This window comes from Desulfolithobacter sp. (assembly GCF_054025815.1).
In genome coordinates, this window is record NZ_JBPMMS010000044.1 from 1 (window position 1) to 47730 (window position 47730).

The 47730-nt window shown below is 58.2% G+C and carries 43 protein-coding genes; 14 read left to right on the forward strand and 29 right to left on the reverse strand.

Translation table 11 applies throughout. The features are described from left to right. On the forward strand, positions 1-642 hold a 642-nt coding region (locus ACXJJY_RS12420; RefSeq protein WP_456388311.1), incomplete at its 5' end, for a sulfite exporter TauE/SafE family protein. Between the two features lie 45 nt (positions 643-687). Here ACXJJY_RS12420 and pgsA read toward each other — a convergent pair. The 16 genes from pgsA to argB all read right to left on the reverse strand — a co-directional run bounded on the left by pgsA (position 688) and on the right by argB (position 15462). Then, positions 688-1251 carry a CDP-diacylglycerol--glycerol-3-phosphate 3-phosphatidyltransferase gene (gene pgsA, locus ACXJJY_RS12425; protein WP_456388313.1) on the reverse strand — a complete coding sequence of 188 codons (564 nt, stop codon included), beginning with the start codon at positions 1249-1251 and terminating at the stop codon, positions 688-690. A gap of 4 nt (positions 1252-1255) precedes the next feature. Continuing rightward, positions 1256-1954: a lytic transglycosylase domain-containing protein gene (locus ACXJJY_RS12430; RefSeq protein WP_456388315.1), complete on the reverse strand. Its 699-nt coding sequence runs from the start codon at positions 1952-1954 to the stop codon at positions 1256-1258. Positions 1955-1956: 2 nt separating this feature from the next. Next, positions 1957-2601: a fructose-6-phosphate aldolase gene (gene fsa / locus ACXJJY_RS12435; RefSeq protein ID WP_456388317.1), complete on the reverse strand. Its 645-nt coding sequence runs from the start codon at positions 2599-2601 to the stop codon at positions 1957-1959. Positions 2602-2742: 141 nt separating this feature from the next. Then, the gene (locus ACXJJY_RS12440; protein WP_456388319.1) at positions 2743-3033 is read right to left on the reverse strand and encodes a YHS domain-containing protein; all 291 of its coding nucleotides are present in this window, start codon (positions 3031-3033) and stop codon (positions 2743-2745) included. A gap of 161 nt (positions 3034-3194) precedes the next feature. Continuing rightward, complete coding sequence (gene folK, locus ACXJJY_RS12445) at positions 3195-3698, reverse strand: 2-amino-4-hydroxy-6-hydroxymethyldihydropteridine diphosphokinase (RefSeq protein WP_456388321.1); 504 nt, start codon at positions 3696-3698, stop codon at positions 3195-3197. 145 nt (positions 3699-3843) lie between these two features. Continuing rightward, entirely contained in the window at positions 3844-4656 is an 813-nt protein-coding gene (gene dapB / locus ACXJJY_RS12450) for a 4-hydroxy-tetrahydrodipicolinate reductase (protein ID WP_456388323.1), read from the reverse strand. Between the two features lie 91 nt (positions 4657-4747). Continuing rightward, complete coding sequence (dapA, locus tag ACXJJY_RS12455) at positions 4748-5632, reverse strand: 4-hydroxy-tetrahydrodipicolinate synthase (protein ID WP_456388325.1); 885 nt, start codon at positions 5630-5632, stop codon at positions 4748-4750. A gap of 44 nt (positions 5633-5676) precedes the next feature. Beyond that, positions 5677-6537, reverse strand: a complete 861-nt coding sequence (gene dapF, locus ACXJJY_RS12460) for a diaminopimelate epimerase (RefSeq protein WP_456388327.1) — start codon at positions 6535-6537, stop codon at positions 5677-5679. Further along, positions 6537-7805 (reverse strand): diaminopimelate decarboxylase, encoded by a 1269-nt coding sequence (gene lysA / locus ACXJJY_RS12465; protein ID WP_456388329.1) that lies wholly within the window; start codon positions 7803-7805, stop codon positions 6537-6539. Before lysA ends, dapF begins: the two co-directional genes overlap by 1 nt. Positions 7806-7808: 3 nt before the next feature. Further along, on the reverse strand, positions 7809-8867 hold the full coding sequence (locus tag ACXJJY_RS12470; protein WP_456388331.1) for a fibronectin type III domain-containing protein: 1059 nt from the start codon (positions 8865-8867) through the stop codon (positions 7809-7811). Then, on the reverse strand, positions 8867-10291 hold the full coding sequence (argH, locus tag ACXJJY_RS12475; RefSeq protein WP_456388333.1) for an argininosuccinate lyase: 1425 nt from the start codon (positions 10289-10291) through the stop codon (positions 8867-8869). Before argH ends, ACXJJY_RS12470 begins: the two co-directional genes overlap by 1 nt. Positions 10292-10387: 96 nt before the next feature. Then, positions 10388-11584, reverse strand: coding sequence for an argininosuccinate synthase (locus ACXJJY_RS12480; protein ID WP_456388335.1), 1197 nt, complete (start codon positions 11582-11584; stop codon positions 10388-10390). 97 nt (positions 11585-11681) lie between these two features. Next, positions 11682-12593: an ornithine carbamoyltransferase gene (gene argF, locus ACXJJY_RS12485; protein ID WP_456388337.1), complete on the reverse strand. Its 912-nt coding sequence runs from the start codon at positions 12591-12593 to the stop codon at positions 11682-11684. A 219-nt stretch (positions 12594-12812) separates the two neighbouring features. Continuing rightward, a complete protein-coding gene (locus ACXJJY_RS12490; protein WP_456388339.1) occupies positions 12813-13385 on the reverse strand; it encodes a manganese efflux pump MntP in 573 nt (190 codons plus the stop codon). Continuing rightward, positions 13385-14581: an aspartate aminotransferase family protein gene (locus ACXJJY_RS12495; protein ID WP_456388341.1), complete on the reverse strand. Its 1197-nt coding sequence runs from the start codon at positions 14579-14581 to the stop codon at positions 13385-13387. The genes ACXJJY_RS12490 and ACXJJY_RS12495 overlap by 1 nt, the downstream gene beginning before the upstream one ends. Continuing rightward, entirely contained in the window at positions 14578-15462 is an 885-nt protein-coding gene (gene argB, locus ACXJJY_RS12500; RefSeq protein ID WP_456388343.1) for an acetylglutamate kinase, read from the reverse strand. Before argB ends, ACXJJY_RS12495 begins: the two co-directional genes overlap by 4 nt. 315 nt (positions 15463-15777) lie before the next feature. Here argB and lptA point away from each other — a divergent pair, with 315 nt between their 5' ends. From lptA to ACXJJY_RS12520, 4 genes are read left to right on the forward strand one after another with little or no spacing between them, the layout of a single operon-like run. Continuing rightward, positions 15778-16338 (forward strand): lipopolysaccharide transport periplasmic protein LptA, encoded by a 561-nt coding sequence (gene lptA / locus ACXJJY_RS12505; protein ID WP_456388345.1) that lies wholly within the window; start codon positions 15778-15780, stop codon positions 16336-16338. Then, positions 16338-17066: an LPS export ABC transporter ATP-binding protein gene (gene lptB / locus ACXJJY_RS12510; RefSeq protein ID WP_456388347.1), complete on the forward strand. Its 729-nt coding sequence runs from the start codon at positions 16338-16340 to the stop codon at positions 17064-17066. Before lptA ends, lptB begins: the two co-directional genes overlap by 1 nt. A gap of 35 nt (positions 17067-17101) precedes the next feature. Then, the gene (gene rpoN / locus ACXJJY_RS12515; RefSeq protein ID WP_456388349.1) at positions 17102-18565 is read left to right on the forward strand and encodes an RNA polymerase factor sigma-54; all 1464 of its coding nucleotides are present in this window, start codon (positions 17102-17104) and stop codon (positions 18563-18565) included. An 11-nt stretch (positions 18566-18576) separates the two neighbouring features. After that, positions 18577-19023, forward strand: coding sequence for a PTS sugar transporter subunit IIA (locus ACXJJY_RS12520; RefSeq protein ID WP_456388351.1), 447 nt, complete (start codon positions 18577-18579; stop codon positions 19021-19023). A 5-nt stretch (positions 19024-19028) separates the two neighbouring features. On the opposite strand, the gene ACXJJY_RS12525 is transcribed toward ACXJJY_RS12520, so the two are convergent. The 4 genes from ACXJJY_RS12525 to ACXJJY_RS12540 all read right to left on the reverse strand — a co-directional run bounded on the left by ACXJJY_RS12525 (position 19029) and on the right by ACXJJY_RS12540 (position 24717). Beyond that, entirely contained in the window at positions 19029-21422 is a 2394-nt protein-coding gene (locus ACXJJY_RS12525; RefSeq protein WP_456388353.1) for an EAL domain-containing protein, read from the reverse strand. Between the two features lie 218 nt (positions 21423-21640). Then, positions 21641-22987, reverse strand: coding sequence for a class II 3-deoxy-7-phosphoheptulonate synthase (locus ACXJJY_RS12530; RefSeq protein WP_456388355.1), 1347 nt, complete (start codon positions 22985-22987; stop codon positions 21641-21643). Between the two features lie 176 nt (positions 22988-23163). Next, positions 23164-23739 (reverse strand): type I restriction enzyme HsdR N-terminal domain-containing protein, encoded by a 576-nt coding sequence (locus ACXJJY_RS12535; protein WP_456388357.1) that lies wholly within the window; start codon positions 23737-23739, stop codon positions 23164-23166. 81 nt (positions 23740-23820) lie between these two features. After that, positions 23821-24717 (reverse strand): dihydropteroate synthase, encoded by an 897-nt coding sequence (locus tag ACXJJY_RS12540; protein ID WP_456388359.1) that lies wholly within the window; start codon positions 24715-24717, stop codon positions 23821-23823. 184 nt (positions 24718-24901) lie between these two features. On the opposite strand from ACXJJY_RS12540, the gene ACXJJY_RS12545 reads away from it, so the two are divergent. The 3 genes from ACXJJY_RS12545 to ACXJJY_RS12555 are packed head-to-tail and all read left to right on the forward strand — an operon-like array spanning position 24902 to position 30666. Then, positions 24902-26350 carry an efflux transporter outer membrane subunit gene (locus tag ACXJJY_RS12545; RefSeq protein ID WP_456388361.1) on the forward strand — a complete coding sequence of 483 codons (1449 nt, stop codon included), beginning with the start codon at positions 24902-24904 and terminating at the stop codon, positions 26348-26350. After that, positions 26343-27587 (forward strand): efflux RND transporter periplasmic adaptor subunit, encoded by a 1245-nt coding sequence (locus ACXJJY_RS12550; RefSeq protein ID WP_456388363.1) that lies wholly within the window; start codon positions 26343-26345, stop codon positions 27585-27587. The genes ACXJJY_RS12545 and ACXJJY_RS12550 overlap by 8 nt, the downstream gene beginning before the upstream one ends. 31 nt (positions 27588-27618) lie before the next feature. Beyond that, positions 27619-30666 carry an efflux RND transporter permease subunit gene (locus tag ACXJJY_RS12555; protein ID WP_456388365.1) on the forward strand — a complete coding sequence of 1016 codons (3048 nt, stop codon included), beginning with the start codon at positions 27619-27621 and terminating at the stop codon, positions 30664-30666. A 46-nt stretch (positions 30667-30712) separates the two neighbouring features. Here the strand turns inward: ACXJJY_RS12555 and ACXJJY_RS12560 are convergent, their stop codons facing one another. Together ACXJJY_RS12560 and ACXJJY_RS12565 are read right to left on the reverse strand one after the other, a co-directional pair. Further along, the gene (locus ACXJJY_RS12560) at positions 30713-31279 is read right to left on the reverse strand and encodes a nicotinate-nucleotide adenylyltransferase (RefSeq protein ID WP_456388367.1); all 567 of its coding nucleotides are present in this window, start codon (positions 31277-31279) and stop codon (positions 30713-30715) included. Further along, on the reverse strand, positions 31279-32613 hold the full coding sequence (locus tag ACXJJY_RS12565; RefSeq protein ID WP_456388369.1) for a BPG-independent phosphoglycerate mutase family protein: 1335 nt from the start codon (positions 32611-32613) through the stop codon (positions 31279-31281). Before ACXJJY_RS12565 ends, ACXJJY_RS12560 begins: the two co-directional genes overlap by 1 nt. A 146-nt stretch (positions 32614-32759) precedes the next feature. Between ACXJJY_RS12565 and ACXJJY_RS12570 the strand changes: the two genes are divergently transcribed. After that, a complete protein-coding gene (locus tag ACXJJY_RS12570) occupies positions 32760-33431 on the forward strand; it encodes a PHP domain-containing protein (RefSeq protein WP_456388371.1) in 672 nt (223 codons plus the stop codon). Positions 33432-33445: 14 nt separating this feature from the next. Here the strand turns inward: ACXJJY_RS12570 and ACXJJY_RS12575 are convergent, their stop codons facing one another. The 5 genes from ACXJJY_RS12575 to ACXJJY_RS12595 all read right to left on the reverse strand — a co-directional run bounded on the left by ACXJJY_RS12575 (position 33446) and on the right by ACXJJY_RS12595 (position 38744). After that, positions 33446-34981: an ABC transporter ATP-binding protein gene (locus tag ACXJJY_RS12575; protein WP_456388524.1), complete on the reverse strand. Its 1536-nt coding sequence runs from the start codon at positions 34979-34981 to the stop codon at positions 33446-33448. Between the two features lie 41 nt (positions 34982-35022). Further along, positions 35023-35508: a xanthine phosphoribosyltransferase gene (gpt, locus tag ACXJJY_RS12580; RefSeq protein ID WP_456388536.1), complete on the reverse strand. Its 486-nt coding sequence runs from the start codon at positions 35506-35508 to the stop codon at positions 35023-35025. A 177-nt stretch (positions 35509-35685) separates the two neighbouring features. Further along, complete coding sequence (locus tag ACXJJY_RS12585) at positions 35686-36606, reverse strand: ABC transporter permease (RefSeq protein ID WP_456388538.1); 921 nt, start codon at positions 36604-36606, stop codon at positions 35686-35688. After that, positions 36603-37667: an ABC transporter permease gene (locus ACXJJY_RS12590; RefSeq protein WP_456388540.1), complete on the reverse strand. Its 1065-nt coding sequence runs from the start codon at positions 37665-37667 to the stop codon at positions 36603-36605. The genes ACXJJY_RS12585 and ACXJJY_RS12590 overlap by 4 nt, the downstream gene beginning before the upstream one ends. Positions 37668-37682: 15 nt before the next feature. Next, positions 37683-38744, reverse strand: a complete 1062-nt coding sequence (locus tag ACXJJY_RS12595; protein ID WP_456388542.1) for a BMP family ABC transporter substrate-binding protein — start codon at positions 38742-38744, stop codon at positions 37683-37685. 477 nt (positions 38745-39221) lie between these two features. On the opposite strand from ACXJJY_RS12595, the gene glpK reads away from it, so the two are divergent. The 5 genes from glpK to ACXJJY_RS12620 all read left to right on the forward strand — a co-directional run bounded on the left by glpK (position 39222) and on the right by ACXJJY_RS12620 (position 45067). Then, positions 39222-40736: a glycerol kinase GlpK gene (gene glpK / locus ACXJJY_RS12600; protein ID WP_456388544.1), complete on the forward strand. Its 1515-nt coding sequence runs from the start codon at positions 39222-39224 to the stop codon at positions 40734-40736. A gap of 168 nt (positions 40737-40904) precedes the next feature. Further along, positions 40905-42188 carry a sn-glycerol-3-phosphate ABC transporter substrate-binding protein UgpB gene (gene ugpB, locus ACXJJY_RS12605; RefSeq protein ID WP_456388556.1) on the forward strand — a complete coding sequence of 428 codons (1284 nt, stop codon included), beginning with the start codon at positions 40905-40907 and terminating at the stop codon, positions 42186-42188. Between the two features lie 65 nt (positions 42189-42253). Next, positions 42254-43135 carry a sn-glycerol-3-phosphate ABC transporter permease UgpA gene (ugpA, locus tag ACXJJY_RS12610; protein ID WP_456388546.1) on the forward strand — a complete coding sequence of 294 codons (882 nt, stop codon included), beginning with the start codon at positions 42254-42256 and terminating at the stop codon, positions 43133-43135. A gap of 2 nt (positions 43136-43137) precedes the next feature. Beyond that, positions 43138-43986 carry a sn-glycerol-3-phosphate ABC transporter permease UgpE gene (ugpE, locus tag ACXJJY_RS12615; RefSeq protein ID WP_456388548.1) on the forward strand — a complete coding sequence of 283 codons (849 nt, stop codon included), beginning with the start codon at positions 43138-43140 and terminating at the stop codon, positions 43984-43986. A 1-nt stretch (position 43987) separates the two neighbouring features. Further along, entirely contained in the window at positions 43988-45067 is a 1080-nt protein-coding gene (locus ACXJJY_RS12620) for a sn-glycerol-3-phosphate import ATP-binding protein UgpC (RefSeq protein ID WP_456388550.1), read from the forward strand. 288 nt (positions 45068-45355) lie between these two features. On the opposite strand, the gene istB is transcribed toward ACXJJY_RS12620, so the two are convergent. Both istB and istA read right to left on the reverse strand, forming a co-directional pair. Then, complete coding sequence (istB, locus tag ACXJJY_RS12625; RefSeq protein ID WP_456388552.1) at positions 45356-46147, reverse strand: IS21-like element helper ATPase IstB; 792 nt, start codon at positions 46145-46147, stop codon at positions 45356-45358. Next, on the reverse strand, positions 46144-47640 hold the full coding sequence (gene istA / locus ACXJJY_RS12630) for an IS21 family transposase (RefSeq protein WP_456388554.1): 1497 nt from the start codon (positions 47638-47640) through the stop codon (positions 46144-46146). The genes istB and istA overlap by 4 nt, the downstream gene beginning before the upstream one ends. Between the last annotated feature and the right edge of the window lie 90 nt (positions 47641-47730).

The following is a 47730-nucleotide window of genomic DNA, read 5'->3' on the forward strand; positions in this document are numbered from 1 at the left end:
GCCCTGGTGGCCATTCCCCTTCTCAGCCTGCTGATGGACGTCAAGACCGCTGTGCCGCTCTGCACCTTAAACGGTATGATCATCACCATGTATCTCGGCTGGCGGCTGCGGAATCATCTCCACTGGCACCGAATCTGGCCCCTGCTGCTGGGATCCCTTCCCGGTGTTCTGGCCGGGGTGACCCTGCTCAAAAAAGTTGACTCGGCAGCCATCCGCACCGGTATCGGCCTGCTTTTGATCTCTTACTCTGTCTTCAACCTCCTGGTCCGCCCCAGGCCGGTGAACCCGGGACGCTCCTGGGCCATACTGGCCGGTTTTCTTACCGGAGCCATTGGCGCGGCCTTCAGCGCCGGTGGACCGCCGGTCATCATTTATACATCCATGACCAGTTGGAAAAAAGATGTGATCAAGGCCACTCTCAGCGGTTTCTTTGTTCTCAATGGTGTGGTGACGGTGACGGTTCATGCTGCCAGCGGCATCACCACACGCACGGTTCTCGGATATTTCGCCGTTGCCGCGCCCTGCGTGCTCGCCGGCACCATTCTGGGCTCGCAGGTGTATGGCAGAATCCGGCGGGATACCTACATCCGGCTGATCTACTGCTTCCTGATCGCGATGGGCATTATGATGGTAACCGGATGAGCCGACAAAGCGGCCATGGGGGGACCGGCCAGGTCGGGCAACACCTCAATCGGCCGGGGCGAGGAAGATATTTTTCAGCTTGCGGAAATAGTCCACGCCGGACCAGATGGTCAGCAGCAGGGCCACATAGAGGATACCCAGCCCAACCTGGTGCAAGGCCGGGATGGGCAGCAGGTCGGCGGGGAAGATCAGGGTGGCGAGCCCCACATACTGGGTCACCGACTTGGCCTTGCCAAGGCCGGAGGCCGAGACCACGATACCGGCCGAGGCGGCGATTCCCCGCAGGCCGGTGATGATCATTTCCCGGCAGAGAATGACCAGGGCCAGCCAGGCCGGCAGCCGTTCCAGGGGGATGAGCATGATGAGCGCCGTGGCCACCAGAACCTTGTCGGCCAACGGATCCATGAGTTTGCCCAGCACAGTTTCCGCCTTGGTACGGCGGGCCACAAAGCCATCCACCCAGTCCGAGGCGGCGGCGATGACAAAGACCAGAAAGGACCAGAAAGCAAGCCCTGTGGTCTGCTCCAGCATCAGCATCATTGCCAGCACTCCGGAAAGAAAAAAACGGAGTGCGGTCACAACATTGGGAATATTGACAACCTGATTCACGGGCTCAGTTGACGGTTACCAGACGGCGGACGTTGATGGAGGTGGAAAGTACGGCTCCTTTCTGGTAGGACCGGTACAGATCTATCACCTTACGGACATAGGCCCTGGTCTCGGGAATACGGGGAATGTTCCCGTGGCGGGAAACCCTGCCCGGGCCGGCATTGTATGCAGCCAGACTCAGCGCCAGATCGCCGTGGTAGGCATCGAGCAGCTTGCGGAAATACCGGGTGCCGGCCCAGATATTCTGGGCCGCGTCAAAGGGATTTACCACCGCGAGTTCCCGCGCCGTGCCCGGCATGAGCTGCATAAGACCCTGGGCGCCGTTCGGGGACACTGCATAGGGATCGAAGTTGGACTCTGCCTTGATAATGGCCTTGATAAGGTGGGGATCGACCTGGTGTTCAAAGGCGGCCCGCCGGATGTGGCGCTCCAGATCACCGCCCGAGACCGTAATCTTACGTTTGCGCGGCTGTATCCTGTCCAGGGGCGCCTGGAGCAGGGACCGTTTCCCTGACACGGCCAGGGATGGACGGGCTGCCGATTCTTCACGCTGCACCAACCGATAGCGGCTGTCTGCCGGTACATTGGTATAGTGCCAGACACCGTTGTCATCCACGTAACCGTAGATGTCCGCCCTGGCCGGTGCGGTCAGCAAAAAGAGAAAACAGCCGCTCAGTGCGAAAAATCGAACGATGTAACTCACCCTTATTTCTGCCTCTTTTCCCAATCTGCGAGAAATTTCTCCATTCCGATATCGGTCAGCGGATGCTTGGCCAGCTGGGCAATGACCTTGTAGGGAATGGTGGCGATGTCTGCACCGATAAGGGCCGATTCCACCACATGCATGGGGCTGCGGATGGAGGCGACAATGATCTCCGTGGTGAAGCCGTAGTTCCTGAAGATGGTCAGAATGTCGCTGATCAGGTCCATACCGGCCTGGGAAATGTCATCAAGCCGGCCGACAAAGGGACTGACATACGTGGCACCCGCCTTGGCGGCCAACAGGGCCTGTGAAGAGGAAAAAACCAGGGTCACGTTGGTCTTGATTCCTTCGGCAGTCAACATCCGTACAGCCTTGAGGCCCTCTTCGATCATCGGGATCTTGATCACAATATTGTCTCCGAGCCGGGCCAGCTCCCGGGCTTCGGCAACCATGCCCCCGGCATCGAGGCTGATCACTTCGGCGCTCACGGGCCCGTCCACCAGGTCACAGATATCCTTGAGAATCTCCTCAAAGGGACGCTGTTCCCTGGCAACCAGCGAGGGGTTGGTTGTCACGCCGTCCACCATGCCAAGGTCCATGGCTTTTCTGATCTCGTTGATATTGGCTGTATCTATAAAAAATTTCACGTTGCTCCTCCGCACTTCCTTGTCAACGGCCCTGCCCCGCGCCGAGGTGGGGCCAGCTTGTTTTGTTCCTGAAAGAAAAATCTGTATCGGCTTTCCATGAATACCGCAGGACTCATGCCATTTCCTGCGCACAACAACCTGTCATGCATCGTCCCGTGGTGTTTCACTCCCTTCAACGAACCTGTCGCAGCAGGCCTCACTGCAGAAATACCAGGTTTTGCCCTGCTGCCGCAGGCGGACGGCCTGGTGCCTGGGTATCAGGGTATGACAGACCGGATCCTCAACCAGCACGTCCTGGACACCGGGTTCCTTTCCTGCCCGACCTTTCTTCCCTTGCTCGACCTGGCTGGAACCGGAGCTGCCCAGTCCGCGCAGCATACGGTACCCAATGTAAACAAGGATGGCCAGAACAACAAGCCGTACCGGACTCATACGGCCGCCCCCCCGGCCTCTGCCGCCAGGTCTTCCACCGGGCCTGGTATCATCAACTCACACATACGGTTATTATAGCCGCCAAATCATAAAAGGCTACCTTGAAAAAAGCTTGTTTTGTCCCGACCACCGTCTTGCTCCCTTTCAACTGCCGGTAACCTCTACCAGGAAATCCGCTCGACCAGGGGCTGGTCCGACCTGGCCCGCAACCGCTCGCAAAGGGTACGGATATCCAGGCCCAGGACTGGGTGAACTGTCCCGGGGGCGATCTCGACCAGGGGTTCGAGGACAAAACCGCGGACGTGCATCTGCGGATGGGGCAGAGTCAGCCGATCCGTGGAAAGGACCAGGTCACCATAGAGAAGGAGATCCAGGTCCAGGGTACGATCCTGGTGCCCGGCAAGCCGCTCCCGCCGGCGCCCGAAGAGGGCCTCGATCTCCAGCAGGAGGACGAGCAATTCATGGGCGGACAGCGACGTCCTGATCTGGGCAGCCGCATTGACAAACCAGTGCTCGCTCTCCATATCCACCGGCTCGCTCCGAAAAGGCGGGGAAAGGGCTACTGGCTCGATTCCGTCCCTGGAGACCATATCGTTCCAGGCATCCTGGAGAATCTGGCGGGAATCACCCAGGTTGGAGCCAAATCCTATACAGGCTGTGATCATCCTGATTTCCGTGATGAAAAAGTATCTTGAACCACCATGTCTTTTTTGCCCCCAAGATACAACTTCACAGCAAAGAACACCATCACGGATCCCATCAACAAAAAAGCCCGCCGCAGATGGCAGGCTTTCTCACCGGAGAAACAGATTAAAACTCGTTGAGACCCAGGACATCGAACATGGTGTACATGCCATTGGGCCGACCTGCCACCCAGGCCGCGGCCAGTGCCGCACCGCGGGCAAAGTTGTCGCGGCTGTGGGCCCGGTGGGTGATCTCGATCCGTTCACCGGCCCCGGCAAAATAGACCGTGTGTTCGCCGACAATATCCCCGGCCCGGATGGTCTGAATACCTATTTCCTCGTCGGTTCGCTCACCGATGATACCGTTACGCTCAAAAACGCCGACCCTGGCAAGATCACGACCCAGAGCACCGGCAGCCATTTCTCCAAGCTTCAGGGCTGTGCCCGAAGGGGCGTCTTTCTTCATCCGGTGATGAGCCTCGACGATCTCCACGTCATAGGCATCGCCCAGGATGGAGGCTGCCTTTTCGACCAGCTTGAACAAAACATTGACTCCCACGGCCATGTTGGGAGCCTGGACACAGGGAAAATGAGCCTCGGCCAACTCCCTGAGCGTGGCCAGATCCTCGGCCGACAACCCGGTGGTGCCGATGACCATGGCCCGGCCGTGCTCGGCCGCGGTGCTGGCAAAGCCCATGGTGGCCTTGTGGAAGGTAAAATCGATGATCACATCACCCTTGTCGATGACCGCGTCCAGGCCGGGTTCGATGGTAACTCCGGTGGTGCCGAACCCGCCATTCTCGCCCACATCCCGACCCACGGCCGGATTGTCGGGATGCTCGAAGGCTGCCGCCAGTTCAAGGTCCGGGTTCCGGGTCACCATGTAGCTGATCCGCTGCCCCATGCGGCCGGCTGCTCCGGCAACGATTACTTTTGTCATAACGTCTCTCTTGCGCGTACCTGATAATTTTCAGACTCCTGTTGCCCGTGCCACCACAGACAACCCGCAGCCTGTACCTCTCTGCCCCTTACTACAGCAAACCCACGCCCTGCATGGCCTTTTTCAGCACCTCGATGGACCCCTCGTCCATGGAAGTCATGGGCAGGCGGACCTCGCCGGACTTGATCCGACCCAGTATCTCCAGGGCCTTTTTAGCCGGCGCCGGACTCGGGTAGCAGAACATGGCACCCATGAGAGGAAAGAGATGGTAATGGAGCTCATTGGCCTTTTTGAGATCGCCGGCAAGAGCCGCTTCCATCAGCCTGGCCATGGCCCCAGGCATGACATTGGAAGTCACGGAAATAACACCCTTGCCACCAACCAGAACCGTGGGCATGGCTGTGAAATCATCTCCGGACAGGACTATGAAGTCCTTTGGGCAAAGGCGGATAATCTCTGACACCTGGTTGAGGCTGCCGCAGGCCTCCTTGATGCCGATGACGTTTGGCAGCTCGGCCAGCCGGGCAACAGTGGCCGGGGCCATGTTGGTCACTGTGCGGCCGGGTACGTTGTAGAGCACCATGGGGATGTCCACCGCCTCGGTGATGGCCTTGAAATGCTGATACAACCCTTCCTGGCTCGGCTTGTTGTAATAGGGTACCACCGACAGCACGGCATCGGCACCACTGGCCTTTGCCGACTCGGTCAGGTCGATGGCTTCCAGGGTGTTGTTGGCCCCGGTCCCGGCAATAACCGGTACCCGGCCGTTGACCGTCTTGACCGTAAGCTCGATCACCCGTTTATGTTCGTCGAAATCCAGAGTGGCGGATTCGCCGGTGGTTCCGCATGGGACGATACCGTGGATGCCGCTTTCAACCTGGAACTCGATAAGGTCGGCCAGTCCCTGTTCATCGACCTTGCCGTCCCGCATGGGAGTGACAATGGCGGTAATGGCTCCCTGGATATTCTTTTTCATCTGCTTCCTCCTGCAAATCAGAAACTCTGTGGGAAAGTAATAGGTTAGAGCAGAGCCTCGGCGTTCAGCTCTCCCCTGTATATCATATGGGCCGGGCCTTTGAGAAAAACATTTGAGGCCTGGTTGCCACTCTGAAGGTCGAAAACAATGGTCAACCGGTCACCGCCGGAGGTAATGATCTCCACCGGTGAAGCGGTCTCGCCAAGCATGGCGCTCACCAGGGCTGCGGCCGCAGCCCCGGTGCCACAGGCCATGGTCTCGTCTTCCACTCCACGTTCATAGGTCCGGACCTTGAAGGCCCCGTCTTCCTCCCGGTGGACAAAATTGACATTGGTCCCGGCCGGGGCGAACTCGGGATGGTGGCGAATCAGCGAACCAAGCCAGTTGACATCCATGGACTCGATATCATCGACAAAGACCACTGCGTGCGGCACTCCGGTATCAACGGAGTGAACCAGGATCTTTTCGTCTTCCACCTCGAGGCTCCGGTGGAGAACAGCCCGTCCCGGTTCCGTCATTTTCACCGACACATCGATATCCACCACCTCGGCCTCGATGATACCGGCCATGGTTTCAAACCGCATCCGGGCCGGGGCAATGGAGTGCATGAAGGCAAAACGGGCCGCGCACCTGGCCCCGTTACCGCACATCTCAGCCAGAGACCCGTCGGCATTATAAAATTGCCAGCGGAAATCCGCCACCTCCGACTCCTCGATCAGAATCAGACCGTCAGCTCCCACGGAAAATTTGCGGCGGCAAACCAGCCGGGCAAAGGCAGACTGGGCACCGGGATCGATCAGCGGCTTGCGGTGATCAATAATGATGAAATCATTGCCCGTACCGCTCATCTTGACAAAGGGCAAAGGCCGCCCGCCGGCCATGCTGCCATCCATTCCACGTTCCATCAGCTGCACTCCACGTTCACTTCCCCGACAAGCAGATCGTCATACTCCTCCCGTCGCCGGATCACATGGTACCGGTCTCCGCAGACCAGGACCTCGGCCGCCCGGGGCCGGGAGTTGTAGTTGGAAGCCATGGAAAAACCATAGGCCCCGCAGCTCATGATCGCCAGCAGATCTCCCTGGGCAACCCTTGGCAGGCGCCGATCCCGAGCCATGAAATCTCCAGTTTCGCAGATGGGCCCCACTATATCCACCACCTCTTCGCCGCCACCATCGCACCGGACCACAGGCTGGATCTCGTGATAGGCTCCGTACAGACTTGGCCGGGCAAGATCGTTCATGGCCGCGTCGACGATAACGAACCGCTTCTCCTCTTCCCCGCCGGTGTTGACCTTAGTGTACTGGACCTCGGTGACCAGGATGCCGGCATTGCCGGTAATCACCCGGCCCGGCTCGAGAACCAGCTTGACATCCATATCTCCAAGCTCGGATCGGACCGCCGCCGCATAGTCATGGGGATGGGGAGGAGTTTCATCGTCATACGTAATGCCGACCCCACCACCAAGATCAAGATACCTGATCTCGATTCCCCGTTCTTTCAGCCGGGTGACAAACATCTTGAGTTTGCGAAGCGCTTCAACAAACGGATCGATCTGGGTCAACTGAGAGCCGATATGACAGCTCACACCAAGGATCTCGATATTCTCCATCTTCCGGGCCCGCTCATACTCGGCCAGGGCCTCATCCACCGGGATACCGAACTTGTTCTTTGCCAGCCCGGTGGAAATGTAGGCATGGGTCTTCGGGTCCACGTCCGGGTTGACCCGGAAGGCCACCGGTGCAGTGGTTCCCAGTTCCGCGGCAACCCCCTGCAGCCGATCCAGCTCCTGGGCCGATTCGACGTTGAACATCAGGATACGGGCCAGCAGGGCCTCGCGCATCTCGGACCTGGTCTTTCCCACGCCGGAATAGATGATCCTGTCCGGGTCGATTCCGGCCTTGAGGCAACGGAACAGTTCGCCGCCCGAGACAATGTCGGCCCCGCCGCCAAGGCGACCAAACAGCCTGAGGATGGAGACGTTGGAGCAGGCCTTGACCGCGAAACAGGTCAGGTGCGGAAAGCCCTCAAACCCGGAGTCAAAGGCCTTGAAATGGTGCTCAAGGGTGGCGTGGCTGTAAAGATAAAAAGGGGTTCCGACCTCCCTGGCGATGCGCGGCACCCTAACGTCTTCGCAGTATAAGGTGTCGTCCCTGTATTCAAAATGGTGCATTTGTCAGTTCCTGATCATCACTTCTGGTGAGCTCACGCTCTCGTTGGCCGGCCTGGCCCCGTCAATACTTGATACCGAATAATACAGCCGCTGTCCCCGGTGAGGCGGAGTCCGGTCTACAAACATGGTGTAGGGGGCATTGACCTCGCCCACCAGCTCAGGAGCCCGATCCCCGGACAAGCGCCTGTAGACCCGGTAGCCCTTGAGATCCCGGTCCGGCACCGGCTCCCAGAACACCTTGATACCCTTGGAGGTGCGGATGGCCCGCACACCGGTCGGCGAGGACGGCGGAGTCCGGTCCACCGGACTGACCGCCACGTCCGCACTGGTGCCGCCACCCACAGCACTGCGTTCAAACCTTTCCAGGACCTGAACGCGATAGAAATATTTACGGCCATTGACCACATCCGTATCGACAAACCGGGTCTCCTTCACCGGCCCGTCCAGGGGTTCAAAGGTTCCACCGTCGGTGGACCGGTATACCTGGTACTCCACCGGACCGGTTGCCGGGCTGGAGTCGAGATGGGAGACCACCGGCTGCCAGGACAGGACGATACGACTGTCCTCGGCCCTCGCCCGCAGACCGGTCGGTGCCTTGAGCGGGATATGCCAGAGAAAGGAGACAATATTTGAATCGCCGGACTCGGCCCACCATCCACTGCGGGCCCGGACCTTGAAAAAATAGAGATGGCCGGGCCGCAACAGGGTGGATTCGAAGCGACCGGTTCTGCTGCCTTCGGCCGGGACCGCGCCACCGGGAACAAGGATGGGCTGGCCAAAGGGAATCGGGCAGGTGTCGCAATAGTCCTTTGCCGGCACCACGGCACGGTAGATGGCAAAGGAATCGATCTGCTCCAGTCGATCGCCGGTGACGGTCCTGGCGGGATAGGTCCAGCTCAGGGTGACGCCCTTTTCACTGAGCTGATAGCGCAGATCGGTCACCGGTTCCGGCATCACCTCGCCAGGCGGCACCGGATCTGTCTTGTAACCGCACCCGGACAGCAGGACCAGCAGAAACAGCACCATCCCCGCTACCATGCCTGATCGCCTGGTTGTATACATCACCCCATTCCCAGTTGCTGCTCTGCCCTTTCCAGGGCCTCTTCCACCCGTATCCGGGCAGTGCCCCCTTCGGAGACCCGGCTGTTGACCGAACCTTCCACCGAGAGCACCTCGAACACATCTTCTTCGATCAGGTCGGAGAACTGCCTGAGCTCGTCGAGCTCCAGCTCGTCAAGCTCCACACCCCGCTCCTGGCAGTGGGCCACGATCCGCCCGACCACGCCATGGGCCTGGCGAAACGGCATACTTTTCTTTACCAGGTAATCCGCCAGATCAGTGGCAGTCATGAAGCCGCCCCGGGTAGCTTCCGCCATCCGGTCGGTCCGGAAGGTGGTGTGATCAAGCAGTTCCGCGGTAATCGACAGGCTGGCCTTGACCGTATCCAGGGCATCAAAGAGCTGTTCCTTGTCCTCCTGCAGATCTCTGTTGTAGGTCATGGGCAGGCCCTTGACCGTCATCAGGAGCGCCACCAGTGCCCCGGCCACCCGGCCGGTCTTGCCGCGGATCAGCTCGGGAATATCGGGATTTTTCTTCTGCGGCATGATCGACGAACCGGTACAGTAGCGGTCGCCAATGTCGATGAACTCGAACTCCTTGCTCGACCAGAGCACCAGCTCCTCGGCCAGCCGACTCAGGTGGAGCTGGATCACGGTGAGACAAAACAGCATCTCCATGGCAAAATCCCGGTCGCCCGAGGTGTCCATTGAGTTGGCGGTGATCTCGTCAAAACCGAGTTCCCGGGCCACAAAACGCCGGTCGATGGGCAATCCGGTACCAGCCATGGCCGCAGCACCCAGCGGCATGACGGCAAGACGCCGGACACAGTCGGCCACCCGGCCGCGGTCGCGGCCAAACATTTCATGGTAGGCCAGCAGATGATGGGAGAGCAATACCGGCTGGGCCCGCTGCAGATGGGTATACCCGGGCATGACCGCGCCAAGATACCGGCGCGCGAGCCGGACAAAACTTTTCTGGACCCCGGCCAGCAGTTCATCCAGAACCCGGCCCTCGTCGCGCAGGTAAAGACGAATATCCAGGGCCACCTGGTCGTTGCGGCTCCTGGCCGTGTGCAGCTTTTCACCGGCAGCGCCGATCTTCTCGGTCAGGGCCTTTTCGATATTCATGTGAATATCTTCAAGCTCCGGCCGGAAGGCAAAACGACCCTGCTCGATCTCGGACTCGACCTCGGACAGACCCTGCAGGATGGCGTCCCGCTCCTGCCCGCTGATCAGTCCCTGCCTGGCCAGCATCCGGGCATGGGCCATGGACCCCTGGATGTCGTGGCGATAGAGACGCCAGTCGTAGCTGATCGACTCGGTGAAGGCCTCCACCGACGCCGCCGTGGTCCCGGCAAACCGGCCACCCCAGAGTTTTTTGTTTTTGTTGCTGTCTGCCTGGCCTGGTTGACCGTTGTCCTGTGCCATGTCTGTCTTTTTCGATCCCCCGGTGTGCCGGGGGGAGGGATATTCATGTTACGTCCGGCTACTGAGTGAATCAGCCAAAAAATCTCCGGAACAGGGTTACTTCCTGCTGAGCGCCTGGATCTGCAGTCGAAGCGAATTGAGTTTGATGAAGCCGGCCGCATCCGCCTGGTTGTAGACCTCGTCCTCTTCAAAGGTGGCAAAGGCCTCGTGGTAGAGGGAGTTGTCCGACTTGCGGCCAACAGGCATGCAGTTGCCCTTATAGAGCTTGAGCCGGACCACGCCATTGACCGTTTTCTGGGCCTCGTCCATGGTGGCCTGCAGGAGCCGCATCTCCGGCGAGAACCAGAACCCGTTGTAAATCAGCTCTGAATAGCGCGGAACAAGGGAGTCGCGAATATGCATGACCTCGCGGTCCAGGGTGATGGTCTCCAGATCGCGGTGGGCCGCCCGGAGAATAGTGCCGCCCGGGGTCTCGTACACTCCGCGGGACTTCATGCCGACAAAGCGGTTCTCCACCATGTCCAGCCGGCCGATACCATTGGCCCCGCCGAGCTCGTTGAGCCGGGTCATCATCTCCACCGGCCCGAGTCGCTCGCCGTCGATGGCCACCGGGTTGCCCTGCTCGAACTCAATCTCCACATAGGTGGGTTTGTCCGGTGCCTTTTCCGGCGAGACAGTGAGCTTGAACATATTCTCCTCGGGCTCGTTCCAGGGATTCTCCAGAATACCGCCCTCGAAGCTGATATGGAGCAGGTTCTCGTCCGAGCTGTAGGGCTTCTCCCTGGTGACCGGCACCGGGATGTTGTGCTTCTCGGCAAAGGCCAACAGCTTGTTGCGGGAATCCAGGTCCCAGATCCGCCAGGGGGCGATAATGGTCAGCCTCGGATTGAGGGCCAGGTACGTGAGCTCGAACCGGACCTGGTCGTTGCCCTTGCCCGTGGCCCCGTGACTCACTGCGTCGGCGCCCTCGGTCTCGGCGATCCGTACCTGTTCTTTGGCGATCACCGGTCGGGCCAGGGAAGTGCCCAGCAGGTAGGAGCCTTCGTAGATGGCATTGGCCCTGAAGGCCGGAAAGATGTAATCGCGGACAAATTCCTCCCGCAGGTCCGAAATGACAACCTTCTCCGCCCCCGTGGCCAGACCCTTTTCCCGGACAGCGTCCCAATCCTCCTGCTGGCCCACGTCGGCGGCAAAGGCGATGACCGGACACTGATATTTCTCTTCCAGCCACTTGAGAATGACCGAAGTATCCAGGCCGCCGGAATATGCTAAAACTATCTTGCTTACTGCCATGTCTTTTTTTCAGACTCCAAGGTTGGTATTGATCCTGTTACACTGCCGCCGCAATGACCACTCCTCCGCGTTCCACCGGTGGCCCTAAAAAAGCGGTTCAGGCGAGAAAGGCCTCCAGGATGGCCTTGTGGATGTGCATCTTGTTTTCCGCCTGGTCAAAGGCCACACACTGCTCCCCCTCCAGGACCTCTTCTGTGATCTCCTCGCCCCGATGGGCGGGCAGGCAATGAAGTACTATGGCGTCATCGGCGGCCTGCGCCAAAAGAGCCCGGTCGAGCTGGTATGGCTGAAAGATCGCCAACCGCGCCTCCTGTTCCGCCTCCTGGCCCATAGAGGCCCAAACGTCCACGTTGATCACATCGGCATTACGGACCGCTTCGGCCGGATCACGGACCACGGTTATGGGCTGCGAGGCCCGGGCCATGGCAGCGGCCAGGATATCCCGATCCGGCTCATACCCTTCCGGACAGGCCAGGGTCAGGGGAAAACCGAGCACCGAAGCCGCCTCGATCCAGGAGTTGGCCATGTTGTTGCCATCTCCCACCCAGGCGATCTTCAACCTGTCCGGCTCACCCTTTTTCTCTATCACCGTCATGATATCGCTGAGAATCTGGCAGGGGTGGTGCTTGTCGGTCAGGGCGTTGATCACCGGTACACCGGAATACCTGGCCAGCTCTTCGACCACTTCCTGACCGAAAGTGCGAACCACCAACCCGTTCACGTAACGGCTCAGAACCCTGGCCGTGTCCTTGAGGGGCTCACCCCGGCCAAGCTGGGAATCGGCGGCGGACATGAAGATTACCTGGCCGCCGAGACCGTACATGGCCGCCTCGAAGGAGACCCTGGTACGGGTGGAAGGTTTTTCAAACAGCAGGCAGACTGTCCTGCCGGCGAGCTGATCGTGGCGGATGCCCCGGGCCGCTTCCTCTTTGAGGACCAGGGCCCGGTCGATGAAGGACCGCAGCCTTGCAGCGTCAAAATCCTTAAGTGCCAACAGATGATTGTTCATGATATCGTTCCCTTTTACCAGGTCAAGCCCAGACTGAACCTGCGCTGGAACGAATCGCTGCCTGGCGCATTTTCTGCTGGGCCGAAAACTACAATTGATACAAAAAAAGGATGATTTTGCAAAGAAATTTCATCGTCAGGGGCGACGAAACCGACATGGATGAACCATATTGAGGTTCTTTCCGCCGCAACAGACCATGAAAATCGCTCAATTCAGGTATCAGTTAAAAGCCGGATGAAGATGAGAAAAGAGAATCCTGAACCCGATCCCGACCAGAATCAACCCTCCCAGGACCTCCACCTTCCGGCCCCATATCGAACCGAAACGAGCCCCCAGGAGCACCCCGGTCACGCACCAGGCAGTGGTGACCACAGCGATGGTCAGAGCGGGGATCCAGATGGTGACCGAGATCAGAGCCAGGGTGAGCCCCACGGCAAAAGCATCGACAGAGGTGGCAAACGCCAGCATGACAAGGGTTAAACCGCGGCTGGGATCAACGCTGGAAGCCTCGTCCTCGCCGGGACGCAGGGCTTCCAGGATCATCCGGCCGCCGATGAGCAGCAGGAGGCCAAATGCGATCCAGTGATCCCAATGGGCAATGAACCCGGCGATGGACAGGCCGGCCAGGTAGCCGCCAATGGGCATCAGCCCCTGAAACAGGCCAAAATGGAATGAAAGGCGGAACAGTTGACGCCTTGAAACAGGCCGCAGAAGAGCTCCGGCGGCCATGGACACGGCAAAGGCGTCCATGGCCAGGGCCGTCGCCAGGGCCAGGAGCGAAAACCAGCCCATCAGCAACCGTCCAGCACCTCGACCAGGCGATCGACCAGCAGGTCGATGTCTTTGGTATCGACAATCAGGGGCGGGATAAAGCGCAGGACCCGGCCACCGGCAAAGTTGATCAGCACACCACGGGCGAAGAGCTGGTTGACGATCTCCATGCCCAGACCGCATCCCTTCTCGGTCAACACCAGCCCCAACAGCAGTCCCCGGCCCCTGACCCCGGTAGCCAGGTGCGGAAAACGGGCGGCGACTTCTTCCAGGCGCTCAGAGAAATATGCCGAGCGCTCCCGGACCTGCTCCAGGAAACCGGGGGTCAGCATGGTCTTGAGCACGGCCACCGCGCCGGCGGCTGCCACCGGGTTACCGCCGAAGGTGGAAGCATGGGTGCCCACACCCAGCGAGGCGGCGATATCGTCGGTGGTCAACATGGCACCGATGGGCAGGCCATTACCCAGGGCCTTGGCCAGGGTCATGATGTCCGGGGTCACCCCGAGCTGTTCATAGGCAAACAGGGTCCCGGTCCTGCCCATTCCGGTCTGGACTTCGTCAAAAATAAGCAACAGGTTGTATTTGTCGCAGAGTTCGCGGATCGCCAGAAGGTATTCTTTCTCCAGCGGCCGAACCCCGGACTCCCCCTGGAGCGGTTCACAGAGGATCGCACATGTTTTGTCGGTGATCAGCTCTTCCAGGGCGGCAGGGTCTCCAAACCCGGCATGGATGAATCCTTCCGGCAAGGGTTCGAATCCCTGATGAAATTTAGGCTGGCCGGTAGCTGCCACCGTGGCCAGGGTCCGGCCGTGGAACGAGCCGGACAGGGAGATGATCTGAAAGCGGTTCTCGCCGGCATGGATCCGGGCCAGCTTGATGGCCGCCTCGTTGGCCTCGGCCCCGGAGTTGGCCATGAACACCCGGTCGGCAAAGGAGTTGTGCGTGAGCAGCTCGGCCAGCTCTATCTGTGACCTGGTATGAAAGAGGTTGGAAACGTGCATCAACTCCCCGGCCTGACGACAGACCGCCTCGGTCACCGCCGGATGGCAGTGCCCCAGCGAACAGACCGCAATTCCGGCCAGGAAATCCAGGTATTCTCTGCCGTCAGCGTCCCAGAGCCGGCAGCCCCTGCCCCTGACCATTGCCGCTGGAAACCTGCTGTATGTAGCTACAAACACCCGCTCTCCCCGTTTGATGTATTCCGCATTGCCTGTCACTGTACTATCTCCGTACCTATCCCCTCGTGGGTGAACATTTCCAGCAGAATGGCATGCTCCTGCCGGCCGTCGACAATATGCGCCTTGGTGACCCCTCCTTCAAGGGCCGCGCGGCAGCAGCGCACCTTGGGAATCATTCCGCCCTGAATCACTCCGTCGGCTATAAGCTGTTCCACCGCATCCCTGGATATGGATGAAAGAAGGCGGCCGTCCGCGTCCTTGACCCCTTCCACGTCGGTGAGCAGGATCAGCTTGACCGCGTTCAGCCTGGCGGCAATAGCGCCGGCCACCAGGTCGGCGTTGATATTGTATGCCTGGCCGTCCTCACCAACCCCCACCGGGGCGATGACCGGGATGAAGTCCTGCTCGTCCAGGGTCCGCAGGACCTCGGGATTGACCCGGGTCACCTCGCCCACCCGGCCAAGATCGATGAGTTCGGGCGGGGCGTTTTCCACCTCGGGCCTGGAGAGCAGGGTCATCTTGCGGGCCTGAACCAGATCACCGTCCCGGCCCGAAAGCCCCACAGCCCGGCCGCCACAGTGATTGATCAGGCCGACGATCTCCTTGTTCACCTTGCCCACCAGAACCATCTCCACCACATCCATGGTTTCGCCGTCGGTCACCCGCATGCCCTGGATATAACTGGGCTTTATCCTCATTTTCTCCAAAAAAAGATTGATTTGCGGACCACCGCCGTGCACAATCACCGGATTGAGCCCGATATACTTCATAAGGATCACATCCAGGGCGAAGTTTTTTTTCAACTCCTCATCGACCATGGCGTGACCGCCATACTTGATGACCACTGTCTTCTGGTTGAACTCACGGATATAGGGCAGGGCCTCGATGAGGACCTTGGCCCGGGCAAGGGACTGCTGCATATCTGCACTCCATGATTTAAAGTGGAACAATCGCAGGCGTGCGAAAAACAAAAACGAATAACCTTTGTCGCACAACCAGTTCGACATTCAGAAATTTTCCGGCACCACGGCCTGCCTCGCGGCCGTCACCGTTTTGTAAAAAGATACATACTAACCCTGCGGCAAAGAGCTGTAAACAACTGTCTGCCCATACCCGATCAACCCGCCTGTCGGTGGAAGCTCTTTACATTTTTTCCGCCAGCAGGTACTATCCTGCTAATCCCTGCAAAAAACAAACCGGCCTTGAGGCTGAACATTTTTTTCCGGAGCGCAGCAATGTTCGGGTTACCACGGTCAGCGCTGAAACCGTTGCTGGCCATAGTCATTACCAGTTTCATCCTCGCAGCAGCGCCTTTTCTTTCCGCAGCGACCACAACAGCCCCGGAGCCCATCCATGTGGAAGCGGACCGGATGGTCTCCCAGGAGAAGGACAGTTCCGTGGTCTTCATGGGCAACGTGGAGGCGCGCCAGGGTGACCTGGTTATCCGGGCCGACGAGATGACCGTCTTCTACACCCCGGGCAAGGACAGGGAAGCCCCCGGTTCGAGCCAGGTACACAGGCTGGTCTGCCGGGGCAACGTGGAAATCACCAGGGATGACTGGCTTGGCACCGGAAGACGGATGGATTACCTTGCCGATGAACGCAAGGTGGTGCTCATCGGTGATGCCAAAGCCTGGCAGGGCCGAAACATGGTGGCTGGCAAGACCATCACCTATTACCTTGACGAGGGCCGTTCCATCGTCGAACAGGACAAGACAAAGACCGGCGGCCGGGTCAGGGCGGTCATCCATCCGGAAGCAACCAAAAAAAAGAAACAGAAGCAGAAAACCCCCTGATGGACGAGGTAATCCTTGAAACCAGGGGACTGGTCAAGCAGTACCGCGAGCGAAAGGTGGTGGACCGGGTGAACCTCCAGGTCCGAAGTTCCTCCATCGTGGGGTTGCTCGGACCCAACGGAGCCGGCAAGACGACCACCTTTTACTCCCTGGTCGGCTTTATCCGCCCTACCGAAGGCGCCATCTACCTGGACAGCGAAGAGATAACCCATCTCCCCATCCACCAGCGAGCCCGGCGTGGGATCACCTACCTGGCCCAGGAACCGTCGGTGTTCAGGAAGCTGACAGTGGAGGAAAACGTCCGCATCGTGCTCGAGGCCCTGGGGTTGCCGCCCCACGAGGTATCCGGCCGGATCAACGAGCTGCTGGCCGAACTGAAAATCGAGTACCTCAGGGACAACAAGGGCCACGCCCTTTCCGGCGGCGAACGGCGCCGGGTGGAGATCATGCGGGCCCTGGCCACCAGGCCCAGGTTCATCCTTCTGGACGAACCCTTTGCCGGTGTCGACCCTCTCTCGGTGGCCGACCTGCAGCAGATCATCCGCGAACTCAAGAACAAGGGCCTCGGGGTGCTGATTTCGGACCACAACGTCCGCGAGACCCTCCAGGTCTGTGACTTTGCCTATATCATGAATGCAGGCCAGATCCTGACCAGCGGAGTAGCGGAAGATATCATTGAAAGTGAAGTGGCCCGGAAGATGTATCTCGGTGAACATTTCCACATGTAGAAAACTCAGGAAACGAAGAAAATAAACGGTTAACCATGGTACTTGAGCTCAGACAGCAACTCAAACTCGCCCAGAAGCTGGTCATGACGCCCCAGCTGCGCCAGGCCATCAAGCTGCTGCAGCTCAACCGCATGGAACTCACCGATGCCCTGCAGGCGGAAATTGAACAGAATCCGCTGCTGGAAGAGGCCATAGACACGGAGGAGAAGGTGCAGCACCCCGAGGCGCTTGCTGCCGAGGAGGTCAAGGAGGTGCCCGAGCCCGTCGTCACCGAACAGGTGGCCGGTGACGACCCGGCCAAGGTGGCGGAGATCAACTGGGAAGACTATGCCAACAACTTCGATACCGCCGATTTCTCTTTTGCCCGCGAAACCCCGCCGGCAGACGCCCCGTCCCAGTTCGATTTCATTTCCGCCAAGCCTGGTCTGGACTCCCACCTGCAATGGCAGCTCTCTCACCTCGACCTGTCGGAAAAGGACCTGGAAATCGCTCAGTTCATCATCGGCAACCTCAACCACCACGGCTTCCTGGAAGCCGATATCGAGGACATCTGCCGCCATGCCCACTGCGACGAGGAAACCGCCCAGGGCATGCTGAACCTGATCCAACACCTGGATCCGCCGGGGATCGCGGCCCGCGACATCAGGGAATCACTTCTCCTCCAGCTGGAATACGAGGATTACGAGGAGGACGATCTCCCCTGCATCATTGTCCGTGACCACCTCAACCTGCTTCAGACCAGGAATTATTCCGTCCTGGCAAGAAAGCTTGGCCAACCCGTGCGCAAGGTCGAGGCCGCGGTCAAGGTCATCACCCGCCTGACCCCCTATCCCGGCAATGAATTCGCCAACGACCAGACCAACTACGTGGTCCCGGACGTATATGTCTACAAAATCGACGACGAGTTTGTCATCCAGCTCAACGACGAGGGGCTCCCCCACCTGCAGCTCTCGGCCGAATACCAGAAGCTGCTGGCCGAGAAAAAAGCGCTTAATCCCCAATCTCGCGGCTACCTGCGCGAAAAGAAACGTAATGCTGAATGGTTCATCAAATCCATCCAGCAGCGCCAGCGGACCATCTACAAGGTCATGGAGAGCCTGCTACGCTTCCAGCGGGACTTTTTCGAAAAAGGGCCGGGCCATCTCAAGCCGCTTATCCTGCGGGATGTGGCCGAGGATATCGGCATGCACGAATCCACGGTCAGCCGGGTAACGTCCAACAAGTATGCCCATACTCCCCAGGGCATCTATGAACTGAAGTATTTCTTTTCCACGGCCGTATCCACCACCAGCGGCGACACCGTGGCCGCCGAGTCGATCAAGAACCGGATCCGGCAGCTCATCCATAACGAAGATCCGGCCAAACCACTCAGCGACAATAAAATTTCCCAGCTCCTGGCCGAGGAGGGAATTAAAGTTGCCCGCCGCACTGTGGCCAAATACCGCGATCAACTCAAAATCATGCCGGTCAAGCACCGACGCAAGGCGCGCACCGGATGAGAGGAGGATCCATGCTGGAGATACAGGAACAATGCGTGCTCCTCGACATTGAAGCCACAAGCAAAGAGGGGGTGCTCCGGGAGCTGACCGCTGCCGTGCAGGAGTACTGCCCCGCTGTTGATCAGGAGACCCTGCTGGATATTCTGCTGGAACGGGAACATGTGGGGTCCACGGGCGTGGGAAACGGGGTGGCCATTCCCCATGGCAAGGTGCCGGACCTGGACAACATTCTGCTCTGCTTCGGCAGCAGCCGCAATGGTATCAGCTTCGATGCGGTGGACAACCAGCCGGTCCACCTCTTTGTGATGATCCTGTCTCCGGAATCCATGGCCGAAGAGTACCTGCAAACCCTGGGTCAGGTCAGCCGGCTGCTGAAAAACCCGGAGACCCGCAGTCGGCTTATGCGGGCCGAGGACTGCCGGGCCATACAGCAAATCTTCTCGCAGGACCCGGAGTAAAGTCCTCAACCACCGCTGAGGATGTCAATGGCGGGCAGGGGCTCGCTGAAGTAGAACCCCTGCAGGTAATCAATGCCCATTTCCCGGGCGACCCTGGCCGTTTTCTCGTCAAAGACAAACTCCGCCACTGTCTGAATTCCGATTTCCCGGGCGACCATGACAATGGTCTGGGCAATGGTCGCTGAAACCTCGTCCTCGCATATCTTGCGAATAATGGAGCCATCGATCTTGAGGAAATCCACGTTAAGGTTGAGCAGCCGCTCGTAATTGGAATAGCCTGTACCGAAATCGTCAATGGCGATCCGGCTGCCGAACCGCTTGACATCATGGATGAATTCCTTGATCTGCTCGAAATTCTCCAGTCCTTCGGTTTCCAGGATCTCAAAGATCACCCGCCTGGCAAGCGGGGTTTCGAGCAGTTTTTCCCGGATATACTCCACCACCGAGATGTCCATGATGTCTTCACTGGACAGGTTGATGGAAAAATCAAACTCGTTGTGGGCAAAGACATTGGCCGCCTGATCGATGACCGCCCGGGTAATTTTTGGGTAGATACGGGCCTTCTTGGCGATATCAAGGAAAAAATAGGGCGACACCACGTTCCCGTCGCGCTCGATGAGCCGGACCAGGCACTCATACTTGGTTATTTTGCCGGTGCGGGCATCGACAATTCCCTGGTAATAGGGCACGATTCGTCCTTCGTGCAGGGCATCCTGCAGTTTGCGGCCCCACGAGTAGTTCTTGGCCAGCTCCTTCTTGATATCACCGCTCTCTTCGATGATCTCCACGAAACTGCGATTGCGCTTGGCCTGTTTCAGGGCGATATCGGCCTCGATGAGCGGATTCTTCTGGCGGTACGCTATACCGCAGGTGATCTGGACCGTAATTTCATGCTCGTCCACCACAAACGGCTGGCCGCTGACCGCTTCCATGATTCGATAGCAGAGCTGTTCCAGGTCTTCCGGTCGACAGTAACCGTGGTGGAGGATGGCGAGCTGATCGCCGTAAAATCTGTACATGACCAGGTCAGGATTCTTGTCGATCACCTGCGCCACCCGGTCAGCCAGCTCCTGAACCACCCGGTCTCCGACGTCGATTCCGTAAAAATCGTTGATATCGCTGAAATGATGGATATCGACCATCAACAGGGAAGGACGGTCGTATCTCTTCAAGTCCTGGATCAGTTTGTATCGGTTGGGCAGGCCGGTGAGTTTGTCGAAATTGAGCAACCGCTGAAGCTGCTGCCTTTTTTCGATCAGTTCGTTGACATTGACCCGGGCCCCTATGTATTCAACAATATGACCGTCGATATCGAAAATCGGGCAGATGGTGGCTGAATTCCAGCTGGTGGACCCATCCTTGCACCGGTTGGGAAAGACCCCTTTCCAGGTCTTGCCGCTCTGGATGGTCTTCCACATGTCGGCAAAAACCTTTTTCGGGACATCGGGATGACGGAGCATGGAGTGGGGCTTGCCAAGCAGTTCCTCACGGCTGTAACCGGTCTGTTCACAGAGCTTGTCATTGACGTAGGTGATATTTCCCTCCAGGTCGCTCTTCGAGACTATGGAGCTCTCGTCAAGCACCCGCTTGTACTCTTCGAGCAGCTTCACCTTCTCCCTGAGTTCCCGGGTTTTGCTGTCCACCTTTTCCTGCAGGAGCCTGGTATACTGCAAGTCTTTCCTGCGAATCCGGCACAGCAGAACACCAATGACCCCCATGGCCAGCAAACCGAGAACAAGGGTGGAGCCGGCGGCGCGGAGAAAAAAACCGCGCATCAACTCGTCATGGACCTTGTGACGGCTGATGGAAATCGAGGTTATGCCGAGCAGGTCCCCTTCCTCATGGCCGTATCCGGTGGCATAGGTATCCCTGATGTATGCCGGCGCATCCTCTTTGTTTCCGTGGCACTGCAGGCACATCGTGCTGGCCCGGGCAGGAAAGGCGTACACGAACAGATCATCGTCTTCATCGCCGGGGCCAGGATAAACTTTTGCAAACTCTTCGGCCTCGGGGTTGGCCCGGAAATACTCCAGGGCCTCGAGCTGGTACCCTGAGGCCAAGTTGTCCTGGTTGCGCGGCCTGTCGCTGACCATGCCGATGGACATGCGGTGGCCGGCCTGGCGGTTGAACATGCTTGAGATCTCCCTGGTGCCGATGGCCGGCACCAGCAGGGATGTGGCACTGGTGAGGGTAATGGAATCGCTGGCAAGGCAGCGGTAATAGGTGGTCTGGTAGGCGGTCAGCAGCTCGCGGACACTGCGGGCGCTGTCCAGGTGTACCTCCATTTCAAAATCACTGATATGACGGTATTCTGAATAGATCTTGACTGCCAGGAAAATGCAGACGACCAGGCAGAGCAAAAGCAGGAGATTGACAGGCTTGGGAATTTTCCGGTTCATAGCCAAAGAATAGCACCTGGCAGAATAAAATCAAGCAGGATAGAGTCCAGCGGCATGAACATCTGTTTTCTTTTTCCATTCATGAAAAATTTTGGGGCCCAGGAAGAAAAAGCCCCCTGCCATGCCCAGGCAAGGCCTGGCGGGGGGTTATCGGCATGGGTCTGATCCGGAGCAAAACCGGTACCGGCAAAACCTTGTCCCGAACAGAAAACAGAGCGTCAACTGCGGATCATCTCCGCAATCTGGAAGGCCATTTCCAGGGACTGCTCGGCATTGAGACGCGGATCGCAGGTGGTGAGATAATTCTGGCCAAGCTGATCGTCGAGGAGCTGACGGGCACCACCGGTGCATTCTGTGACGTCGTCGCCGGTCAACTCGAAATGTACTCCGCCGGGAACCGTGCCCTCGGCCCAGTGGAGTTCGAAGAAACAGCGCAGCTCGGAGAGGATATCGTCAAAACTCCTGGTCTTATGACCCGAACTGGTCTTACGGATGTTTGCATGCATGGGGTCACAGCTCCAGACCACGTTGATCCCCTCTTTCTTGATCGCCCGCAGCAGCGGCGGCAGATGCTTTTCTATTTCCCTGGCTCCGAAACGGGTGATAAGGGTCATGCGGCCAGGCTCATTGTCAGGATTGAGCTTTTCGATGATGGCGAGAATCTCGTCAACATCATGCCTGGGTCCCACCTTCATGCCGATGGGGTTGAGAACCCCGCGGAGAAACTCGATGTGAGCCCCGTCGATCTGCCTGGTCCGGTCGCCGATCCACAACATATGGGCTGAACAGTCATACCAGCCGCCGGTGGTGGAATCCTCCCTGGTCAATGCTTCCTCGTAGCCAAGGAGCAGGGCCTCGTGGGAGGTAAAAAACTGGGCCTGGCGGAACTGCGGGGTGTCGGTGGGGATACCAATGGTCTGCATGAAGTTGATGGCCTGGCTGATCTGTTTGGCCAGCCGCTCGTAAGAACGTCCCATGGGCGACTGTTTGACAAACTCCTGGTTCCAGGCCTGAACCCGGTGCAGGGCGGCGAATCCACCCCTGGTAAAGGCCCGCAGCAGATTCAATGTCGAAGCCGCCAGGTAGTATCCTTTCAGCATGTTTTCGGGGTTTGGAATCCGTGCCTCAGGGGTCGGTTCCACCGAGTTGACCATGTCACCACGGTACGAGGGGATCTCCATGCCGTTGACCATCTCGGTGTCGCTGGAGCGCGGCTTGGCATACTGACCGGCGATACGGCCGACCTTGACCACCGGTTTGCCGCCGGCATAGGTCAAAATAACGGCCATCTGCAGTAGCACCTTCAGGGTCTCGCGGATATTGGGCGCCGTACAGCGGGCAAACTCTTCAGAACAGTCTCCTCCCTGGAGCAGAAACGCCTCTCCGGACGAAGCCTTGGCCAGCTGCGTCTTCAAGTCCCGGATCTCGCCGGCAAAAACCAGCGGCGGCAGGTTGGAGATGGCCTGCAGTACCTCGTCCACCTTGGCCTCGTCGGGCCAGTTGGGTTGCTGCAGGGCGGTGAAGTTGCGCCAGCTTGATTTGGTCCAGTCTGTTTTCTCTGTCATTTCACGGTCTCTTTTCGTATCTACGTTGTTTTATTTGAACCGGCATCGAGATGTTCGATGCACCCGTTCAGCAATTTGTTTGAAAACCACAAAGGACACGAAGGGCGTGGAATACTTTTCGTTCCGAGCTCTTCGTGTCCTTTGCGGCACCTGTTTCATTGCCACCGGCCAGCTTCTCATTTCCCGGCTTTCGGAGCCGGGCAGGACATCCCCCGGCAGCAGACCTGCAGGTCAAAGGCATTGAGGATCCGCTCTTCCTTTTCCCTCTTCTCTGGATCGGTAAAGGGTTCAAAGAGCAGTTCAGGCAGCATGGCCAGCAGTTGGTCCCGGGCCGGAATCCCTTCCATGCCCCTGGCCAGCACGGCGCCGGTGTGCGTGTCCAGGAGCTCGGCATCGCGGCCGTTTGTCACCACCGCCAGAGGTATCCGGCAGGCCGGATCCAGCAGCCGGGCCGCCGCCACGGCAGAGCGTTCCCGGGTGACCAGGGAACCCGGTCCATAGCGCAGGATCATGACCCTTTTCCCGTCAAGCCGAACCGTCAGGTCAATGGTCGATTTGACATAGGTCTTGTTGAAAACCGTCTCCAGGCTCAACCTTGGTTCCAGCTGGCCCGGTTCATAACCCTTTTCCTCGACCATGAACCGGGCCAACTGCTGGCGGATTCGTTCATCATCGGTATCGGTCAACTCTTCGCCGGTCAGATAATCGGTCAGGGTTCCATAGACAAGATGATGGCCGGGAATATCATTCATGGCCTTTCAAAAACCGGCAAGGGGCACCGTCTCCACGGGAGAACCGGCACCCCGGACATTCTGACCCTCCTGAACAGATACTTACAGCTCAAGCCAGGACTCGGAGAACACGGTCTGGCCGGACAGGGCCTTGTAGGTCTTGTAGTGCTCAAGGGCTGTACCTTCCAGGGTGGACGGGTCCGGATCGTTACCGTCCATCATCCCGTGGACCAGGTCCACCAGCTCCTGACGCTCTCCGCGGCAGATGGCCATCAGCTCCGAATCATAGGAGTTGACGATGGCGGTGGTGATCCCATACTTCATCAGCATGATCAGGTAGGTCCGATCCAGATACTTGCGCAGGTGCTCGGCCACCCCGTTGGAAACATTGGAGAGTCCGACCGTGGATCCGGCGCCCGGGGCAATATCGGGAAGCATCATCATGAATTCGAGCCCGGAAGCGATCTGGTCAGCCCCCAGGGTGATGGGCGTACCGATGGGATCAAAAAGGATCTTTTCGTTGGGGATACCGGCCTCGTTGAGGGCCATCATCAGGTCCACGGCCATCGCGGCGCGCTCATTGGAATCACGCGGCATGCCATCGGGTCCCCAGAGCAGGGCAATGACATCGCAACCAGCCTCGGCTGCCACCGGAATCAGGGCCTCCATCCGCTCAGGCTGGGCCGAGATGGAGTTCATGATGGCCTGGGTCTTGTTCTTGACCACCTTGAAACCTGCAGCCATGGCATCGGTATTGGTGGTATCAAGACAAAGCGGCGTATCGACTGCTTCCTGTACCGTCTCCACGACCCACGGCATAAGATCGGTGCCATCCTTGCGGGCCGGGCCGATATTGAGGTCAAGATAGCTGGCACCGGCATCGGTCTCCTCCCTGGCCATCTCCTGAATCGGGCCGGGATTACGTTCTTTCATGGCTCCACCGCTTCTCTTACCCATGATATTGATACTTTCCGCAATAGCCTTAACCGTCATTGCCATTTGTTTTCTCCTTTGTTAAAATCATAGTATGAATGCAATCCAATGGATGCTCTGCGCAAGCGGATATCTGAAACCTGATAATTTATCGTATTTTAGCGCAGTTGTCAATTGTCAAATTCCGGACTTTTCCGGCAACCCGCCCATTCGCGTCCTGTCCGGCCCAAGGCTTACGGCCATCTGATTCATGCCTCTGATCCGGCTTATTTCCCTTGTTTCCCTATGCCTGATCCTGGCCACCGGCTGCCGGAATCGCGGACCGGTTCCACCAGATCCCCTGGCTGGAATCCTGCCGGAACATTATTCCCGTAGCGGTGACGGCAGTCCGCCGTCGTCTCCCTGGTGGACAGACTTCAAGAGCCGGGAGCTGACCCGATTGATCCAGATGGCCCTGAGCGGAAACCTCGATCTCCAGGGTGCCTGGGCCCGCCTGAACCAGGCAAGAGCCCTTGCCAGAACGGCACGGTCACCCCTGTATCCCGATCTGCAGGTGTCGACAGGCGCGGCCCGGAACCAGGGAAGGGATCAGGCCGGAAACACCTGGACTACGGATTCTTTTTCCCTTGGGCTTACAGCTGGATATGAAATGGACCTGTGGGGACGGGTACGGGCCGACGCAGCCCGGGGCCGGCTTGAGGTCCAGGCCAGCCGGGCCGATATGGAAGCCATGGCCCTCAGCCTGAGCGGCCGGATCAGTGATCTGTGGATTGACCTGATTGCAGTCCTGCAGCAGGAAAAACTTCTGGAAAAACAGCTCCGTGTCAACCAGAAACTGCTTGAAGCAACCAGAACACGCTTTGCCGCGGGTCAGGCATCGGCCCGGGATATCTTTCTGCGGAGCCGGAACGTCAAATCCGTTGCCGGAGCACAGATCGCCCTGCAGGGCAGAAAAGAACTCCTGCAGAATCAACTGGCCCTGCTCGCTGGACAGCCGCCGGGCAGCATACCGGAGCTTGAACAGAAACAGTTTCCCGCCACCCCGCCCATCCCGGATCCAGGTCTTCCCGCCGATCTTCTTACCCGGCGTCCCGATGTACGGGCAGCGGCTCTGCGCCTGCAGGGTGCGACCTTGACGAATATTGCGGCAAAGGCCGGACGTTTGCCAAAGCTCCGGTTAAACGGTTCCCTGAACCTGAGTTCCCAGGCCATTCATACCCTGCTGGACTCCTGGTTGCTCAACCTGGCTGCTGAAATTGCGGCCCCTCTCTTTGATGGCTCCCGGCGTCAGGCTGAAGAGGAGAGAACCAGGGCCTTGATCGATGAGCATCTTGCCGCCTACCGGAGCACCGTGCTGGAGGCAATCCGGGAAGTGGAAGACGCCCTGAGCAGGGAACATGAGCTTCACCAGACCATACTAAACCTGGAAGCACAGCTACAACTCCTGGACATGGCCGACAAAGAAACTGTCTGGCGCTATCAAAACGGCCGGGAAGATGCACTGTCCGTCCTGAAGGCACGATCCGATACCATCAGCCTGCGACTCGATCTTGTCAGGGCCCGGGCTGACCGGCTCAAAACACGCATCGCTCTCTACAAAGCCCTGGGCGGAACCTGGACAGCCGATCCGGCACCCCGAAAAACCGTTCTCCAACCATCCGCCGGCAGACAACAACTGCAAAAAACAACATATGACTGATTCCCGAACAAATCCATCTCCAGACCCGATTTTGCCGGATACACCCACCCCGAAACGGACAACCTGGCAAAAAGCCCTGGCGCTGTGCATCATCCTTGGCCTGCTGGCTGCCGGTCTCATGGCTTCCAGGTATATTCTCCACTCCCGGCCTGCCATAAAACGGAACCCGCCGGAAAAAATGCAGCTTCCGGTACAGGTATTGTCCCTGTACCGGATGGACACGCAGCCAATTGTCCAGGCCATGGGCACAGTCATTCCCTCGAGGGAGCTGGCTGTGATGTCCCAGGTCACAGGTATTGTCCGGACTGTGCACCCAAACCTGGTACCGGGCGGCAGGATTCGGGCCGGCGATATTCTCGTGGCAATTGATGACCGCGATTACCAGCTGGCCCTGGAACGGAGCACCCACAACCTGGAAAAGGTCCGTATGGATCTGCGCCTGGAAGAAGGGAGCCAGGCTGTTGCCAGGAGGGAATTTGAACTTATCCGGGAACATGATACTCCTGTACCGTTCAAAGCACCCGCGGACCTGATCCTGCGCAAACCGCAGCTTGCCAAAGCCAGGGCCGCCCTGGCCGCGGCTGAAACCGATGTGGCCCGGGCCCGGCTGGACCTTGAACGAACCAGGATCAGGGCCCCGTTCAACGCCGTGGTCCTCGAGCGCAATGTAACCGTGGGCAGCCTGGTCTCACCCCAGACCACTGTGGCCAGGCTGGCCGCCACCGACACATTCTGGGTCAGACTGGCCGTACCGCACTCGGCACTTCAGGCCATCGATCTACCCCGGGGCGACGAACCCGGTGCACCCGTGGCATTACGGGATGCCGCCGACCCCAAAGGGCCTCAAGTCCAGGGACGAATACTCAGGATGCTGGGCGACATAGACCCGGCAGGAATCATGGCCAGGCTGATCGTGGAAGTGACCACCCCACTGCAGGGCACTCCGCCACTGCTTCTTGAACAACCGGTCCAGGCATTGATCACCGGCAGGACCCTGAAAAACTGCTTTCGCCTGCCCAGAACCGCTGTCCGCCTCGACAACACGGTACTGCTTGCCGATCAGGACAACCGGCTCATCATCCGCCATATAGAACCGGTCTGGCGCGATGCGAACTGGGTTTATGTCCAGGACGGCCTCCACGAGGGCGACCGGTTGATTGTTTCGCCGGTAGCCGCCCCCGTGGAAGGCATCACCCTTTCCATTATCCCTGAGTCAGCTTCCCCTGCCAATGGTTGATACCTTCCGCAACAGAGGCCCTATTGGCTGGATGGCAAAGAATCCTGTGGCCGCCAACTGCCTCATGCTGTTTTTTCTGCTGGGTGGCCTTTTATGGGGGACCAGGATCAAGCAGGAGGTCTTCCCCGAGTTCACCATTCCCGAGGTGATCATCCAGGTGGTCTACCCCGGGGCCAGTCCGCAGGAGGTGGAGCAGGCTATCATCCTGCCGGTGGAAGAGGCAATCAGGGGCGTGGAAGGCATAGCCGAAATACGCAGCTCGGCCCTGGAGGGACTGGGTACCGTAAGGGTGGAAGCCCTGCTCGACACCGATACGGAACAGCTGGCCCTTGATATAAAAAACGAAATCGACCGAATCGCCTCTTTTCCGGAAGAAGCGGAAAATCCGCAGGTTTCCGTGCCGCTGCGGCGTCACTCCGTCATCTCCGTGGTTCTTTATGGCAACCTGGAACATAAGGTTTTGCGGGAGACAGCGGAAATGGTGCAGGACCAGCTCCTCAGAGATCCGATTATTTCCCAGACAGAAATAATCGGTTCAAGGCCCCTGGAGATAAGTATCGATATCAGTCAGGACACGCTGCGGGCCTATGGTCTGACCCTGGAAGAAATCAGCGCAAAAATCCGCCAGACCTCGCTCGATATCCCCGGCGGGACGATTAAAACCCAAAGCGGCCAGATACAACTCCGGCTCAGGGAGCGCCGTCAGATCGGTAAGGAGTTTGCCTCCATCCCCATCCGCACCGCTGGTGATGGCACGTCGTTGCTCCTTGGCGATATTGCCACCATTCGCGACAGTTTCGAAGATACCGACGCCTGGATGACCTATAATCGGCTGCCGGCGGTCGGGATTGAGGTCTACCGGGTGGGAAATCAGGGGCCCATCGAGATTGCCGCTACGGTGCGGGCCCATGTTGCCAGGCTGCAGGGGGTCCTGCCCGAATCCATCCATGTGGCCGCAGTGGATGACCGCTCCGAAGTGTACAGACAACGGCTGAACCTGCTTTTGAAAAACGGTTACCTCGGTTTGCTGCTGGTCTTTGTCCTGCTGGGGATCTTCCTTGAGCCACGTCTGGCCTTCTGGGTCACCATGGGCATTCCGGTTTCCTTTCTCGGCTCGCTTCTGTTTCTGCCGTTCTTTGATGTGTCCATCAATATGGTGTCGCTGTTCGCCTTTATTGTGTCGCTCGGTATCGTGGTCGACGACACCATCATCATCGGTGAAAACGTGTACCGGCTGCGGCAACAGGGATACTCTTCTCTGAAGGCGGCCATACTCGCTGCCCGTGAGATGGCTGCACCTGTCACCTTTTCCGTGCTCACCAACATCATCACCTTCATGCCGCTCTATTTTATTCCCGGAGTCATGGGCAAGATATTCCGCGCCATTCCGGTGGTGGTTGTGGTGGTGTTTACCATCTCGCTGATAGAGGCTCTCTTTGTCCTGCCGGCCCACCTGGCCCATCCCGGAACCATATCCTGTTCCCCGCTGGACCGGGTGGCCCGCTGGCAGCAGCGGTTGAGCAGGGCCATCTCCCGGACCATAACCCGCCGCTTTCCTCTTCTGCTTACCCTGGCCTTGCGCTACCGCTATGTCAGTGTGGCCACCGGTATTATCGTGCTGATGTGCACGGCAGCCCTGGTGGGCAGCGGCCGCATGGGCATGACCATGTTCCCCAGGGTGGAGTCAGACAAGGCGTATGTCTCGGTCACCTTGCCGGTCGGCGTGCCGGACGGGCACGTCAGAACAACGGTCAACCGTCTCACGGACGCCGCCCGGACAGTCATGATCGATAACGGTGGCGCGCAGCTTGTCCGCGGTATTCTCGCCGAGGCGGACGGCAACCGGATCCGGGTCAAGGTGTATCTGCAGCCTCCGGATATCCGTCCAGTCTCCACCAGCGATTTTGTCAAAAAATGGCGCCGGGCCGTAGGCCCTCTTCCCGGCGTGGAGTCCATCCAGTTCAAGTCCAACTTCGGCGGGCCGGGCTCAGGAGCGGCCCTGACCATTGAACTTCAGCACCGTGACAGCAGAGCGCTTGAGCAGGCGGGCCGGGACCTGGCGGGCGCCCTGGCCACCTACCCCATGGTGAGTGACATTGACGATGGTTTTCAGGCAGGACGGGAGCAGTTTGATTTTCAGCTGCGGCCGGTGGCCTGGCGCCTGGGCCTGACCCCGGACCAGGTGGCCCGGCAGATCCGGGCAGCCTACTGGGGCGTTGAGGTGACCCGCCAACTTCGGGGCCAGAATGAACTCAAGATCATGGTCCGCCTCAGCGAGATGGAACGTGGATCGCTCCACTCGCTGGAGCAGCTTATTCTGCGGACAGCCTCGGGTGTCGAAGTACCGCTTTCTGAAGTGGTCTCATTCACTCCCGGTCGTGGTTATACCGAAATACAGCGCCGTGATGGCCACCGAACCATACAGGTCACCGCCGATGTCACACCGGCGTCCCGGGCTGATCAGATCAGTGACGACCTGAAAGAAGATATCCTGCCCGCTCTGGTCAAGCGCTATCCGGGGCTCGCCTTCAGCTTTGAAGGAAAACAGGCTGACAGAAAAAAATCCATGAAGGCCCTCGGTCAGGGCATGATGGTGGCCCTTGTCCTGGTCTACGTTCTGCTGTCCGTAGCCTTTGGCAGCTATGTGCAGCCGGCCATCATCATGAGCGCCATACCCTTTGGCATTGTCGGCGCCGTGGCCGGCCACCTGCTCATGGGCTACAGCCTCTCCATAGTCTCCTTTTTCGGAGTAGTGGCTCTCTCCGGGGTGGTGGTCAACGATTCCCTGGTCCTCATCGACCTGGCCAACCGCAAGATCCGCCAGGGACAGACAGCCTATGCGGCGGTGATCAACAGTGCTGTTTCCCGCTTCCGTCCCATCATTCTCACTACACTGACCACCTTCTTCGGCCTCCTGCCCATGATTTTCGAGACCTCCCGCCAGGCCCGCTTCCTCGTTCCCATGGCCATATCACTGGGGTTCGGCATCCTGTTTGCCACGGCCATCACCCTGGTCCTGGTCCCTTCGCTCTTTCTCATTTTCGAAGATGTCAAACAAATTTTCAGCCGGAAAACCTGATTCGTCCGACCGACCTGCCGCGACAGGGGCCTCCGGATGAGATCGATCAATCGGTTTTGGCCAGTCTGCACCGGATGTTGAATGTTTCCAGCAGGGAGACCACAGCAGGTGGAACCAGGTGGGTCCACTCTTCTCCGGCCGCAATACGGCGACGAATTTCCGTTGAGCTCAGGCCTTTTTCTTCCCGGGAACGACGCCAGAGAACCTCGGTTGCAAGACCCAGTTCCGTAAACATGGAGAGCTTTTTCTCTCCCCAGGAGTCATAAATGGTCAGATAAAAAACCGCATCCATGGGCACATAATACCGATACAGTTCGGGAAAATTGACTGGAAACGGAACCACCGAATACTCATCGGCCCGCAACCCGGCGCCGGCCAGGGCAGCCCGGACCATCAGGTAGCGTTCGTAATAGGTGAGCGGATTGGCCTCAGGGCTGCTTCTGGCACTATCTGCCTCGTCTTTCCGGGTCAAGGTTGGATCAGGGTTTGAAACACCCACCACCAGGTGTTCACACCGCTCTATACCGGCCAGCAGATACACCAGGTGGTCGTTATGCAGCACCTGGAAACGCCCGTGGATGAAACCGACAGGGGCAACGGTCCTTTTTCCCATCAAATATCTCCCTTGTCGATTCTGAAAGGTATCCGGTTACCGGGCCAGTACGGCCGGTCTGCCGGGTTATCCATCAACCCCTGGAGCTTGGCCCGGTCCAGCCAGTTCAAAACACAGTACATGAAATCCTGCCCCAGAAGCAGGCCCAGGGCCCCGCCGGCGCAGTGTATCTCATCAAAACTTTGCACCAGGTCCCGACGAATCCCGGGGCCGATGGCCATGACGGGTACCGGCTCACCGGAATGAATAAGGGGTCCTGCGCTGGGGGTGGAGTGGTCACCAGTTACCACCACCATGGTTTCGCCATCAAGGAGACTGTCCAGCACCAGGCCAAGCCCCCGGTCCAGGTCCTCGATCACCGCCACCTTGTTAAGGGGGTTTTTCGTGTGCGCGGCCTGATCAGGAGCCTTTGTGTGGACGTGAAAAAAATCGTACCGCTCCCTGTGATCGACAACCCATTGAAGCCGCGCGTAAAGATCCATCCCGGGCCTGGCCGTATCGTCCACCCGATGCGCATCCAGGCCGATAAAGCGTGCCAGGCCCCGGTACATGGGGCCGGAAGCGATGGAAACCCCCTGAAGCCCCCAGCGAAGCGAAAATGGTTCCACCCGCTTCCAGCGTCCAGGCCGCTGGGTCACCAGCCCGTTTACGGGAACCTGTCCTTTCTCTTTTCTGGCCAGGTTCACAGGATGGACGTCAAGAATACGCTTGCACCACAGCAGATAAGATTTCAAAGCCCGGGCGGTACGGGCGGCCCGGGGTCCTCCTGTCCGCAGAGGTTGAACCTCGACGAGCGGCTCACCTTCGGCAAAACAGTGACTGTCCGTTATATGGGGCGAGACCGGGCCGCTGAGCAGCAGAACGCCGTCCAGGTGGCCGGTCTGTACATAGCGAAACGAGATCTGATCCGAGCGAAACGACGCAACAGCTTCGGTTACCAGGGCAGCCTCTTCATCGCTTGTCTCGGGCCGGTCCTTTTCCAGAAGCAAAAGATTGTCGCTCTCGCGCAGGGCGGCAAAATGCGCCAACAGAGCCACTTCTTCCGGTGCGATCTCTATTTCAGCTCCCAGGGCCTCCAGGAATCCGCGGCCGGGAAACTCGTCGTCCGCATAGCCAAAAATGGCGAAATGGGCATTTTCACTGGGCAAAGCCCGGCCGGGACGGCTGGCATGAAAAAGGCCATTGGCACCCATGGCGGCAAGACGGTCCAGGTTGGGTGTGCTGGCCGCCTGCAGTGGAGTTACACCGTTTAACCCTGCATGGGCACGATCACCCAGGCCATCGAGGAGAATCAGAATGCAACGGCGGGCAACGGGGGAACTGGTCAAGGACATGAATGATGTTCATCAGGCCGCAAAACAACCAGGTACGGAGCCAGCGGCGGCAAAAGAAAGACGGACGGAAGTCGAGACCCGGTTATGGCCGGATGTCCCATCCATACCGGCAATCGCTCCTGCCATCGGAATATCCGATGACAATCATGGCAAACATTAAAATTATCAGTTTGACTTTTACCTGTCATTATAACATGGTTCAGCTCATGAAATTTGACATTCATGTTCATACCACACTGTCAAAATGCAGTCAATTGACGCTGGCCGATATCCTTGCCAGGGCTCAAGTCCAGGGGCTTGACGGGGTCTGTATCACCGATCACGATACCATGGCTGTTCGGCATCAGCTCCATGAAGGTATCCAGGAAAACGGTCTCTGTGTTATTTTCGGCATGGAATATACCACTGCTGAAGGAGATTTTCTCCTGTTCGGGCCCTATGAGAAATTGAAGCCCGGGCTGCCGGCCAAGCTTGTGTTGCGTCACGTTGCAGATACCGGTGGTGTTGCCGTGGCGGCCCATCCGTTCCGGACCGGACGTCCCACAAGTGAAGATCTCATTCGCCACAGGTGGTGTCGTATTGTGGAAGGGATCAACGGAAGGAACAGCTTTCTTGAAAACCAGGCCGTTCTACGCTGGAAGCAACGCTTTGGCGTGAATCTGGTGGGCGGCAGCGATGCCCACGCCCCTGCCGAGCTGGGCAGGGTCCCCACGAAGCTGCTCACGCCTGTCACCACGAGATCTGAGTTCATCCAGGTCCTCAGGCAGGGAGCTTACCATCAGGTCCGGCCCCGGGAACTGTCCTGCCTGGCAGCCTGACGGGTGAGAGAACCTCAGGGCAAAGGGAGCGACTTTGCCTGTTCATCCTCCTGCGGGCTGGCACGCACCCCGGCCATGAACTCTCCAATCCGGCCAATCATCTCCTGATCGTCGGCGTCAAACAGAGCCATAATCTTTCCTTCAAACATCACCGCAATCCGGTCGGACAACTCCAAAGCCTCTCCCAGATCGCCGGTGACCAGAAGAATTCCCGCCGCCTCCCTGGCGCCAAGCAAAAGTTTCCACACCTCTTCGATGGCGCCGATATCAAGGCCCTGGGTGGGCTGTTCAGCGACAATAAGTCGCGGCAGTCGATAGAACTCGCGGGCCAGGACCATTTTCTGCAGGTTACCGCCGGACAGCTGCCGGGCCCGAAGGGTGGGGTCGGGAGGCTGGACATTGAACTCGCCAAGCAGGGTCCTGCATTTTTTCCGGGCCTGCTCCCGGTGCAGCCACGGACCGGAACAGAAGCCATGACGGGTGGTAAGCAAAAAATTATCCACCAGGTCCATGGTGATACAGGTCGCCAAACCCCGCCGGTCCTCGGGAATCCAGGACAATCCCTTGCGCCACGGCCGATCACGGTAGAATTCCTGCCAGTCCCGGCCAAGGATTCTGACCGAACCCCTGCCCGGCCGCCGCAGGCCGCAGACCGTCTCCACCAGCTCCCGCTGGCCGTTGCCAGCCACTCCGACCACCCCAAGCACTTCACCGTGCCGAACCTCGAGACTGATATTTTCGAGGAAGTCGTCACCCAGTTCCTCGACCCGCAGCACCACCTGGTGCAATTCCACGGGCCTGCGTGCGATATTGAGCAGAACCTCGCGGCCCACCATGCGCCGGGCCAACTCGGCCGGAGAAGCAACTTCGGTGGCCTCCACCTCGTCCACCACTTCACCCTTGCGCAGAATCGCGATCTCGTCGGCCACCGACATCACTTCGTCAAGCTTGTGACTGATAAAGACAATGGACCGGCCCTGGGCCGCCAAGCGCCGAAAAGACCGGAAAAGATGTTCGGTTTCCTGCGGGGTGAGCACCGCTGTCGGCTCATCGAAGATAAGTACCCGGCTGCCGCGCTGGAGCAGCTTGAGAATCTCCACCCGCTGCCGTTCCCCCATGGAAAGATCGGAAATCATGGCCCGGGGATCCACCGGCAGCCCCACGGAGTCGCCCAGCTCGGCCACGGCATCATACATGGCGGACGGACGAAGGAAAAAGGATTCTTCCTGACCCAGAAAGACATTCTCGGCCACTGTCATCGCTTCAACCAGCATGAAATGCTGATACACCATCCCGATGGAGGCCTTGATCGCGTCCCGGGCCGAGGAGAAACGGACCGGATCTCCATCCACCCGTATCAGCCCGCCATCAGGACGCAACCGACCTGCCAGGATGGACATGAGGGTGGACTTACCGGCCCCGTTTTCACCAAGCAGAGCCTTGATTCGTCCCGGCCTTATGGCAAGTGAAATATTCCGGTTGACCTGTACACTGCCAAAAAATTTTGTAATATGTTCAAGCGTTATGGATGGAGTATGTCCATCTTTCATGTCATGCCATCCCTGGAGAATGATCTACCTGCCGTCTTGACTCAGTCCCGGTGCCCGACAATGGGTTTGACAAACTGGGACTCCGCATCCCAGGGAAAGAGGATCCAGGTACTCTGGCTCACCTCGGTGACATAGGTATCAACCAGCGGTTTGCCGGCAGGCTTGGCATAGACCGTAGAAAAATGCGCCCTGGGAAGCATTTTCCTGACCACGTCGGCGGTCCTGCCGGTATCCACAAGATCGTCGACAATGAGCCATCCGGTGCCGTCATGGTCAACCGACTTGAGGACCTCGAGCTCGCCTTTCTGGTCCTGCCAGTCATAGGATGCGACGCAGACGGTATCCACGACCCGGATATCCAGCTCCCGGGCAATAATGGCCGCCGGAACCAGCCCGCCTCTGGTGATAGCGATGATTCCTTCAAAAAAATCCATTTCGAGCAGTTTCCATGCCAGGGCCCTGGAATCACGGTGCAGTTGATCCCAGGATATGGGATAGGTCTGGGTGTAGCGTGATTTTTCACTCATCAATAGTGCCTCGCAACATTTTTTGATGGCCTGTCTCGGGGATGATGGGCTCGCAAGAAGCCCGATACACCTCAACATTGGCCGGGAATGGACAGGGAAGCCGGACCACCGGAAATTCGCTATGGAGACTCTGTGATTTCACCGCTCCTATAATCGCTCGCCGGTAGCGGTAGCGCTCTATTCCCGGGGTTCCAGGTTGACCCCCAGAGATGCCGGGGCCCTCGTGCCCTGGCCCCGTACATAAGCCAGAATCAACACCAGGACCGTCAGAACATAAGGCAGCATAAGCAGCAGCGAAGAAGGCAGAGCCGTCCCCATGGCCTGAAGCCGGAACTGAAAGGCCATGACACCGCCAAAAAGGTACGCCCCCAGCAAGGCCCGGCCCGGTTTCCAGAATGCGAAAATCACCAGGCCCACAGCTATCCAGCCCCGGCCCGCGGTAATGTTGGTCGCCCAGAGGTGAGTATAGGCCAGGGAGAGATAGCTGCCCCCAAGGCCGCCGAGAAAGCCGCCGGCTAAAATACCGCCCCAACGGTAGGCCAGCACATTGATACCCGCGGCTTCGGCTGCCTCCGGATTCTCGCCGGCGGCCCGCAAGCGCATTCCCCAGCGGGTATACAGAAAAAAATACCACAAAACAGGAATCAGCAGATAGGAGCCATAGACCAGGATGTCCTGACGAAAAAAAATCGGACCAACCAGGGGCAGCGAGGCAAGCCCCTGGATCTCCAGGGGATAGAATCCAGGGGCCTGCAAACCAACGAACGAAGCGCCGAAATAGTTGCCCATGCCGGTACCGAGGATAGCGAGCGCCAACCCGGAAACCACCTGATTGCCAAGAAAATTCAGACAAACCAGACCATGCAGTCCGGCCAGCAGGGCCCCGGAGGCGCCACCGGCCAGCAATGCCAGCCAGGGGTCGCCAAATGCCCGGGAGGTTATAAAAGCCACCAGGGCTCCGACAAACATAATGCCTTCGACCCCAAGGTTGAGTACACCGGAGCGCTCGGTGAATATTTCACCCAGGGTTGCATAGAGAATAGGGGTCCCGGACTGGACCGCGGCGGCCAACAGGGCAACGACAATCTCCATGTTCATGACTGACCTCGCCTGCGCACCCTGTAGTCAATGAAAAAACTGCCTGCCAGCACCGTGAGCAGGATCAAGCCCTCGATGATCGAGCCAAAGGCAGCCGGGACCATGAGCTCAAGTTGCAGGTTCTCGGTTCCCACCCGCAATCCTGCCAACATAAAAGACGCAACCGCTATGGCCAGGGGGTTGAGCCTGGCCAGCCAGGCCACAACAATGGCGGTATAACCATAACCGGCCATGATCGACGGCTGGAGACGGTTCAGGTTGGCCGAGACCTCGATACAGGCGGCCCAGCCAGCCAGACCACCGGACAGCCCCATAACCAGATAAACAAGAAAATTGCAGGGCATACCGGCATACCTGGCGGCTCGTACATTTTCACCGCAGGCGGCAAGCTCGAACCCAAGCCTGGTAAAACGAAAGAAAACCCACACGGCGATTCCGGCCGCAAAACAGATCAGAATGCCCCAGTTCAACCTCGTAGCGCCGATCATGGGAATGATGGCGTTGTCGGTAAAAGTCGGGGTCATGGGGAAGCCGAAGCTGACCGGATCCTTCCAGGCACCGTAAACGAGATATTCCAAAAACAGGATAGCTATGTAATTGAACATCAGAGTGACGATGATCTCGTTGACCTGCCAGCGCAACCTGAAGAAAGCGGGAACAAGACCCCACACCGCCCCGGCCCCGAACGAGACCAGTCCCATGAGGGGCAGAAGCAGATACCATGGAAGGCCTGGGAAAGTCAGAGCGGCCCAGGTGGCACCGATCGCGCCCATTGCGTACTGCCCTTCGGCGCCGATATTCCATATCTGGAGCCGAAAGGCAATTCCCACCCCCAGAGAGCAGAGAAAGATGGGGATCGCCTTGGCAAGAGAGTCTTCCAGTGCCCAGCGGGAACCGAAAGCCGACTGCAGCAACACCCGCATACCCTCCACCGGAGGTGTACCGCGCAGGGCGAGAATGGCGCCGGAAAAAAGCAGGGCCAGGGCCACCGCCACCAGAACAACAAAGGCGGAATAAAAGCCCAGCGGCTTTTCCCGCCTCTGTATAGAAAAACCTAACATGAAACTCGGAACCGGCTACTCCACTGTTCCAACAACACCCTCGACAAACCAGGTCATACCGAGCAGGTCCTTGTCAGCGGCCTTCCGGCCCGCCGGAACACGTACTTTTCCCCCCTGATCCCTGACCGGGCCGACAAAAACATCGGTACGACCCGATTTGAGCCCCTCCTTCATTTCCAGTACCCGATTCCGGATCTCTTCCGGCACCATGGGGGCGAACGGTGCGATATCGACAATACCGGTTTCAATACCGGGCCAGAAGGAACCGGTTTTCCAGGTATGATTCTGAACTTTTTTCACAATCTCCAAGTAAAACGGCGCCCAATTCCATATGGCTGCGGTCAAATGCGATTTTGGGGCGAACTTGGACATGTCGGAATTATAGCCGATTGAATAAACACCCTTTTCCTGAGCGGCTTCCTGGACAGACGGAGAATCCTGGTGCTGGGTCAGCACATCGGCACCGACGTCGAGCAGACTTTTGGCCGCTTCTTTTTCCGTGACCGGATCGTACCAGCTCTTGGTCCAGACCACCCGCACCTGGGCCCTGGGGTTGACAGCCCGGGCACCAAGGGTAAAGGCATTGATACCGCGGATAACTTCAGGAATGGGGAAGGCGGCCACATAACCGATGACGTTTGATTTGGTCATGGCGCCGGCCACCATGCCGGTCAGGTAGCGGGCCTGATACATCCTTCCGAAATAATTACCCATGTTGGGAGCGGTCTTGAAACCGGAGCAGTGCATGAACACCGTGTCCGGGAACCGCCTGGCCACTTTGAGCATGGGGTCCATGTAACCGTAACTGGTGGCAAAGATCAGATCATAACCCTTTCGCGCCATGTTCAGTATGACCCGTTCGGAGTCCGGGCCTTCCTTGACAGATTCCACGTAGGAGGTCGTGACCCCGGGTATTTTTTCCACCGCCTGGCGACCCAGATCGTGGGCATAGGACCAGCCCGTATCACCGATGGGCGAAACATAAATAAAACCCACCTGCATCTCCCTGGCCTCAAGGGCCTGGCCTCCACAGAGCATGGCCACTGCCAGCGTTACCAACATCACCAGTCTACGCATTGTTCTTCCTCCGGTAGAAAAACTGTTTTTTTGCTTCCCATGGTTCACGCTCAGACGCGGAAATCCATCCACGTCACGCCCATAAAGACCGTCCTGGAAAGCGCCATATTAGGACAGGAAAAAGAGTTCTGTCAACTCTTTAGAACGAGCATCCGGACACGAAAGACCGAATCAATGCCAATGGTTTGAAACAATGGTGATTTTAGCAACCATAATCGATAGATCCCCCCTGGTCCCCGGTGTTCTAAAAAATCATGGGGTGATTTTGTTGCACATCCCACGAATCTACGATACTGTTTTCGTATTGAGGTATTGTGAAAGTTCCGCCTCTTTCACTTGAAACCTGCCGCCGCATTCTGATTCCGACCTTTTTCAGGACAACAGAACACCTGGCCGGTTTCGGTACCCTCTCGCCTCTCCGGGACGCGGAAACCTTGCACCAGAATCGTTTATCGAACCGACCCAGGAGCACAGATCATGAACCCACACATCCTCGCCATTGACCAGGGTACCACATCCGGACGAGCCATTGTCTTTGACCGCAACCTGGAAATCATCGGTACCGCCCAGCAGGAGTTTCCACAGCATTATCCTGCTTCGGGCTGGGTTGAGCATGAGCCGGACGACCTCTGGCAGACCACCATCGCCACCTGTCACGAGGTCCTGAAAAAAACCGGGTTGACCGGGGCGGACATTGCCGCCATCGGCATCACCAACCAGCGGGAGACCACGATAGTCTGGGACCGGGAAACAGGTCGTCCCCTCCACAGGGCCATCGTCTGGCAGGACCGCCGGACAAGTGATCTCTGCGATGCCCTGAAAAACGATGGCCATGAAGAGCTGGTGGTCTCAAAAAGCGGCCTTCTCCCGGATCCCTATTTTTCCGCCACCAAGATAGCCTGGATCCTGGATCACGTGGACGGAGCCAGGGACAGGGCAGCCAGGGGTCAACTGGCTTTCGGCACCGTGGACACCTTTCTCCTCTGGAAGCTCACCGATGGCCGGGTGCATGCCACCGATGCCACCAACGCCTCCCGGACCATGCTGTATAACATCCATACCGGTGAATGGGACCAGGAACTGCTGGATCTGTTTGCCATACCCGGATCCATTCTTCCTGAGGTACTTGACTGCGCCGCTGACTTCGGCACCACGGATCCCGACCTGCTCGGCCACCCCATCCCCATCACTGGAATTGCCGGTGACCAGCAGGCCGCCCTGGTGGGCCAGGCCTGTTTCGAGCCCGGGATGCTCAAGTCGACCTACGGCACCGGCTGCTTTGCCATGCTCAACACCGGCAACCAGCCGGTCCGCTCCACCAACCGGTTGCTGACCACCATCGGTTTTCAGCTCGGCGGCCGGCCCACCTACGCCCTGGAAGGCTCGATCTTCATTGCCGGAGCCGCTGTCCAGTGGCTGCGCGACAGTCTTGGTATCATCGGGAGTGCAGCCGAAACAGGCACCCTGGCCCGCCAGGCCGATGAACGCCAGAATGTCTACCTGGTGCCGGCGTTCACCGGCCTTGGGGCACCCTACTGGGATGCGGAAAGCCGGGGCGCCATGTTTGGCCTGACCCGCTCCACCGGTCCGGCAGAGTTTGCCCGGGCGGCCCTGGAATCAGTCTGTTACCAGACCCGGGACCTGCTGGAGGCCATGGGCCGCGACTGGAACGCAATGGTTGACCGCAAAACCGTACTCCGGGTGGATGGTGGCATGGTGGCCTCGGACTGGACTATGCAGTTCCTTGCCGATATCCTCAACGCCCCGGTGGACCGGCCGCGAATCCTTGAAACCACAGCCCTTGGCGCCGCCTACCTTGCCGGCCTGCAGGCGGGAATCTGCCCTGAGCCGGACCGCTTCGCAGCCTCGTGGGAACAGGACCACCGCTTTCTCCCCTCCCTGGACAAAACCACCCGGAGGGCAAAATACAGGGGCTGGCAGGACGCGGTCCGGAGAACGCTTGGCCGCATCCAAGATACCACAGCACCATGAAATATTATTTTTTCATTAGAATCAACATGTTGTGATGAAATATCCAGAAAAGTCGTGTACCCTGGCCGCTGAAAAAAATCCTGCGGTCCTGCAACCCACCTGATCAACAGCAACAGAAAGGAGTCAACCATGCGAAAATCCGCCAAAACCTTTTTCCTGAGTCTGGCCATGGCCACAGTGGTTACCGGAATTCAGGCTGGAAACAGCTGGGCTGTGACTGAGATTCAGTGGTGGCACGCCATGGGCGGTGTCAACGGTGAACGGGTCAACAAGATAGCCAGTGACTTCAACGCCACACAGAACGAATACAAGGTCGTGCCGGTCTACAAGGGTAATTACACCGAAACCATGACTGCGGCCATAGCCGCCTTCCGGGCGCACAAACAGCCCCATATTGTCCAGGTCTTCGAGGTCGGTACCGCCACCATGATGGCAGCCCGGGGGGCAGTATATCCTGTGGAACAGATGATGAAGGATGCCGGTGAACAATTTGATAAATCAGGGTTTCTTCCAGCCGTGATCAGTTATTATCAAACCCCTGAGGGCGAATTGCTCTCCATGCCTTTCAACAGCTCCACGCCGGTTCTTTGGTACAACAAGGACGCCTTCAGGAAGGCTGGTATCACCGAGCCGCCAAAAACCTGGCCCGAGATGGAAACCGCCTCACAGAAACTCCTGGACGCCGGATATAAATGCGGCTTTTCCTTTGGCTGGCAGTCCTGGGTCATGGTGGAGAACTTCAGTGCCTGGCATAACCTGCCCATGGGTACCAGGGAAAACGGCTTTGCCGGCCTGGACACCGAATTCACCTTCAACAACAAGCATGTCAAGCGGATGATGGCCGATGTGGGCCGCTGGCAGCAGAGCAAAATCTTCCAGTACGGTGGCCGCCGCGGCGACTCCCTGCCCATGTTCACCAACGGCGAGTGCGGCATGTGGCTCAACTCCTCGGCCTATTACGGCGGAATCAAGAAGCAGGCCAGGTTCGAGTTCGGCCAGGCCATGCTGCCCTATTATCCCGACATCATCGACTCTCCGCAAAACTCCATCATCGGTGGTGCCACCCTCTGGGTTCTCAAAGGGCATCCCAAAAACGACTACAAGGGTGTGGCCAGGTTCATGAGCTATCTTTCCTCGCCCGATGTCCAGGCCTGGTGGCACCAGGAGACCGGGTACGTACCGATCACCACCGCGGCCTATGAGCTGAGCAGAAAGCAGGGCTTCTACGAGAAAAACCCGGGGACCGACACGGCCATCAAGCAACTGAGCCTCAACACCCCCACCCCCAACTCCCGCGGACTTCGTTTCGGCAACTACGTCCAGGTACGCGACATCATCAACGAGGAGATGGAAGCGATCTGGAACGGAACCAAGACAGCCTCCCAGGCCATGGATGACGCGGTCAAGCGCGGCAACAAACTGCTGCGCAAATTCGAAAAAGCCAACCGCTGATTCCCAAAGCCCTGGAACACGACGATGGATGAGGGCCGTCTCCCTTCCATCGTCGTCCTCTGCCCATGATCAAACGCACCCATTTCAAACCATCGGTCCTGCCGTATCTGCTCGTCGCGCCCCAGGTGCTGATTACCCTGGTGTTCTTCATCTGGCCGGCGAGCCAGGCGCTCTATCAGTCCATGCTGGTGGAGGATCCCTTTGGCCTGAAGACCGAGTTCGTCTGGTTTGAAAACTTTGTCCAGCTCTTTGGGGACGACATCTATTTCAACTCGTTTCTGCGAACCATTGTCTTCTCTTCGCTTGTGGCCGGGCTCTCGCTCAGTATCGCCCTTATCCTCGCCGCCATGGCCGATCATGTGGTCCGGGGAACCACTGTTTACCGTACGCTTCTCATCTGGCCCTATGCCGTGGCTCCTGCGGTGGCCGGGGCGCTGTGGATGTTTCTCTTTGACCCGACGCTCGGCATCGTCTCCTACATGCTGCATGGAATCGGCTACGACTGGAATTACCGTTTAAACGGCAACCAGGCCATGGCGCTCATCGTGCTGGCCGCGTCCTGGAAACAGATCAGCTATAATTTTCTCTTTTTTCTCGCCGGAATGCAGGCCATCCCCAGGTCCCTGATCGAAGCCGCGGCCATTGACGGAGCCGGTCCGGCAAGGCGGTTCTGGACCATCATCTTCCCCCTGATCTCTCCGACCACCTTTTTTCTCCTGGTCATGAACATTGTCTACGCCTTTTTCGACACCTTCGGCATTGTCCATGCCGTGACCAAGGGTGGTCCGGCCAAGGCCACCGAAATCCTGGTCTACAAAGTGTACAACGACGGCTTCATAGGCCTTGACCTGGGCGGCTCGGCGGCTCAGTCGGTCATCCTTATGGTGATTGTCATCGGCCTGACCGTCATCCAGTTCCGCTACATAGAGCGCAAGGTGGAGTATTAGCCATGATCGAACGCCGTCCCCTGATCGGCTGGATGAGCCATATCGTACTTCTGCTCGGGATTCTGGTGGTCGCCTTCCCCATCTGGGTAACCTTTGTCGCCGCCAGTCACGACGCGGTGCGCATGACCCAGGTACCCCTGCCCCTGTGGCCCGGCGACCAGTTCTTCCACAACCTCCGGGAAACCTTTGTCCAGGGCGTGGGCAACGCCCGGGAACAGTCGGTGGGGCTTATGCTCGTAAACAGCCTGATCATGGCCCTGATGATCGCGGTGGGCAAGATCATCATCTCGCTCCTGTCCGCCTTTGCCATTGTCTATTTCCGCTTCCCCATGCGCATGGCCTTTTTCTGGATGATATTCATCACCCTGATGCTGCCGGTGGAGGTCCGTATCCTGCCCACCTTCGAAGTGGTTGCCAACCTGGGTATGCTCAACAACTACTGGGGCCTGACCGTGCCGCTCATCGCCTCTGCCACAGCCACCTTCATGTTCCGGCAGGTTTTTCTCACCGTGCCCGACGAGCTTCTCGAGGCCGCCCGCATCGACGGGGCCGGACCCATGCGCTTTTTCATGGATATCCTCCTGCCCATCTCGCGTACCAACATAGCCGCCCTGTTCGTCATCCTCTTTATTTACGGCTGGAACCAGTATCTCTGGCCCCTGCTGATCACCACCGACAAGTCGATGTACACCATTGTCATGGGCATCAAGCAGATGCTCGAAGCGGCCGAAGAATCGCCCCAATGGCATCTGATCATGATGACCACCCTTCTGGCAATGCTGCCGCCGGTCATGGTCGTGGTCGGGATGCAGAAACTGTTCATCAAGGGACTCACCGAAACGGAGAAATAAATTGGCCCGGGTAGTATTTGATAAGGTAACCAAAAGATATGGTGACACTGAGGTCATCCACAACATCGACACCGCCATCGACAATGGCGAGTTCACGGTCATTGTCGGCCCGTCCGGGTGCGGCAAGTCCACCCTGCTGAGAATGATCGCAGGGCTGGAGGACATCACCAGCGGTACCATCTCCATAGACGGCCGGGTTGTCAACGACCTGGAGCCCAAAGACCGGGACATCGCCATGGTATTCCAGAACTATGCCCTCTATCCGCACATGACCGTGTTCAACAACATGGCCTACGGACTCAAGCTCAGAAAATTCAGCCGGGAAGAGATCAAAACACGGGTGGACCAGGCTGCAAAGCTGCTCCAGCTTGAAGGGCTGCTCCAGCGCAAACCACGCCAGCTCTCAGGCGGTCAGCGCCAGCGGGTGGCCATGGGCCGCTGCATCGTCCGCGAACCCAAAGTCTTTCTCTTTGATGAGCCGCTTTCCAACCTGGACGCCAAGCTGCGGGTCCAGATGCGCCTGGAACTGCGCAAACTCCACAAACGACTCAGGGTAACCTCGATTTACGTGACCCATGACCAGGTGGAGGCCATGACGCTCGGTGACCGGCTCATTGTCATCAATAACGGCTATGCCGAACAGATCGGCTCCCCCCTTGAAATCTACCAGCGACCTGCCACCCGGTTCGTGGCTGGCTTCATTGGTTCACCGGCCATGAATTTCCTCGACAGCCGGCTGTCCGGCGACGGTCGATCCGCTACTCTGGCCGGTGGACTCCATCTTCCACTAGAGCTGAAAAATCTCCAGACCAGGGGTGGCCGGGAGGTGACTGTCGGCATCCGGCCTGAACATTTCAGGCTCACCGGCCAGGAGCAGGCTACCCTGCCGCTCAGGGTGGATCACTCCGAGTTTCTCGGGGCCGACACCATGATCTACGGCCGCCTGCCCGATAACGACCTCCTCGTCACCGCCCGGTTGCCAGGAACCCATTACGCAGACACCGAATCCATCCTGCCGCTCACCGTGGCCCCTGAACATATCCACCTCTATGAAAAAAAAACCGGCAGGCGCCTTGAATAGCGCACTGCCGGTTAAACCCTGATCAACCTGAATTCCGGAAAATTATTCCGTAAATGCGGACTAACTGGGCAAAAATTCTGTTTTCCGATCAATCTTTCTGTTTCTCCGTCTCAAAAATGGTAATGACAACCTAAAAATGACCACCCGTGCTAACCCAATTTTGACCACCCTGAGATTTGATTAAAGATGTCCAATTCTCGGCTTCAGGATGTACTGCAGGGAGCCCGCAGGGCGACCGGAAGTACAGCCTGAAGCCGGATGGCTTCCACGTTTGTTTTCGTTACCTTGTCACGATACTGTTTGTGCCGGGTGCTTCTGTTCCTGTGGGACACCCTTGCCTTCAAGACTCTGCTTCAGGCGGTAACTCTCCCAGTTGCAGTTGATGATCCTGGCCTTGTGGGTCAGTCGGTCCAGCAGGGCCGCTGTCATGGCCTGGTCGCCAAAGACCAGGGTCCAGTCGGCAAAGCCGAGGTTGCTGGTGATCATCACCGATCCCTTTTCATACCGTTCGGCAAGAACCTGGAAGAGCAGCTCCGCGCCTTCCCTGGAAAAAGGAATGTAGCCCAGTTCGTCCAGGATCAGGAGGTCATACCGGCTATACCGTTTCAGCAGCCGCTGCAGGTCGCGTTCCTCCAGGGCCTCGATCAGTTCATTGACCAGACCGTAGCAGGTCACAAAACGGGTCCGGTAATTGTTTTTGCAGGCCTCCAGACCAAGCGCCGTTGCCATGTGGGTCTTGCCGGTACCGCTCTTGCCAAGAAAAATCACATTCCGGCGCTCCCGGATGTACTCGCAGCTGGCCAACTCTCTGAACAGCCTGATATCCAGTTCCGGTGCGGCGGACAGGTCAAAGGTTTCCAGCGGCTTAATCAGCGGGAACCGGGCCTCGCGGACCCTGCGTTTGAGCCTGTTGGCGGCACGGAAGGCTATTTCCAACCGGGTCAAATCAACAAGCAGCTCGTCATAGCCGACGCCGGCTTCCATGGCCTGGCGCAGACAGGGTTCCAGTTCCCGGGCCATGGCCGACAACTTCAGGTCTTTCAGGTTGGCTTTGAGCTCAAACAGCACGGTCTCGTTCATTGCACACCTCCCAGCTGACCATATTGGCTGATATCGGTGGGTGCGATGGATTCCCAGCCATCCAGAGGACATGTTTCCACCCTGGGTTCATTGGCATAAATAAGCAGGTGGCGGACAGCTTCACTGGAACTGAGACCCTGCTCAAGTGCCAGTTCCACGGCTGCTTCAACCTCGGAGTTCCTGTACTGACGGTGCAGCATCAGGACCGTTATGAAATCCTTGATACCCCTGGTCTCCCCCTGGGAATCCTGGAAGCGCTGCAAAAGACCCTCGTAGCTGCCAGGCCAGACAGCCCGCCACTGGCGCATGGGACGCGCGCTTTCAAAGGCCATGGGCCGCTGCTGCAGTAGATCCAGGTAATGATCAGGGTTCAGCTGCCACTTGTTGTTGCCGTACACCCGCTCATGCTCGGCAAGTTTTTTGTTCTTCAAAGAGATGGCGACCCGGTCTACACCAAGCAGGACGGTGACCTCCTGCCCGACATAGCGAGTCGGAACAGAATAGCGGTTCTTGTTCTTATCCACAATAACCGTCCCGAACTTGTCCACCTTGCCGGTCAGGCACAGATGGTTACTGAAAACCTGCTCCGGAAGCCTGAGCAGATGCTCTTTCTCCGCAGTAAACAGTTCCTCCACCGTATGCTCACGACCGGAGATGGTGTGTCCGCCATAGGCCTCGCAATGTTCCTGCAGCCGCCGGTTCAGTTCCTCAAAGCTTTTCACCCTGGGGATCGGGACCAGGTAGTTACGACGGCAAAAACCGACCAGTCCCTCAACCCCGCCTTTTTCATTACCCGCAGCAGGGTTGGTAAAGCGGGCCTCGAAGCTATGGTAGGCACGGAACTTGGTGAAGGACTCCTGCTCGATTCGATTACGCCCCTGCAAGACCTTGCGAACCGCCGTGGTCAGGTTGTCGTAAATCAGGACAGGAAATATCCCGCCAAAAAACTGGAACCCATGCAGGTGGGCGTCAAAAAAAGCCTGCTGCCGTTCGCACGGGTAGGCGCGGACAAAATGCTTGCCCGAATACTTGGATCGCATGCAGAATATCTTGACCGTCTGCCTCGTCCCGTCAATTTCAACCGTGGCAGTACCCCAGTCGATCTCGGCCTCAACACCGGCCTCAGGGTCGCAGGGAATAAACGCCCCGGGACGATCAAGACCCAGCTTGATCTTCGCCATACTTACATAACGCCGGACCGTTGACTCGCCACCACCGTAGTCATGTTCGGCGACCAGGCGATGGTAGATACGCCGCGCAGTGTGGCGCTGCTTTTTAGGAACTTCACGGTCTGTTGACAGCCAGCCGTCAATGATCTCTATATACGGACCCAAAACCGGAAACGGCTGCTTCTGACGTTCGCGGTATCCCCAAGGCTCCCCACGCAATGCTTTCTTCACTGTGTTGCGCGAATGTCCCGTCATCCTGGCCAACTCGCTGATGTTCTTGTCATAGACCCGATGGGCCGTCCGGATAAATTCATATTGATCCATTGTGAGCAACTCCTCTCCTCCCCCTGGTTATGGTTTTTTACCCTACCATAACACCGGGACGATTCTGTGCTCAGGGTGGTCAATTTTCGG

Coding starts and splice junctions, on each gene's coding strand:
- folK (WP_456388321.1), bottom strand. CDS start 3,698: ATGATCACAGCCTGTATAGGATTTGGCTCCAACCTGGGTGATTCCCGC.
- rpoN (WP_456388349.1), top strand. CDS start 17,102: ATGGTACTTGAGCTCAGACAGCAACTCAAACTCGCCCAGAAGCTGGTC.
- lptA (WP_456388345.1), top strand. CDS start 15,778: ATGTTCGGGTTACCACGGTCAGCGCTGAAACCGTTGCTGGCCATAGTC.
- ugpB (WP_456388556.1), top strand. CDS start 40,905: ATGGCCACAGTGGTTACCGGAATTCAGGCTGGAAACAGCTGGGCTGTG.
- ACXJJY_RS12440 (WP_456388319.1), bottom strand. CDS start 3,033: ATGAGTCCGGTACGGCTTGTTGTTCTGGCCATCCTTGTTTACATTGGG.
- ACXJJY_RS12480 (WP_456388335.1), bottom strand. CDS start 11,584: ATGGCAGTAAGCAAGATAGTTTTAGCATATTCCGGCGGCCTGGATACT.
- ugpA (WP_456388546.1), top strand. CDS start 42,254: ATGATCAAACGCACCCATTTCAAACCATCGGTCCTGCCGTATCTGCTC.
- ACXJJY_RS12555 (WP_456388365.1), top strand. CDS start 27,619: ATGGCAAAGAATCCTGTGGCCGCCAACTGCCTCATGCTGTTTTTTCTG.
- ACXJJY_RS12520 (WP_456388351.1), top strand. CDS start 18,577: ATGCTGGAGATACAGGAACAATGCGTGCTCCTCGACATTGAAGCCACA.
- ACXJJY_RS12470 (WP_456388331.1), bottom strand. CDS start 8,867: ATGTATACAACCAGGCGATCAGGCATGGTAGCGGGGATGGTGCTGTTT.
- lptB (WP_456388347.1), top strand. CDS start 16,338: ATGGACGAGGTAATCCTTGAAACCAGGGGACTGGTCAAGCAGTACCGC.
- istA (WP_456388554.1), bottom strand. CDS start 47,640: ATGGATCAATATGAATTTATCCGGACGGCCCATCGGGTCTATGACAAG.
- ACXJJY_RS12570 (WP_456388371.1), top strand. CDS start 32,760: ATGGCAAACATTAAAATTATCAGTTTGACTTTTACCTGTCATTATAAC.
- ACXJJY_RS12595 (WP_456388542.1), bottom strand. CDS start 38,744: ATGCGTAGACTGGTGATGTTGGTAACGCTGGCAGTGGCCATGCTCTGT.
- glpK (WP_456388544.1), top strand. CDS start 39,222: ATGAACCCACACATCCTCGCCATTGACCAGGGTACCACATCCGGACGA.
- istB (WP_456388552.1), bottom strand. CDS start 46,147: ATGAACGAGACCGTGCTGTTTGAGCTCAAAGCCAACCTGAAAGACCTG.
- ACXJJY_RS12585 (WP_456388538.1), bottom strand. CDS start 36,606: ATGAACATGGAGATTGTCGTTGCCCTGTTGGCCGCCGCGGTCCAGTCC.
- ACXJJY_RS12490 (WP_456388339.1), bottom strand. CDS start 13,385: ATGGGCTGGTTTTCGCTCCTGGCCCTGGCGACGGCCCTGGCCATGGAC.
- lysA (WP_456388329.1), bottom strand. CDS start 7,805: ATGCACCATTTTGAATACAGGGACGACACCTTATACTGCGAAGACGTT.
- ACXJJY_RS12545 (WP_456388361.1), top strand. CDS start 24,902: ATGCCTCTGATCCGGCTTATTTCCCTTGTTTCCCTATGCCTGATCCTG.
- dapA (WP_456388325.1), bottom strand. CDS start 5,632: ATGAAAAAGAATATCCAGGGAGCCATTACCGCCATTGTCACTCCCATG.
- gpt (WP_456388536.1), bottom strand. CDS start 35,508: ATGAGTGAAAAATCACGCTACACCCAGACCTATCCCATATCCTGGGAT.
- dapB (WP_456388323.1), bottom strand. CDS start 4,656: ATGACAAAAGTAATCGTTGCCGGAGCAGCCGGCCGCATGGGGCAGCGG.
- ACXJJY_RS12540 (WP_456388359.1), bottom strand. CDS start 24,717: ATGGCAATGACGGTTAAGGCTATTGCGGAAAGTATCAATATCATGGGT.
- ACXJJY_RS12560 (WP_456388367.1), bottom strand. CDS start 31,279: ATGGGAAAAAGGACCGTTGCCCCTGTCGGTTTCATCCACGGGCGTTTC.
- ugpE (WP_456388548.1), top strand. CDS start 43,138: ATGATCGAACGCCGTCCCCTGATCGGCTGGATGAGCCATATCGTACTT.
- ACXJJY_RS12530 (WP_456388355.1), bottom strand. CDS start 22,987: ATGACAGAGAAAACAGACTGGACCAAATCAAGCTGGCGCAACTTCACC.
- ACXJJY_RS12590 (WP_456388540.1), bottom strand. CDS start 37,667: ATGTTAGGTTTTTCTATACAGAGGCGGGAAAAGCCGCTGGGCTTTTAT.
- ACXJJY_RS12550 (WP_456388363.1), top strand. CDS start 26,343: ATGACTGATTCCCGAACAAATCCATCTCCAGACCCGATTTTGCCGGAT.
- argF (WP_456388337.1), bottom strand. CDS start 12,593: ATGAACAATCATCTGTTGGCACTTAAGGATTTTGACGCTGCAAGGCTG.
- ACXJJY_RS12565 (WP_456388369.1), bottom strand. CDS start 32,613: ATGTCCTTGACCAGTTCCCCCGTTGCCCGCCGTTGCATTCTGATTCTC.
- ACXJJY_RS12575 (WP_456388524.1), bottom strand. CDS start 34,981: ATGAAAGATGGACATACTCCATCCATAACGCTTGAACATATTACAAAA.
- argH (WP_456388333.1), bottom strand. CDS start 10,291: ATGGCACAGGACAACGGTCAACCAGGCCAGGCAGACAGCAACAAAAAC.
- ACXJJY_RS12535 (WP_456388357.1), bottom strand. CDS start 23,739: ATGAATGATATTCCCGGCCATCATCTTGTCTATGGAACCCTGACCGAT.
- ACXJJY_RS12525 (WP_456388353.1), bottom strand. CDS start 21,422: ATGAACCGGAAAATTCCCAAGCCTGTCAATCTCCTGCTTTTGCTCTGC.
- dapF (WP_456388327.1), bottom strand. CDS start 6,537: ATGGAACGTGGAATGGATGGCAGCATGGCCGGCGGGCGGCCTTTGCCC.
- argB (WP_456388343.1), bottom strand. CDS start 15,462: ATGCAGCAGTCCCTTGCCCGGGCCAAGGTCCTCATCGAGGCCCTGCCC.